This window comes from Pseudomonas knackmussii B13, assembly GCF_000689415.1.
Taxonomy (GTDB): domain Bacteria; phylum Pseudomonadota; class Gammaproteobacteria; order Pseudomonadales; family Pseudomonadaceae; genus Pseudomonas; species Pseudomonas knackmussii.
The window spans coordinates 2208490-2264412 of record NZ_HG322950.1; the positions used below are offsets into that span (position 1 = coordinate 2208490).

General features: G+C 66.1%; 53 protein-coding genes and 1 riboswitch (2 of these 54 cut by a window edge). Of the genes, 7 read left to right on the forward strand and 46 right to left on the reverse strand.

The genetic code is table 11. The annotated features are described in order from the left end of the window. On the reverse strand, nt 1-1207 hold the 5' portion of the coding sequence (locus PKB_RS10495) for a flavin-containing monooxygenase (protein ID WP_043251491.1). 335 nt of this gene lie to the left of the window's left edge; 1207 of the gene's 1542 nt are visible here — the first part of the coding sequence; it begins with the start codon at nt 1205-1207; its stop codon lies beyond the left edge, outside the window. Between the two features lie 122 nt (nt 1208-1329). Here PKB_RS10495 and PKB_RS10500 point away from each other — a divergent pair, with 122 nt between their 5' ends. Beyond that, nucleotides 1330-2019 carry a TetR family transcriptional regulator gene (locus PKB_RS10500; RefSeq protein WP_043251493.1) on the forward strand — a complete coding sequence of 230 codons (690 nt, stop codon included), beginning with the start codon at nt 1330-1332 and terminating at the stop codon, nt 2017-2019. Nucleotides 2020-2034: 15 nt separating this feature from the next. On the opposite strand, the gene PKB_RS10505 is transcribed toward PKB_RS10500, so the two are convergent. From PKB_RS10505 to ccoN (PKB_RS10610), 22 genes are all read right to left on the reverse strand, one after another. Further along, nucleotides 2035-2337: a cyd operon YbgE family protein gene (locus PKB_RS10505; RefSeq protein ID WP_043251494.1), complete on the reverse strand. Its 303-nt coding sequence runs from the start codon at nt 2335-2337 to the stop codon at nt 2035-2037. Further along, nucleotides 2318-2434 (reverse strand): cytochrome bd-I oxidase subunit CydX, encoded by a 117-nt coding sequence (cydX, locus tag PKB_RS29050; RefSeq protein WP_043251496.1) that lies wholly within the window; start codon nt 2432-2434, stop codon nt 2318-2320. Before cydX ends, PKB_RS10505 begins: the two co-directional genes overlap by 20 nt. A 12-nt stretch (nt 2435-2446) precedes the next feature. Further along, on the reverse strand, nt 2447-3583 hold the full coding sequence (gene cydB / locus PKB_RS10515; protein ID WP_043251498.1) for a cytochrome d ubiquinol oxidase subunit II: 1137 nt from the start codon (nt 3581-3583) through the stop codon (nt 2447-2449). A 10-nt stretch (nt 3584-3593) separates the two neighbouring features. Next, nucleotides 3594-5171: a cytochrome ubiquinol oxidase subunit I gene (locus PKB_RS10520; protein ID WP_043251500.1), complete on the reverse strand. Its 1578-nt coding sequence runs from the start codon at nt 5169-5171 to the stop codon at nt 3594-3596. Continuing rightward, nucleotides 5171-5377, reverse strand: coding sequence for a cytochrome oxidase putative small subunit CydP (cydP, locus tag PKB_RS10525; RefSeq protein ID WP_043251502.1), 207 nt, complete (start codon nt 5375-5377; stop codon nt 5171-5173). The genes PKB_RS10520 and cydP overlap by 1 nt, the downstream gene beginning before the upstream one ends. A gap of 169 nt (nt 5378-5546) precedes the next feature. Then, nucleotides 5547-6377 carry a metal-dependent hydrolase gene (locus tag PKB_RS10530; protein ID WP_043251504.1) on the reverse strand — a complete coding sequence of 277 codons (831 nt, stop codon included), beginning with the start codon at nt 6375-6377 and terminating at the stop codon, nt 5547-5549. Nucleotides 6378-6740: 363 nt separating this feature from the next. Continuing rightward, nucleotides 6741-7289: an adenine phosphoribosyltransferase gene (locus PKB_RS10535; protein WP_043251505.1), complete on the reverse strand. Its 549-nt coding sequence runs from the start codon at nt 7287-7289 to the stop codon at nt 6741-6743. Between the two features lie 102 nt (nt 7290-7391). Then, a complete protein-coding gene (gene fnr, locus PKB_RS10540; protein ID WP_043251507.1) occupies nt 7392-8126 on the reverse strand; it encodes a fumarate/nitrate reduction transcriptional regulator Fnr in 735 nt (244 codons plus the stop codon). 139 nt (nt 8127-8265) lie between these two features. Continuing rightward, entirely contained in the window at nt 8266-9648 is a 1383-nt protein-coding gene (hemN, locus tag PKB_RS10545; RefSeq protein WP_043251509.1) for an oxygen-independent coproporphyrinogen III oxidase, read from the reverse strand. A 96-nt stretch (nt 9649-9744) separates the two neighbouring features. Continuing rightward, on the reverse strand, nt 9745-10437 hold the full coding sequence (locus PKB_RS10550; RefSeq protein ID WP_043251512.1) for a sulfite exporter TauE/SafE family protein: 693 nt from the start codon (nt 10435-10437) through the stop codon (nt 9745-9747). Further along, nucleotides 10430-10648, reverse strand: coding sequence for a cbb3-type cytochrome oxidase assembly protein CcoS (ccoS, locus tag PKB_RS10555; RefSeq protein WP_043251514.1), 219 nt, complete (start codon nt 10646-10648; stop codon nt 10430-10432). Before ccoS ends, PKB_RS10550 begins: the two co-directional genes overlap by 8 nt. A 31-nt stretch (nt 10649-10679) precedes the next feature. Then, nucleotides 10680-13139: a heavy metal translocating P-type ATPase gene (locus PKB_RS10560; RefSeq protein WP_043251516.1), complete on the reverse strand. Its 2460-nt coding sequence runs from the start codon at nt 13137-13139 to the stop codon at nt 10680-10682. Beyond that, nucleotides 13136-13669 carry a FixH family protein gene (locus PKB_RS10565; RefSeq protein ID WP_043251519.1) on the reverse strand — a complete coding sequence of 178 codons (534 nt, stop codon included), beginning with the start codon at nt 13667-13669 and terminating at the stop codon, nt 13136-13138. The genes PKB_RS10560 and PKB_RS10565 overlap by 4 nt, the downstream gene beginning before the upstream one ends. A gap of 112 nt (nt 13670-13781) precedes the next feature. Next, the gene (gene ccoG, locus PKB_RS10570; protein ID WP_043251521.1) at nt 13782-15197 is read right to left on the reverse strand and encodes a cytochrome c oxidase accessory protein CcoG; all 1416 of its coding nucleotides are present in this window, start codon (nt 15195-15197) and stop codon (nt 13782-13784) included. Nucleotides 15198-15413: 216 nt separating this feature from the next. Continuing rightward, nucleotides 15414-16388 carry a cytochrome-c oxidase, cbb3-type subunit III gene (gene ccoP / locus PKB_RS10575; protein WP_043251524.1) on the reverse strand — a complete coding sequence of 325 codons (975 nt, stop codon included), beginning with the start codon at nt 16386-16388 and terminating at the stop codon, nt 15414-15416. Next, nucleotides 16385-16576: a cbb3-type cytochrome oxidase subunit 3 gene (locus tag PKB_RS10580; protein ID WP_043251527.1), complete on the reverse strand. Its 192-nt coding sequence runs from the start codon at nt 16574-16576 to the stop codon at nt 16385-16387. Before PKB_RS10580 ends, ccoP (PKB_RS10575) begins: the two co-directional genes overlap by 4 nt. Nucleotides 16577-16581: 5 nt before the next feature. Next, on the reverse strand, nt 16582-17193 hold the full coding sequence (ccoO, locus tag PKB_RS10585) for a cytochrome-c oxidase, cbb3-type subunit II (protein WP_043251529.1): 612 nt from the start codon (nt 17191-17193) through the stop codon (nt 16582-16584). Then, the gene (ccoN, locus tag PKB_RS10590) at nt 17193-18635 is read right to left on the reverse strand and encodes a cytochrome-c oxidase, cbb3-type subunit I (RefSeq protein ID WP_043251531.1); all 1443 of its coding nucleotides are present in this window, start codon (nt 18633-18635) and stop codon (nt 17193-17195) included. Before ccoN (PKB_RS10590) ends, ccoO (PKB_RS10585) begins: the two co-directional genes overlap by 1 nt. Nucleotides 18636-18996: 361 nt before the next feature. After that, complete coding sequence (gene ccoP, locus PKB_RS10595; RefSeq protein ID WP_043251533.1) at nt 18997-19923, reverse strand: cytochrome-c oxidase, cbb3-type subunit III; 927 nt, start codon at nt 19921-19923, stop codon at nt 18997-18999. Then, nucleotides 19920-20111 (reverse strand): cbb3-type cytochrome oxidase subunit 3, encoded by a 192-nt coding sequence (locus tag PKB_RS10600; protein ID WP_043257147.1) that lies wholly within the window; start codon nt 20109-20111, stop codon nt 19920-19922. The genes ccoP (PKB_RS10595) and PKB_RS10600 overlap by 4 nt, the downstream gene beginning before the upstream one ends. Nucleotides 20112-20116: 5 nt before the next feature. Next, complete coding sequence (gene ccoO / locus PKB_RS10605) at nt 20117-20725, reverse strand: cytochrome-c oxidase, cbb3-type subunit II (protein WP_043251535.1); 609 nt, start codon at nt 20723-20725, stop codon at nt 20117-20119. Next, the gene (gene ccoN / locus PKB_RS10610; protein ID WP_043251538.1) at nt 20725-22164 is read right to left on the reverse strand and encodes a cytochrome-c oxidase, cbb3-type subunit I; all 1440 of its coding nucleotides are present in this window, start codon (nt 22162-22164) and stop codon (nt 20725-20727) included. Before ccoN (PKB_RS10610) ends, ccoO (PKB_RS10605) begins: the two co-directional genes overlap by 1 nt. A 116-nt stretch (nt 22165-22280) precedes the next feature. Between ccoN (PKB_RS10610) and PKB_RS10615 the strand changes: the two genes are divergently transcribed. After that, nucleotides 22281-23003 (forward strand): alpha/beta family hydrolase, encoded by a 723-nt coding sequence (locus PKB_RS10615; protein WP_339325540.1) that lies wholly within the window; start codon nt 22281-22283, stop codon nt 23001-23003. Between the two features lie 88 nt (nt 23004-23091). Then, entirely contained in the window at nt 23092-24255 is a 1164-nt protein-coding gene (cprA, locus tag PKB_RS10620; protein WP_052355233.1) for a cationic peptide resistance protein CprA, read from the forward strand. Between the two features lie 828 nt (nt 24256-25083). On the opposite strand, the gene PKB_RS29055 is transcribed toward cprA, so the two are convergent. The 3 genes from PKB_RS29055 to acnA all read right to left on the reverse strand — a co-directional run bounded on the left by PKB_RS29055 (nt 25084) and on the right by acnA (nt 30788). After that, nucleotides 25084-26225 (reverse strand): IS3 family transposase gene (locus PKB_RS29055; RefSeq protein WP_422613528.1). Its coding sequence is split into 2 segments (ribosomal slippage): nt 25084-25973 and nt 25973-26225, totalling 1143 coding nucleotides; the frame shifts between segments, so codons are not numbered across the junction. A gap of 140 nt (nt 26226-26365) precedes the next feature. Beyond that, a complete protein-coding gene (locus tag PKB_RS10635; RefSeq protein ID WP_043251545.1) occupies nt 26366-27931 on the reverse strand; it encodes a methyl-accepting chemotaxis protein in 1566 nt (521 codons plus the stop codon). 181 nt (nt 27932-28112) lie between these two features. Then, on the reverse strand, nt 28113-30788 hold the full coding sequence (gene acnA / locus PKB_RS10640; RefSeq protein WP_043251547.1) for an aconitate hydratase AcnA: 2676 nt from the start codon (nt 30786-30788) through the stop codon (nt 28113-28115). A 217-nt stretch (nt 30789-31005) separates the two neighbouring features. On the opposite strand from acnA, the gene rlmM reads away from it, so the two are divergent. Beyond that, a complete protein-coding gene (gene rlmM / locus PKB_RS10645; protein WP_043251550.1) occupies nt 31006-32055 on the forward strand; it encodes a 23S rRNA (cytidine(2498)-2'-O)-methyltransferase RlmM in 1050 nt (349 codons plus the stop codon). A gap of 89 nt (nt 32056-32144) precedes the next feature. After that, on the forward strand, nt 32145-33023 hold the full coding sequence (locus tag PKB_RS10650; protein ID WP_043251553.1) for a MaoC family dehydratase: 879 nt from the start codon (nt 32145-32147) through the stop codon (nt 33021-33023). Here PKB_RS10650 and PKB_RS10655 read toward each other — a convergent pair whose 3' ends face one another. Beyond that, nucleotides 33024-34583, reverse strand: a complete 1560-nt coding sequence (locus PKB_RS10655) for an alpha/beta hydrolase (RefSeq protein WP_043251556.1) — start codon at nt 34581-34583, stop codon at nt 33024-33026. A 161-nt stretch (nt 34584-34744) separates the two neighbouring features. Here PKB_RS10655 and tusA point away from each other — a divergent pair, with 161 nt between their 5' ends. Further along, the gene (gene tusA, locus PKB_RS10660; RefSeq protein WP_043251558.1) at nt 34745-34984 is read left to right on the forward strand and encodes a sulfurtransferase TusA; all 240 of its coding nucleotides are present in this window, start codon (nt 34745-34747) and stop codon (nt 34982-34984) included. Nucleotides 34985-35001: 17 nt separating this feature from the next. On the opposite strand, the gene PKB_RS10665 is transcribed toward tusA, so the two are convergent. From PKB_RS10665 to PKB_RS10740, 16 genes are all read right to left on the reverse strand, one after another. Continuing rightward, nucleotides 35002-35844, reverse strand: a complete 843-nt coding sequence (locus tag PKB_RS10665; protein ID WP_043251559.1) for an ABC transporter ATP-binding protein — start codon at nt 35842-35844, stop codon at nt 35002-35004. A 5-nt stretch (nt 35845-35849) separates the two neighbouring features. Further along, the gene (locus tag PKB_RS10670) at nt 35850-36683 is read right to left on the reverse strand and encodes an ABC transporter permease (protein WP_052355234.1); all 834 of its coding nucleotides are present in this window, start codon (nt 36681-36683) and stop codon (nt 35850-35852) included. Between the two features lie 14 nt (nt 36684-36697). Next, entirely contained in the window at nt 36698-37426 is a 729-nt protein-coding gene (locus PKB_RS10675; protein ID WP_043251560.1) for a hypothetical protein, read from the reverse strand. Beyond that, entirely contained in the window at nt 37423-38199 is a 777-nt protein-coding gene (locus PKB_RS10680) for an N-acyl homoserine lactonase family protein (protein ID WP_043251561.1), read from the reverse strand. Before PKB_RS10680 ends, PKB_RS10675 begins: the two co-directional genes overlap by 4 nt. After that, nucleotides 38196-38825, reverse strand: coding sequence for a cysteine hydrolase family protein (locus tag PKB_RS10685; RefSeq protein ID WP_043251562.1), 630 nt, complete (start codon nt 38823-38825; stop codon nt 38196-38198). The genes PKB_RS10680 and PKB_RS10685 overlap by 4 nt, the downstream gene beginning before the upstream one ends. Continuing rightward, nucleotides 38822-39574 carry a creatininase gene (locus tag PKB_RS10690; protein ID WP_043257158.1) on the reverse strand — a complete coding sequence of 251 codons (753 nt, stop codon included), beginning with the start codon at nt 39572-39574 and terminating at the stop codon, nt 38822-38824. Before PKB_RS10690 ends, PKB_RS10685 begins: the two co-directional genes overlap by 4 nt. 11 nt (nt 39575-39585) lie before the next feature. Then, nucleotides 39586-40461, reverse strand: a complete 876-nt coding sequence (locus PKB_RS10695; protein WP_043251564.1) for an EamA family transporter — start codon at nt 40459-40461, stop codon at nt 39586-39588. A 1-nt stretch (nt 40462) separates the two neighbouring features. After that, the gene (locus PKB_RS10700) at nt 40463-41215 is read right to left on the reverse strand and encodes an SDR family NAD(P)-dependent oxidoreductase (protein ID WP_043251567.1); all 753 of its coding nucleotides are present in this window, start codon (nt 41213-41215) and stop codon (nt 40463-40465) included. Then, nucleotides 41212-41985 carry an SDR family NAD(P)-dependent oxidoreductase gene (locus PKB_RS10705; RefSeq protein ID WP_043251569.1) on the reverse strand — a complete coding sequence of 258 codons (774 nt, stop codon included), beginning with the start codon at nt 41983-41985 and terminating at the stop codon, nt 41212-41214. The genes PKB_RS10700 and PKB_RS10705 overlap by 4 nt, the downstream gene beginning before the upstream one ends. Nucleotides 41986-41987: 2 nt before the next feature. Further along, on the reverse strand, nt 41988-43010 hold the full coding sequence (locus tag PKB_RS10710) for a fatty acid desaturase family protein (RefSeq protein WP_043251571.1): 1023 nt from the start codon (nt 43008-43010) through the stop codon (nt 41988-41990). A 47-nt stretch (nt 43011-43057) separates the two neighbouring features. Next, on the reverse strand, nt 43058-44065 hold the full coding sequence (locus tag PKB_RS10715; RefSeq protein WP_043251574.1) for an ABC transporter substrate-binding protein: 1008 nt from the start codon (nt 44063-44065) through the stop codon (nt 43058-43060). Nucleotides 44066-44109: 44 nt separating this feature from the next. Then, nucleotides 44110-44213, reverse strand: a riboswitch (guanidine-I (ykkC/yxkD leader). A gap of 263 nt (nt 44214-44476) precedes the next feature. Continuing rightward, complete coding sequence (locus tag PKB_RS10720; RefSeq protein WP_043251575.1) at nt 44477-44842, reverse strand: YfeK family protein; 366 nt, start codon at nt 44840-44842, stop codon at nt 44477-44479. A 102-nt stretch (nt 44843-44944) separates the two neighbouring features. Continuing rightward, nucleotides 44945-46234, reverse strand: coding sequence for an SEL1-like repeat protein (locus PKB_RS10725; protein WP_043251577.1), 1290 nt, complete (start codon nt 46232-46234; stop codon nt 44945-44947). Continuing rightward, entirely contained in the window at nt 46234-48099 is a 1866-nt protein-coding gene (locus PKB_RS10730) for a phospholipase (protein WP_043251580.1), read from the reverse strand. The genes PKB_RS10725 and PKB_RS10730 overlap by 1 nt, the downstream gene beginning before the upstream one ends. Next, nucleotides 48092-48511, reverse strand: coding sequence for a hypothetical protein (locus PKB_RS10735; protein ID WP_043251582.1), 420 nt, complete (start codon nt 48509-48511; stop codon nt 48092-48094). Before PKB_RS10735 ends, PKB_RS10730 begins: the two co-directional genes overlap by 8 nt. Then, nucleotides 48508-51549 carry a type VI secretion system Vgr family protein gene (locus PKB_RS10740; RefSeq protein WP_084166608.1) on the reverse strand — a complete coding sequence of 1014 codons (3042 nt, stop codon included), beginning with the start codon at nt 51547-51549 and terminating at the stop codon, nt 48508-48510. Before PKB_RS10740 ends, PKB_RS10735 begins: the two co-directional genes overlap by 4 nt. Before the next feature lie 565 nt (nt 51550-52114). Here PKB_RS10740 and mqo point away from each other — a divergent pair. Then, nucleotides 52115-53752, forward strand: coding sequence for a malate dehydrogenase (quinone) (gene mqo / locus PKB_RS10745; protein ID WP_043251585.1), 1638 nt, complete (start codon nt 52115-52117; stop codon nt 53750-53752). Between the two features lie 159 nt (nt 53753-53911). Here mqo and PKB_RS10750 read toward each other — a convergent pair whose 3' ends face one another. The 3 genes in view from PKB_RS10750 to PKB_RS10760 are tightly spaced (at most 10 nt apart) and all read right to left on the reverse strand, a layout consistent with a single transcriptional unit that may run on beyond the window. Beyond that, entirely contained in the window at nt 53912-54727 is an 816-nt protein-coding gene (locus PKB_RS10750) for an ABC transporter permease (protein WP_043251588.1), read from the reverse strand. 4 nt (nt 54728-54731) lie between these two features. Further along, the gene (locus PKB_RS10755; protein WP_043251590.1) at nt 54732-55565 is read right to left on the reverse strand and encodes an ABC transporter permease; all 834 of its coding nucleotides are present in this window, start codon (nt 55563-55565) and stop codon (nt 54732-54734) included. A gap of 10 nt (nt 55566-55575) precedes the next feature. Next, nucleotides 55576-55923: the end of an ABC transporter substrate-binding protein gene (locus PKB_RS10760; RefSeq protein ID WP_043251593.1), read on the reverse strand. The gene runs 768 nt beyond the window's last position; the window shows 348 of its 1116 coding nt (coding positions 769-1116); the start codon falls outside the window, past its right edge; the stop codon is at nt 55576-55578.

Consider the following 55923-nt stretch of genomic DNA (forward strand, 5'->3'; position numbering starts at 1 on the left):
CCATCGAGTTGTGCCCAAGGCCGGTGTTCGGGCCCATGAGGAAGAACAGGTTGGGGAAGCCGCGGGTGACGGTGCCCTTGTAGGCTTCCGGGCCTTGCTTCCAGGTGTCGAGCAGGTCGACGCCGTTGCGGCCGAATACGGTGCCGCGCGGGATCGGATCGTTGGCGGTGAAGCCGGTGCCGAAGATGATCGCGTCCACTTCGCGCTCTTGCCCGTCGGCGGTGACGATGCTGTGCTCGCGGATCTCGCGGATGCCATCGGTGATCACCGACGAGTTCGGCGCGGCCAGTGCAGGGTAGTAGTTGGGCGACATCAGGATGCGCTTGCAGCCGATGGTGTAGTCCGGGGTGACCTTGCGACGCAGCTCCGGATCCTTGATCTGCTGGTGGATGTAGCGCACGGCGAGCTTGCCGATCATCTTCATCGCCCAGGGCGCGAAGGTGAAACCGAGCACGCGGCCTTCGAGCATGCTGTAGAGCGCGCCGCGCCAGAGTTTCTGCACCAGCGGGAAGTGCTTGAAGCGTGCGCGTTCCTTGTCGCTGATGGCGCGGTCGGGCTTGGGCAGGATCCAGGGCGCGGTGCGCTGGTAGAGGTCCATCTTGGCCACCAGCGGCTGGATTTCCGGCACGAACTGGATGGCCGAGGCGCCGGTGCCGATCACCGCCACACGCTTGCCCGCGAGGTCGTAGTCGTGGTCCCAGTTCTGCGAGTGGAAGGCCTTGCCCTGGAAGCTTTCCAGGCCCTTGAGCGGAGGAATCGAGGGGATCGACAGGGCGCCCATGCCGGAGACAACGGCCTGCGCGGTGTAGTGGTTGCCGGCGGCGTCGTGGATGTGCCAGAGGTTGCGGGCGTCGTCCCACTCCAGGCGCTGCACCTCGGTGTTGAAAAGGGTGCGGTTCTCCAGGCGGTACTTCTTCCAGCAGCCCTCCAGGTAAGCGCGGATTTCCGGTTGGCGGGCGAACATGCGCGTCCATTCCGGGTTCGGCTCGAAGGAGAAGGAGTAGACATGGGACTGCACGTCGCAGGCGCAGCCCGGGTAGTTGTTGACCCGCCAGGTGCCGCCGACGCCGGCGGCCTTCTCGAACAGCAGGAAGTCGCGCTCGCCCTCCTGGCTCAGGCGGATGGCCATGCCCAGCCCGGAAAATCCGGTGCCGATGATGGCGACTTTGCAGTGTCTGCTCGCGGCAGTTTGCCCTTGCGTACCCATTTGCCTAGCTCCTGTTATCTGTGCTTGTATGCCGGCGTATACAACTGTCTACGTGCTGCCAATGTAGACATCTGTATACTTCGGCGGCAACCAATCTTTAGGGTGGGCGAGGTGGGGCAGGGATGAGTCTGGAACTCGACGAGGTAACACAACGCCAGGACGCACCGGGCAAGCGCCTGCTGATGGAAGCGGCGCTGCACCTGGCCTCCAGCCGGCGCAGCCTGAGCAGCATCGGTCTGCGCGAGCTGGCGCGCGAGGCGGGGCTGAACCCGAACACCTTCTACCGGCATTTCGCCGATGTGGACGACCTGGGCCTGGCGATCATCCGTGACATCGCTACCCAGCTGCGCCAGCCGCTGCGCGCCTTGCGCCGCGAAGCCGCCGAACGCGCCCCGGCTGCCGGAGCTGCAGCGCATCTGCCCCTGGGGCTGGATTTCGCCCGCGGCCAGCGGGTCTGCCAGGAGACGGTGAGGCTGTTCTTCGACTTCGTCGAACAGAACCCGGAAGCCTTCGTGATAGGCGTGCGCGAGTTGCACGGCCCGTCGCCGGTGCTGCGCGAGGCGCTGGGCAAGGTGATGGACGACTTCGGCGCCGACATGGCCGAGGACATCGCGCAATTCCACCTGTTACCCAACGTGCCGGAGGCGGAGGTGGCGCAGCTGTCGCGGGCGATCAGCCGGCAGCTGTTCCAGCAGTCGCTGGACTACCTGGAGTTGCCCGAGGGGCGCCGGGAAGAGGTCTGTGCGTTGGCGGAGCGGCAGATTCTGCTGCTGTTCACTGGCGCGTCGGTGCTGCAGGCGTTGGGGTTGTAAGGCCTGTAACGGTTTTTAATGACCCAGTTGCGCCTTCATTAGCAGCGCGTAGCCCAGCAGCATCAGCGGCCAGCCGCAGGTCGGGCCGAACAGCAGCGCCCACAGCCGGGTGCGTGGATCGAAACCCACGCCGTGCACGAACCCCGCACTGACGCCGAGCATCACCAGCATCAGCGGGCCGTGGCTGTACCCTCCCTGGGCGTCGAGCATCAGCGCCGGGTGGATCAGCAACACCAGCGCCAGCGGCGCCGCCAGGAGTAGCGACAGCGCGCGGCTCCATGGGCGGCGCAGCGCGCCGTCAGGCATCAGCGCTGTCATCGCTGTCCAGGTCCTGGGTGGTTTCCAGCCAGAGTGCGTTGACGATGCCGAAGCTGCAGGCCAGCAAGATGCCGAGGATCCAGGTGAAGTACCACATGTGCGTCGCTCCTCAGTAGAGTCCGTGGGGGTTGGCGTCGATGTGCTTGCGGCTGAGCCGGCCCCACATCCGCACGTAGCCCCAAAGCGTGTAGCAGAGAATGATCGGCACGAAGACGCAGGCCACGCCGAACATGATGCCCAGGGTCTTGTGGCTGGACACGGCGTCCCACAGGGTCAGGCTCGCCGCGAGGTTTTCGCTGGACGGGAAGACGAAGGGGAACAGCGCGAAGCCGGCGGTGCAGATCGTCCCGATGATCGCCAGGGCACTGCCGAGGAAGGCCAGTCCGCCACGCCGGCCGCTGGCGGCGCCGAGGGCGATCAGGCCACCGAGGATGCCCAGGGCGGGGGCGAGCATCGTCAGCGGCTGCTTGTGGTAGTTGGCCAGCCAGCCGGCGTTGTCCAGCGCGACCTCCTTGTGCAGCGGGTTGAGCACGGCGTTGCCGTCCACCGCCGAGACCAGGCTGTAGCCGTGCATGCCGAAGCTGACCCAGGCGCCGGCGCCGATGAAGGCCACCAGGTAGACCAACGCGCAGAGCCTTGCGGCGCTGGCCGAGCGCTCGGCCAGCTCGCCGTCGGTGCGCAGCATCAGCCAGGCGCCGCCGTGCAGGCAGAGCATGCTCAGGCTGACCACCCCGGCGAGCAGGGCGAAGGGGTTGAGCAGGGCGAAGAAGGAGCCGTGGTAGGAGGGCCGCATCATGTCGTCGAGGTTGAATGGCAGGCCCTGGAACAGGTTGCCGAAGGCCACGCCGAACACCAGCGCCGGGACGAAGCCGCCGACGAACAGTGCCCAGTCCCAGACGTTGCGCCAGCGCGGGTCTTCCAGCTTGCTGCGGTAGTCGAAGCCCACCGGCCGGCAGAACAGCGCGAAGAGCACCAGCAGCATGGCCCAGTAGAGGCCGGAGAACGCCGTGGCGTAGACCATCGGCCAGGCGGCGAAGAGCGCGCCGCCGGCAGTGATGAACCATACCTGGTTGCCGTCCCAGTGCGGCGCGATGGTGTTGATCGCCACGCGGCGCTCGTGGTCCTGCTTGGCGACGAAGGGCAGCAGCGCCATGGCGCCCATGTCGAAGCCGTCGGTGAGGGCGAAGCCGATCAGCAGTACGCCGATCAGCACCCACCAGATGATCTTCAGGGTTTCGTAGTCCATCTCGGGCTCCTCAGGCGGTGGCCGGGCGATGGGCGCCGGCGTCCTGTTCGAAGTGGTAGCGGCCGGTGTGCAGGCTCGACGGACCGAGGCGCGCGAACTTGATCATCAGGTACATCTCCACCACCAGCAGCAGGCTGTAGAAGAGCACCAGCGCGGTGATCGAGCCCCAGAGGTCGTGGGTGCTCAGGCTGGAAGCGGACAGGTGCACCGGCAACACCTCGCCGATGGACCAGGGCTGGCGGCCATGCTCGGCGACGTACCAGCCGGTCTGCGCAGCGATCCAGGGCAGCGGCAGGCTCAGCAGCGCCCACTTCAGCAGCCAGGGCTTGCGTTCCTCGTTCTTGCGCGCCGACGCCCAGAAGGCGCAGGCGAACAGGGCGAGCATGAGGAAGCCGCAGGCGACCATGATGCGGAAGCTGAAGAACAGGGTGAGCACGTCGGGGATGGTGTCGAGGGTGGCCAGGCGGATCTGTTCTTCCGTCGCGTCGGTGACCTTTTCGGTGTACTTCTTCAGCAGCAGGCCGTAGCCGAGGTCGAGCTTGACCTGGTCGAAGGCGGCGAGGGTCGCCGGCGACTTGTCGCCGCCGCGCAGCTGTTCGAGCAACGCATAGGCCTTCATGCCATTTCGGATACGTGCCTCGTGCTGCACCAGCAGGTCCTTGATGCCGGTCACTTCCTTGTCGAGCGAGCGGGTGGCGATGATGCCCAGGGCGAAGGGAATCTTGATCGCGTAGTGGGTGCGCATCTGCTCCTGGTCGGGGATGCCGAACAGGGTGAAACCGGCCGGTGCCGGCTCGGTGTTCCACTCGGCCTCGATGGCGGCGAGCTTGGTCTTCTGCACGTCACCGATCTCGTAGCCGGATTCGTCGCCGAGGATGATCACCGAGAGGACCGAGGCCATGCCGAAGGCCGAGGCTATGGCGAAGGAACGGCGGGCGAAGCCCTGGTCGCGCTTCTTCAGCAGGTACCAGCTGGAGATGGCGAGGACGAAGATCGCCCCAGTGACGTAGCCGGCGGCCACGGTGTGCACGAACTTGACCTGGGCCACCGGGTTGAACAGCAGGGCGCCGAAGTCGACCAGCTCCATGCGCATGGTCTGGTAGTTGAACTCCGCGCCCACCGGGTTCTGCATCCAGCCGTTGGCGATCAGGATCCACAGCGCCGAGAGGTTCGAGCCCAGCGCCACCAGCCAGGTCACGGCCAGGTGCTGGACCTTCGACAGGCGTTCCCAGCCGAAGAAGAACAGGCCGATGAAGGTGGATTCGAGGAAGAAGGCCATCAGGCCCTCGATGGCCAGCGGCGCGCCGAAGATGTCTCCGACGTAGTGGGAGTAGTAGGCCCAGTTGGTGCCGAACTGGAACTCCATGGTCAGCCCGGTGGTGACGCCCAGGGCGAAGTTGATGCCGAACAGCTTGCCCCAGAACTGGGTCATGTCCTTGTAGACCTGCTTGCCGGTCATCACATACACCGACTCCATGATCGCCAGCAGGAACGCCATTCCGAGCGTCAGCGGGACGAACAGGAAGTGGTACATCGCCGTCATGGCGAACTGCAGGCGTGACAGATCGACTACGGCTTCCGAGATCATCACGGAGTCTCCTTGGAGGGGGGGGGGAGTGAAGCGGAGTTGCCCAGCAGGTGCGCGCTGACCTGCCGGTCACCGTCGGCGGGGACGGTGGGGTGATCGAACCAGATGGCCTTGATGGCCAGCAGCAGGGCCAGCTTGATCACCAGGATCACGGCGATCTCGCGGGCCAGGGGAATCTTCCAGAACGGCTTGTCTTCGACCGGCATCGAGGGGTTCCGTCTGACATTCGTAGGAAAGAGCCTTCAGGCAATGCTTACATCAGGCTACAAATTTCCCATCCCAGTGTAGTGACTGGATGTCGCAGTGCCATGCCGGAACGGCAAAAGCCAGGCGGCGCCTGGCTTTTGCGGGGGGTGGGGCGGATTGCCGCGGGGCTCAGCCGGCGAAGTCGAGTTGCTCCTTCCAGTGTTTTTCCAGGGCGCGGGTGTCGTGGTCGAGGGGGTGGAAACCCGGGCGGAAGTAGTCCAGCCAGGGGCGCACGAGCTGGGTGAAGTAACCGTTGCGCAGGCCGAACAGGGTCACCAGGCCGTGCTTCCAGCTGCCCCAGTTGAACAGCTGGCCATCCTTGCGCAGCAGGTGGATCTGGAAGCCGCCGATGACGCCGAGGAAGATCACGGTGGTCAGCAGCATCACCGCGGTACGGGTGAAATAGCCGCCGTAGACCTGCTGGTAGACGTCGTAGGCCACCGCCTTGTGCTCGTTCTCCTCGATGGCGTGCCACATCCACAGCTTGTACATCTTCGGCGACTTCATCTGCGTGCTCAGGTCCTCGCGGCGCAGCAGGCGTTCGGCCATGGTCGCGGTGAAGTGCTCCAGGGCGCAGGTGATCGCCAGGTCGTGCTTCTTGGTGGTGACCTTGCTGATCGCGCCAAGCAGGTGCTTGATGCGCAGCTCCAGACGCTCCAGGTCGATGCCGTGCTCCTCGGCATATTCGTTGTAGGCCGCGTGCTCCTTGGAGTGCATGGCCTCCTGGCCGATGAAGGCGCTGACATCCTTCTGCAGCTGCGGGTCGCGGATCTGCTCGCGCACGGCGCGCACGCTGTCGACGAAGAACTTCTCGCCATAGGGGAACAGCGAGGAGAGGTTGTTCATGAAGTGCGACATGAAGGGCTGGCCGTCCCACCAGTATTTCGGTGTCTCGCTGAAGCTGAAATCCATTCGACGGACCGGGAAGTTCGCGCGCAGCGCTTGAGTTTGGGCGTTCATGGCTGACTCCATTGTTGTTGTTCGGCAGAGCCGCGGCGGAGTCGATGCACCTGAATTGCAGGCGAGGGGCATGGCCACCGGGCGAAACGACCTGGCACGCTGAATGTGCCATTGGCTGATGTCATTGTTGGAAGGATTGTCCGACAATGCCCAGGTCATAAGCGGTCATGCCCAGGTTGGATCCGGCCAAGCAGGCGTGATCCCGACCTTGGATAGGGGAGTGGATGGAAGGGCGTGCGCTCTGGCGCCGCTCCTGCAACGGAGTACTGCGTCGCGAGGTTCGCGAGCAAGCTCGCTCCTACGAGGAGGAGCGGCAGGCTTGGGGAGGCTTGAGGCGCGGAGCCGAACGGCTCCGCGCGGGCATCACTGCTCGTCGAGGGCGAAGGCGGTGAGGCTGTAGGTGGGGATGCCGGCGTCGGCCAGCTTGGCCGAGCCGCCGAGCTCCGGCAGGTCGATGATGGACGCGGCCTCGAAGACCTTGGCGCCCATGCGGCGTACCAGTTGTGCGGCTGCCAGCAGGGTGCCGCCAGTGGCGATCAGGTCATCGAAGATCAGCACGCTGTCGCCTTCGCAGAGGCTGTCGGCGTGGACCTCCAGCAGCGCTTCGCCGTACTCGGTCTGGTAGCCCTGGGCGAGTACGTCGGCCGGCAGTTTGCCTTGCTTGCGGAACAGCACCAGCGGCTTGTTCAGTTCGTAGGCGATGATCGAGCCGATCAGGAAGCCGCGAGCGTCCATGGCGCCGATATGGCTGAAATCCGCTTCCACGTAGCGCTGGATGAAGCTGTCGGCGACGAAACGCAGGGCGCGCGGCGACTGGAACAGCGGGGTGATGTCACGGAACATCACGCCCGGCTTGGGGAAGTCGGGGACCGCGCGGATCACGGATTTCAGGTCAAGCTGGTTGAGGATCATGCTGTCAGGCTACCTGGTTACTGCTGATTGCGAAGTCCGAAAGTATAACGGGCCCGCCAGATGGCGAGCCCGCTTTGTGCGATGACCGGAGAGTCTCGGGCCTCAGTTGTCCATCTGGCCGCCGGCCAGGGCGCACAACTCGATGGAGTCGAGGATCTGCACTTCCTTGCCTTCGGCGGCGATCAGGCCGCTCTGCTGGAAGCGGGTAAACACCCGCGACACGGTTTCCACCGCCAGGCCCAGGTAGTTGCCGATCTCGTTGCGCGACATCGCCAGGCGGAACTGCTGGGCGGAGAAGCCACGGGCGCGGAAACGCGCCGCGAGGTTCACCAGGAAGGTGGCGATGCGCTCGTCGGCGGTCTTCTTCGACAGCAGCAGCATCATCTGCTGGTCGTCGCGGATTTCGCGGCTCATCACCCGCATCAGCTGGCGGCGCAGCTGCGGCAGTTGTTCGGCGAGCTCGTCGAGACGCTCGAAGGGGATCTCGCAGACGGAAGTGGTTTCCAGCGCTTGCGCCGATACCGGATAGGCCTCGGTGTCCATGCCGGAGAGGCCGACCAGCTCGCTGGGCAGGTGGAAGCCGGTGATCTGCTCTTCGCCGTTGTCGGTCAGGCTGAAGGTCTTCAGCGCGCCGGAGCGCACGGCGAAGACCGAGCCGAAGGCATCGCCCTGGCGGAACAGCAGCTCGCCTTTCTTCAGCGGACGACCGCGCTTGACGATCTCGTCGAGGGCGTCCATGTCGTCGTTGTTCAGCGACAGGGGCAGACAGAGCGGGGCCAGGCTGCAGTCCTTGCAGTGCGCCTGCGGGAGGGCGCGCACCTTGATGGTTTCGGCCATGGGGGATCCTTGGGTGGAAGGCACATGAAACGCAAGGTTAACGCACCCGGGGCTTGCGCATCCAGCGAGTATGCGAGTTCTCGACTAGTTATTAGGAATTCTCTTCATCGCGCCGGGCGGGCAGCCGCCCGGTCACCCCTCAGATCACCCGCGAAAAGCGTTGCAGGTTCTGCTCCGGCAGGTAGCGGTCGAAGAGCATGCACAGGCTGCGCACGAGCAGGCGGCCAGCTGCGGTGACGTCGATGCCGTCGCGGTCGAGCAGGATCAACCCGTCTGAGGCGAAGCGCTCGAGCTCGGGCCAGACGCTGGCGAAGTAGCCGCGGAATTCGATGTTGAATTCCCGCTCGACGGCGGCGAAGTCCAGTCTGAAGTGGCAGATCAGTTGCTGGATCACCGCGCGGCGGATGCGATCGTCCGGGGTGCAGAAGAGGCCGCGACGGGTGGCCAGTTGGCCGTTGTCCAGGCTGCTCATGTAGTCGGCGATTTCGCTGCTGTTCTGCGCGTAGAGGTTGCCGATCTGGCTGATCGCCGAGACGCCCAGGCCGATCAGGTCGCAATGGCCGTGGGTGGTATAGCCCTGGAAGTTGCGTTGCAGGGTGCCGTCCTCCTGGGCCATGGCCAGCTCGTCGTCGGGCAGGGCGAAGTGGTCCATGCCGATGTAGCGGTAGCCTGCGGCGCTGAGCTGCTCGATGGTGCGCTGCAGCATCTCCAGCTTCTGCCCGGGGCTGGGCAGGTCGGCGACGTCGATGCGCCGCTGCGGCATGAAGCGCTCCGGCAGGTGCGCGTAGTTGAACACCGAGAGGCGGTCGGGCTGCAGGCCGATGACCTGCTCGACGGTCTGTGCGAAGCGTTCCGGCGTCTGCTTGGGCAGGCCGTAGATCAGGTCGATGTTCACCGAGCGATATTGCAGGGTGCGCGCGGCGTCCATGATCGCCCGCGTCTCGTCGAAGCTCTGCAGGCGGTTCACCGCCCGCTGCACTTCCAGGTCGAAGTCCTGCACGCCGAGGCTGACGCGGTTGAAGCCCAGCTCGCGAAGCAGGCCCATGGTCGACCAGTCGGCCTCGCGCGGGTCGATCTCGATGCCGTAGTCGCCGGAGTCGTCGTCCAGCAGGTGCAGGTGGGTGCGCAGCTGGCTCATCAGCTCGCGCAACTGGCCGGGGCTGAGGAAGGTCGGGGTGCCGCCGCCGAAGTGCAGTTGCTCGACGCGCTGCTCGCGGCCGAGGTGGCGGCCGATCATCTCGGCTTCGTGTATCAGCCGCGCGAGGTAGGGCGCGCTGCGCCCACGGTCCTTGGTGATGACCTTGTTGCAGGCGCAGTAGTAGCAAATGTTCGCGCAGAACGGGATGTGTACGTAGAGCGACAGCGGTCGCCGGGCTTTCTGGCTATCCCGCAGCGCATGCAGCATGTCGAAGGGTCCGACGCCTTCGTGGAACTGCACGGCGGTGGGATAGGAGGTGTAGCGTGGGCCGGATAGATCGTATCGACGGATCAGATCAGCGTCCCAGCGAATATTGTCGAGCATGCCGCAAACCCCGTTTCAGGCGAGCTTTTTCGAGCAGTCTAGGGAGAGTCGGGCAATGTCCTCTTGACTTGCATCAAATGCCGCAGGGGGTTGCACTCAGCCCATGGCATGGCCCATCAGCCAGGCCTGGTGCGGACCGGGCAGGGTCCAGAGGCCGAAGAGGATCACCAGCAGCCCGCCGGCCATGCGAACGCTGCGCTTGCGCAGCAGCGCGGTGACCTGTTCGGCGGCCAGCCCCGTGGCCAGCAGCACCGGCCAGGTGCCCAGGCCGAAGGCCAGCATCAGCAGCGCGCTATCGGCCGCCGAGCCCTGGCTGCTGGTCCACAGCAGGGTGCTGTAGACCAGGCCGCACGGCAGCCAGCCCCAGAGCGCGCCGAGCAGCAGCGCCTGCGGCACGCTGGATACCGGCAGCAGGCGGCTGGCGAACGGCTGGATGTGCTTCCACAAGCCGCGGCCGAGCGCCTCGATGCGCGTCAGGCCGCTCCACCAGCCGGCCAGGTAGAGGCCCATGCTGATCAGCAGCAATCCGGCGATAACGCGCAGGGCCGCAGCGAACGGAGTCTTCGCGATGGCCCAGCCGGCCAGGCCGAGCAGCAGCCCGGCGCAGGCGTAGCTGAGGATGCGGCCGAGGTTGTAGGCCAGCAGCAGGCGCAGCCGGCGCCCGCGTTGTTCGGGCGGGATGGCCAGGGTCAGCGCGCCCATCAGGCCGCCGCACATGCCCAGGCAATGGCCGCCGCCGAGCAGGCCGAGGACCAGTGCCGATACCAGCTGCGGTGCCAGCTCAGGCATTGCGCTCGTCCTTTTGCTCCTCGTCGGGCTTCGCGCCTTCCGCCTCGTCGATGCCGGCCTGGTGCTTGGGGTCTTCGTCGTCGAACAGGATGCTGTGCGCCGGGCCGTCCATGTCGTCGTACTGGCCGCTGTTAACCGCCCAGAAGAAGATCAGCACGGCGAGGCCGACGATCAGCAGGGCGACCGGGATCATCACATAGAGCGCGGGCATATCGTCTCCGTCGAAGGGGCCTGCGGGGCCCTCAGTGGGCGCTGGCCGGGGCGAGCGGCGCCGGTTCGGTCGCCGTGGCGGCTGGCAGCGCGCGCACGCGGGTCAGGCGCAGGGCGTTGAGGACCACGGTCAGCGAGCTGACCGACATGCCGATCGCGGCCCAGGCCGGGGTGATCCAGCCGAGGGCGGCGAAAGGCAGCATCAGGCCATTGTACAGCCCCGCCCAGAGCAGGTTCTCGACGATCACTCGACGGGTGCGGCGGGCCAGGGCGAAGGCCTGCACCAGGCTGTCCAGGCGGTTGGACAGCAGCACGGCGTCGGCGCTGGTCTTGGCCAGGTCCGTGGCGCTGCCCATGGCCACGCTGATGTCGGCGGCGGCGAGCACCGGTACGTCGTTGACCCCGTCGCCGAGCATCAGCACGTGGCGGCCCTCGCGATGCAGGCGCTGGAGGATTGCCAGCTTGTCGTCCGGGTTCAGGCCGCCGTGGACCTCGTCGATGCCCAGCTCGGCCGCCACGCTGGCGACCATCGGCGAGCTGTCGCCGGACAGCAGCAGGGTGCGCCAGCCCTGGGCACGGCAGGCGTCGAGCAGGGCCGGGGCGTCGTCGCGCAGGCGGTCGTCGAGGACCAGCCAGGCCAGCGGGCCGCTTTCGTCGCCGAGCAGCAGCCACTGACCGTGATCCTGCGGCATCGCCGGTGCCGGCTGGCCGCTCAGGGCGCTGACGAAGGCGGCTTGGCCGATGCGCAGGCGGCGGCCCTCGACCACGCCTTCGAGACCCAGGCCGGGATGGCTGTCGACCTTCTCCGCCGGCTGCGGGGCGCGGCCGAAGGCGCGGGCGATGGGGTGCTCGGAATGGCTTTCCAGCGCTGCAGCCAGGGCCAGGCAGTGCTCTCCGCCCAGCGCGCCCAGCGGGTGGATGGCGCGCAGGGTCAGGCGGCCCTCGGTCAGGGTGCCGGTCTTGTCGAAGATCACCGTGTCGATGCGCTTGAGGCCTTCCAGCACGTGGCCGCGGGTGAGCAGCAGGCCGAGTTTGTGCAGGCTGCCGGTGGCTGCGGTGAGCGCGGTCGGCGTGGCCAGGGAGAGGGCGCAGGGGCAGGTCGCCACCAGCATCGCCAGCACCACCCAGAAGGCGCGCGAGGCATCGTGCTGCCACCAGAACAGACCGACCAGCACAGCCAACGCCAGCAGCACCAGCAGGAACCACTGCGCGGCGCGGTCGGCCATCTGTGCCAGGCGCGGCTTGTCGGCCTGGGCGCGCTCCAGCAGGCGGACGATGGCGGACAGTCGGCTGTCGTTGCCGAGCGCCTGCACCCGCAGGGTCAGCGGACCTTCGACATTGAGCGTGCCGCCGGTGACGCTGTCGCCGGGGCGGCGCGGCTGCGGCAGGTATTCGCCGGTGAGCAGGGATTCGTCGACGCTCGATTGCCCGGCGAGGATCAGGCCGTCGGCCGGCAGCACCGCGCCGGGCGGCACCAGCACCTGGTCGCCGACGCGCAATTCGCTGAGCAGGATGCGCGTGCTGGCGCCGGTCTCATCCAGACGCAGGCAGGAGGCCGGCAGCAGGTTCACCAGTTGCGCGGTAGCCGCCGCCGTGCGCTCGCGGGCACGGCGTTCGAGATAGCGGCCGGCGAGGAGGAACAAGGCGAACATCCCCACGGCGTCGAAATACAGGTCGCCCTTGCCGGTGATTGCAGTCCAGATGCCGGCGGCGTAGGCACCGCCGATGGCCAGGGACACCGAGACGTCCATGGTCAGGTGGCGCGTGCGCAGGTCGCGCATGGCGCCCCGGAAGAACGGCTGGCAGGAGTAGAAGACGATCGGCGTGGTGAGGAACATCGCCACCCAGCGCAGGATTTCGTGCATGTCGGCGCTGAGGTCGATGTTGAATTCCGGCCAGGTGGCCATGGTCGCCATCATCGCCTGGAACCACAGCAGGCCGGCGACGCCGAGCTGGCGCAGCGAGCGGCGGTTTTCCTCGGCGAGCTGTTCGGCGGCCTGGTCCGGTCGGTAGGGGTGGGCGACGTAGCCGATCTTGCGCAGTTCGGCGAGCAGCGTGGACAGCGGTAGCTGGCTGTCGGCCCAGCGCACGTGCAGGCGATGGTTGGAAAGATTGAGCCCGGCCTCGGCCACCGCGGGCAGCTGGCGCAGGTGCCTTTCGATCAGCCAGCCGCAGGCGGCGCAGCTGATGCCTTCGAGCAGCAGGGTGGTTTCCGCCAGATCGCCCTGGTGCTGGACGAAGGGCTGCTGGACATCGGGGCGGTCGAGCAGGGCCAGTTCGTCACCCAATTGCGCGGGCAGCGCCTCGGGGTTGGTGGCGTTCTCGGTGCGGTGCCGGTAGTAGCCTTCCAGGCCGCCGGCGACTATCGCCTCGGCCACCGCCTGGCAGCCGGGGCAGCAGAAGTCACGTTCCTCGCCGAGGACCGGAGCCTTGAAGCGACCGCCAGGGGGAACCGGCAGGCCGCAGTGGTAGCAGGGCAGCGGGGCGCTCATGGGCGCTGGACTTCGTCCCCCTTGAGGGGCTCGTCGCCGAGAAGGATCTGGCCGTCCGGCACGATCTTCTCTTCCTCGAACAGGCGCCAGGCGTGGCCGTCCTGCTCGCCGAGCAGCTCGACGAAGCGGCGGCCCTCGACCAGCGAGTCCAGGCGGCCGGTATAGCGGCCCGGCTGCAGCGCCGGCAGGAGGGTGACGTGGCGGTCCTGGGACTCCAGGGTGGGGGAGATCAGGTTGAGGGTGAGCTGCGCCGGCGTGCTCTTGCCCTGCAGCAGGACCTCGACCTCGCCGGTGAGCTTGTCGAAGCGCACCTGCGCCTTTACCTGCAGCTCCTGCGCCAGGTGTTCGCGATCCAGCGAGCGGTTGATGCCTTTGCCGGCCTCGTAATAGTTGTCGTTGACCAGGGAGTCCTGATTGTCGACGGCGATGCGCACCATCATCAGGCTGAGGAACACCGAGGTGGCCAGCATGCCGATGATGATCCAGGGCCAGAGGTGCTTGTACCAGGGGGCGACAGGTGCCGACTGCATGGACGGGTTCTCTCTTCTGGGTTCCGCGAGGCGGTGGCGGCGGATTCTACGTGCTCCCGGAGCCGCTGGCACCTCGCCTGGCAAGCGAGATGCGCAGCGGTTCAGCCGGGGTTCAGCGAACGGTCGGGCCGATGAAGCGGCTATCGGCTTCCTTGTGGATCGACGCGTCGTCGACCGACTGGATGGTGAATGTGATCGGGTTGGTGCTGGAGGGCAGCTTGTCCGGGTCGATCGAGACTTCCATCGGCAGGGCGAGAATGTCGCCAGCGGCCACCTGGACCTCCTTGCGCCCTTCCAGCTTCAGGCCGTCCAGGCCCTTGGCGGCGAGCACGTAGGTGTGGTCGCGCTGGTCCTTGTTCATGATCTTCAGGCTGTAGACGTTCTCGATCCGGCCCTCGGCGTTCTCGCGGTAGAGCACGCGGTCCTTGCTGACGTCGAAGCCCACCAGCGGGCGGATGATCACGGCGGTGGCCAGCAGGCCGATCATCACGCAGAGGGCGATGGCGTAGCCGATCAGGCGAGGCCGCATCAGGTGGGTCTTCTGGCCGGACAGGTTGTGCTCGGTGGTGTAGCTCACCAGCCCGCGGGGGTAACCCATCTTGTCCATGATCGCGTCGCAGGCGTCGACGCAGGCGGCGCAGCCGATGCACTCGATCTGCAGGCCGTCGCGGATGTCGATGCCGGTCGGGCAGACCTGGACGCACATGGTGCAATCGATGCAGTCACCCAGGCCCTGGGCCTTGTAGTCGACGCCTTTCTTGCGCGGGCCACGCGACTCGCCGCGGCGCGGGTCGTAGGAGACGATCAGGGTGTCCTTGTCGAACATCACGCTCTGGAAGCGGGCGTACGGGCACATGTAGATGCACACGTTCTCGCGCAGCCAGCCGGCGTTGCCGTAGGTGGCCAGGGTGAAGAAGCCGACCCAGAAGTAGGCCCAGCCGTCGGCCTGGCCGGTGACCAGGTCGCTGAGCAGGTCGCGGATAGGGGCGAAGTAGCCGACGAAGGTCAGGCCGGTGACCAGGCCGATCAGCAGCCAGAGGCTGTGCTTGGCGACCTTGCGAACCAGCTTGTTGCCGCTCATGGGGGCCTTGTCCAGCTTCATGCGCTGGTTGCGATCGCCTTCGGTGATCTGCTCGCACCACATGAAGATCCAGGTCCAGACGCTCTGTGGGCAGGTGTAGCCGCACCACACCCGCCCGGCGAACACGGTGATGAAGAACAGGCCGAACGCGCAGACGATCAGCAACCACGACAGCAGCATGAAGTCCTGCGGCCAGAAGGTGGCGCCGAAGATGTAGAACTTGCGCTCGGGCAGGTCCCACCACACGGCTTGGCGACCGTTCCAGGTCAGCCAGACGGTGCCGAAATAGAGGAGGAACAGGAAGGCACCGCCCACGCGGCGCAGGTTGCGGAAGAAACCGGTGAAGGCCCGGGTATAGACCTTCTCCCGGGAGGCATAGAGGTCGACGCTCTCGCTGCCTTTCTTGCTGGGCGGCGTGACGTCGTGCACGGGAATCTGTTTGCTCATCGGTGCGTACCACGGCAGTGGGAGGGGCGCCCCGTCAGTGCTTGCCGAAAGGGTCGATAGTTGGTTGCACGCTTGTCCATGATACGACCTGGGCTTCCATGCAACGGTGCGACTGTTGGTCGCGTATGAATTATCTTAGGACTTTTCTGACCCTGAAATAGAGCGGCGCCGGGAAGACCGGCGCCGCTGCGTATTGCTGGGGGAGGGGAGAGGCGCTTATTCGGCGCTCTTCTCGCCTTCGCCGTGGGACAGGCTGTAGACGTAGGCGGCCAGCAGGTGGACCTGGTCGGCGCCCAGGCGCTCCAGTTGGGCCGGCATCTGGCCCTGGCGGCCGTAACGGATGGTCTGCTGCAGCTGGGCGAAGCTCGAGCCGTAGATGAACGCGGCCGGGTGGGTCAGGTTCGGCGCGCCCATGGCGGCGGTACCTTTGCCTTCCGGGCCGTGGCAGGCCACGCAGTTGGTGCTGAAGATCTTCTGGCCGTTGGCGACCTGCTCGTCGGTCACGCCTTCGGGCAGCTTGCGGCCGTCCAGCTTGGTGGTGACGAAGGCGGCGACGTCGTGCACTCCCTGGTCGCCAAGCACTTCACCCCAGGCCGGCATTGCGGCGTGGCGGCCACCCTTGATGGTGGTCTCGATGTCGGCGGTGGCACCGCCCCAGCGCCAATCGGCGTCGGTCAGGTTGGGGAAGCCGTAGGCGCCCTTGGCGTCGGAGCCGTGGCAGACCGAGCAGTTGGAGGCGAACAGGCGACCGCCCATCTTCAGTGCCAGCGGATCCTTGGCGACGTCCTCGATGGGCATGGCGGCGTACTTGGCGAAGATCGGGCCGTACTTCTCGTCGGCCTTGGCCATCTCCTTCTCCCACTGGTGCACGCCGGTCCAGCCCGGCTGACCGTTGGCGAAGGGCTTGCCGTCGGTGACTTCCTGGTAGCCCGGCAGCAGGCCTTTCCAGTTGCCCAGGCCCGGGTACAGGGCCAGGTAGCCAAGGGCGAAGATGAAGGTGGCGACGAACAGCATGAACCACCACTTCGGCAGCGGGTTGTCGTACTCCTCGATGCCGTCGAAGGAGTGGCCGACTTTCTCGTCGGTGGCTTCGCTGCGCTGGCCGCGGCGGGTGGCGAACAGCAGCCACGCCAGGGCGAAGATGGTGCCCAGGGTGAGTACGGTGACGTACAGACTCCAGAAGGTTGTCATTCTTTGTTGCTCCTAGAAGCTTGTTCTTGCTCTACGTGCTTCATGGCTGCCGGATCGTCCGCGAAGGGCAGCAGGGCGTCGTTGTCGAAGCGCGCCTTGCGCTTGCCGCTGTAGGCCCAGAGCAGGACGCCGACGAAGGCGACCATCACCACGACGGTGCCGAGCCCGCGAATCGTTCCGATATCCATTGCACTCACCGTTTGCTTTTGATGATGGTGCCCAGGCTTTGCAGGTAGGCCACCAGAGCGTCCATCTCGGTCTTGCCCTTCACGGCTTCGCGAGCACCGGCGATGTCTTCGTCGGTGTAGGGCACGCCGAGGGTGCGCATGGCTTCCATCTTGGTGGCGGTGTTCTTGCCGTCGAGCTTGTTCTCCACTAGCCACGGGTAGGCCGGCATCTTCGACTCGGGCACTACGTTGCGCGGGTTGTAGAGGTGCGCACGGTGCCAGTCGTCCGAGTAGCGGCCGCCGACGCGAGCCAGGTCCGGGCCGGTACGCTTGGAACCCCACAGGAACGGGTGGTCCCAGACGCTCTCGCCAGCCACGGAGTAGTGGCCGTAGCGCTCGGTTTCGGCGCGGAACGGACGGATCATCTGCGAGTGGCAGCCGACGCAGCCTTCGCGGATGTAGATGTCACGGCCTTCGAGCTGCAGCGCGGTGCGTGGCTTCATGCCCTCGACCGGCTTGTTGGTGACGTCCTGGAAGAACAGCGGGACGATCTGGGTCAGGCCGCCGATGCTGACGGCGATGACCATGAAGAAGGCCAGCAGGCCGATGTTCTTCTCGACTGCTTCGTGCTGCTTCATCAATGAGCTCCTACAGCAGGAATCTGGGCTGCGGCATCGGCTTCAGCCGGCACATACCCACGCACGGTACGGAAGGTGTTGTAGGCCATCAGCAGCATGCCGAAGGCGAAGAAGAAGCCGCCCAGCGCACGGACCATGAAGCCCGGGTGGCTGGCCTGCAGGGCCTCGACGAAGGAGTAGGTGAGGGTGCCGTCGGCGTTCACCGCGCGCCACATCAGGCCCTGGGTGATGCCGTTTACCCACATGGAGGCGATGTACAGCACGGTACCGATGGTGGCGAGCCAGAAGTGCGCGTTGATCAGGCCGATGCTGTGCATCTGCTGGCGACCGAAGACCTTCGGAATCATGTGGTACAGCGCGCCGATGGAGATCATCGCTACCCAGCCGAGGGCGCCGGCGTGTACGTGGCCGATGGTCCAGTCGGTGTAGTGGGACAGCGAGTTGACGGTCTTGATGGCCATCATCGGGCCTTCGAAGGTGGACATGCCGTAGAAGGCCAGGGACACCACCAGGAAGCGCAGGATCGGGTCGGTGCGCAGCTTATGCCAGGCGCCGGAGAGGGTCATCATGCCGTTGATCATGCCGCCCCAGGACGGAGCCAGGAGGATCAGCGACATCACCATGCCCAGGGACTGCGCCCAGTCGGGCAGGGCGGTGTAGTGCAGGTGGTGCGGACCGGCCCAGATGTACAGGGTGATCAGCGCCCAGAAGTGCACGATGGACAGGCGATAGGAGTAGACCGGACGCTCGGCCTGCTTGGGCACGAAGTAGTACATCATGCCGAGGAAGCCGGTGGTCAGGAAGAAGCCTACGGCGTTGTGCCCGTACCACCACTGCACCATGGCGTCGGTGGCGCCGGCGTAGATGGAGTAGGACTTGAACCAGCCCACCGGGATTTCCAGGTTGTTGACGATGTGCAGCATCGCCGTCACCAGGATGAAGGCACCGTAGAACCAGTTGCCGACATAGATGTGCTTGGTCTTGCGCTTGACGATGGTGCCGAAGAACACCACGGCGTAGGTGACCCAGACGATGGCGATCAGGATGTCGATCGGCCATTCCAGTTCGGCGTATTCCTTGGAGGAGGTGAGGCCCAGCGGCAGGGTGATACCGGCCGCCACGATCACCGCTTGCCAGCCCCAGAAGGTGAAGGCGGCGAGGGTGTCGGAGATCAGACGGGTCTGACAGGTGCGCTGGACGACGTAATAAGAGGTGGAGAACAGAGCACAGCCGCCGAAGGCGAAGATCACCAGGTTGGTGTGCAGCGGGCGCAAGCGTCCGAAACTGGTCCACGGTAGGCCCAAGTTGAGTTCAGGCCATACCAGCTGGGATGCGATGAAAACACCCATCCCCATTCCTAGTATCCCCCAGACCACCGTCATGATGGCGAACTGGCGGACAACCTTATAGTTATAAGCAGTCGGACTTATTGCTGTGCTCATTCTAAGGTTCCACGGTTTTTTTGAGTTTTTAGGGACAAAAAACGGCGGCAAGTATGGAGAAAGCCAATAGCCAATGCAACGCGCCGGACCTGGGCCCGGAGCCGCTTGCGCACTGGTATTGGAGCACTTTCGGCCATACCTTTTGCCCTTTTGCGCAGTTCCGGAGCGAGGTTCCGATGCCTGATAAAAAGGTAGCCGCGTTAGTGTTGTCGCCGCTTGGCGGATTCGACTGAGCTTAGTCGTGAACGGAAAGTGTGTGAAGGAAATGTCCGACACGGGTGCGACACTTGGTCGCGAATAGAGAAGGAAACTTGCTCGCGCCCGGACTGCTCGCGCCCGGACGGGCGCGAGCGGAGGGGGGTTAGTTGGCGTTTTCCGAACGGGAAATGCTGTAGATGTAAGCGGCGAGGATATGCACTTTATCCTTGCCCAGGTGCTCTTCCTGTGCCGGCATCTGACCCTGGCGACCATAACGGATGGTCTGCTGCAGCTGGGCGAAGCTCGAGCCGTAGATGAACGCCGCCGGGTGGGTCAGGTTGGGCGCACCCATCAGCGCGGTGCCCTGGCCTTCGGCGCCGTGGCAGGCAGCGCAGGTGGTGCTGAAGATCTTCTGACCGTTGGCGACCTGCTCGTCGGTCACGCCTTCAGGCAGCTTGCGGCCGTCCAGCTTGGTGGTGACGAAGGCCGCCACGTCGTGCACGCCCTGGTCGCCCAGCACCGAACCCCATGCCGGCATGGCTGCCTGACGGCCGCCGAGGATGGTGGCCTCGATGGTGTTGGCTTCGCCGCCCCAGCGCCAGTCCTTGTCGGTCAGGTTGGGGAAGCCCATGGCGCCCTTGGCGTCGGAGCCGTGGCAGATCGAGCAGTAGGTGGCGAACAGGCGCTCGCCAGTCTTCAGCGCGTCCGGGTCCATGGCCACCTGTTCGACGCTCATCGCCGAATACTTGGCGAAGATCGGCGCGTACTTGGCGTCGGCCGCGGCCTGTTCGTGCTCCAGCTGCTTGACCTGGGTCCAACCGTCGTAGCCCGGCAGCAGGCCCTTCCAGTTGCCCAGGCCAGGGTAGAGGGCCAGGTAGCCGGCAGCGAAGACGATGGTGCCGATGAACAGCAGGAACCACCATTTCGGCAGTGGGTTGTCGTACTCCTCGATGCCGTCGAAGGAGTGGCCCATGGTCTGATCGGTGGCGCCCTTGGTCTCGCCGTTGCGGGTGGCGAAGATCAGCCACAGCAGCGCGACCAGCGAGCCGACGGTCAGGACGGTGATGTACAGACTCCAGAAGGTAGTCATTGGTTGTTGCTCCCAGAAGCGAGTTCGTGCTCGGCGCGGCTCAGGCTGTTCGGTTCGTCGGCGAAGGGCAGCAGGGCGTCTGCGTCGAAGCGCGCCTTGCGCTTGCCGCTGTAGGCCCAGAGCAGGACGCCGACGAAGGCGACCATCACCACGACGGTGCCGAGCCCGCGAATAGTCCCGATATCCATGGCCATCACCGTTTGTTCTTGATCACAGTGCCGAGGCTCTGCAGGTAGGCGACCAGGGCGTCCATCTCGGTCTTGCCCTGCACGCTCTCGCGAGCGCCCTTGATGTCCTCATCCGTGTAGGGCACGCCGAGGGTGCGCATGGCCTGCAGCTTGGCCTCGATGTCCTTGCCGTCGAGCTTGTTCTCCACGAGCCACGGGTAGGCCGGCATCTTCGACTCGGGCACTACGTTGCGCGGGTTGTAGAGGTGCGCGCGGTGCCAGTCGTCCGAGTAGCGGGCGCCGACGCGGGCGAGGTCCGGACCGGTACGCTTGGAGCCCCACAGGAACGGGTGGTCCCAGACGCTCTCGCCAGCGACGGAGTAGTGGCCGTAGCGCTCGGTCTCGGCGCGGAACGGACGGATCATCTGCGAGTGGCAGCCGACGCAGCCTTCGCGGATATAGATGTCGCGGCCTTCGAGTTGCAGCGCGGTACGTGGCTTCATGCCTTCGACCGGGGTGTTGGTGACGTCCTGGAAGAACAGCGGAACGATCTGGGTCAGGCCGCCGATGCTCACCGCCACCGCCATGAACAGGGCCAGCAGGCCGACGTTCTTCTCGACTACTTCGTGTTTCATCAGTGGGCTCCTACGGCGGGAATCAGCGCGGCGGCTTCAGCTTCTTCGGCACGCGAGGCGGCCACGGTGCGGAAGGTGTTGTAGGCCATGATCAGCATGCCGCTGAGGAACACGGCGCCACCGATCATGCGCACCACGAAGCCGGGATGGCTGGCCGCCAGGGCTTCGACGAAGGAGTAGGTGAGGGTGCCGTCGGCGTTCACCGCGCGCCACATCAGGCCCTGGGTGATGCCGTTGACCCACATCGAGGCGATGTACAGCACGGTGCCGATGGTGGCGAGCCAGAAGTGCGCGTTGATCAGGCCGACGCTGTGCATTTCCTTGCGCCCGAAGACTTTCGGGATCAGGTGGTACAGCGAGCCGATGGACACCATGGCGACCCAGCCCAGGGCGCCGGCGTGAACGTGGCCGATGGTCCAGTCGGTGTAGTGGGAGAGGGCGTTGACGGTCTTGATGGCCATCATCGGACCTTCGAAGGTGGACATGCCGTAGAAGGCCAGCGAGACCACCAGGAAGCGCAGGATGGGGTCGCTGCGCAGCTTATGCCAGGCACCGGAGAGGGTCATCATGCCGTTGATCATGCCGCCCCAGCTCGGAGCCAGCAGCACCAGCGACATCACCATGCCCAGGGACTGCGCCCAGTCCGGCAGGGCGGTGTAGTGCAGGTGGTGCGGACCGGCCCAGATGTACACGGCGATCAGCGCCCAGAAGTGGACGATGGACAGGCGATAGGAATAGACCGGGCGCTCGGCCTGCTTGGGCACGAAGTAGTACATCATGCCGAGGAAGCCGGCGGTCAGGAAGAAGCCCACGGCGTTGTGGCCGTACCACCACTGGATCATCGCGTCGGTGGCCCCGGCGTAGATCGAGTAGGACTTCATGAAGCCCACCGGTATCTCCAGGTTGTTCACCAGGTGCAGCAGCGCGACCGTGACGATGAAGGCGCCGAAGAACCAGTTGCCGACATAGATGTGCGAGGTCTTGCGCTTGAGCAGGGTGCCGAAGAACACCACCCCGTAAGCCACCCAGACGATGGTGATGAGGATGTCGATCGGCCATTCCAGCTCGGCGTACTCCTTGGAGGAGGTGTACCCCAGTGGCAGGCTGATGGCGGCCAGCAGGATCACCAGCTGCCAGCCCCAGAAGGTGAACTGGGCGAGGGTGTCGGAGAACAGGCGGGTCTGGCAGGTCCGCTGCACCGAGTAGTAGCTGGTGGCGAACAGGGCGCAGCCGCCGAAGGCGAAGATCACCGCGTTGGTGTGCAGCGGGCGCAGGCGACCGAAGCTGGTCCACGGCAGGCCGAGGTTGAGCTCGGGCCACACCAGCTGGGCAGCGATGACGACACCGACTAGCATGCCGACGATGCCCCAGACCACCGTCATCACGGCGAACTGGCGGACCACCTTATAGTTATAAGCGGTCTGATTGGTTGTACTCATGTTATGGGCTTCCATCCACGGTTTTACGGGCTAGGCCCATCCCGGCGGGTTCTTCACGGCGAACGCCGCCCCTCCCCCAGGGACAGGTAGTTATGACGCGACTAGCGGAGCAGAGAATGGATAAAGCCCGAAATACGAATATTGACTCCGGTCAATGGCCGCCGGAGGCGGCGCAAACGCCGGGATGTGGCGCTTTGTCGCTGCTATGGAACCGGCCGGTGGGTGCGCTGTCGGCAACCCTCGTTCTGGCCCATGGCGCCGGTGCGCCGATGGACAGTCCGTTCATGGACGCCATCGCCGAAAAGCTGAGCGCGCGCGGCGTCGCCGTAGCCCGTTTCGAGTTCCCCTACATGGCCGCGCGCCGCGCCGATGACCGCAAGCGCCCGCCGAATCCGCAGAAGCAGTTGCTGGAGTGCTGGCGAGAGGTATACGCGCAGGTGCGGGCCGAGGTCGCAGGCCCCCTGGCCATTGGCGGCAAGTCCATGGGCGGGCGCATGGCCAGCCTGCTGGCCGATGAGCTGGGCGCCGATGCGCTGGTCTGCCTGGGCTATCCGTTCTACGCCGCCGGCAAGGACGACAAGCCGCGGGTCGCGCACCTGGCGGAACTGGCGACGCCGACCCTGATAGTGCAGGGCGAGCGCGATGCCCTGGGGGACCGCGCTCATGTCGTCGAGTACGTGCTGTCGCCGGCAATCCAGGTGCATTGGCTGACTGCTGCCGACCACGACCTCAAGCCGCTGAAGGCTTCCGGGCTGACCCACGAGCAACACCTGGAGAGCACCGCCGAGGTGGTGAGCGCTTTCCTCGACGAGCTGCAGATCGCCCCGGCGCAGCCGTAAGCGCCCGTTAAGGCATGCCTCCCTATCCTCGCGCCGCTGGCTCCCCGGAGCCGGCGCCCCGCATTCACAGGACAGGCCGAAGGCTGCCATGACCCCCAACGCTGATCGCATTGCCACCCCATCCCGCCGTTTCGCCGCCGAGCACAGCCTGCTGCTGACCGGCGCCACCGGCTTCCTCGGCGGCGCCGTCGCTGCCTGCCTGATCCAGGGCGGCCAGGCCGACGCGCTGCTGTTCCTGGTCCGCGCCGACTCCCCCGAGCAGGGCCTGGAGCGGCTGCGCGACAACCTGCGCCTGCATGCCGTGAGCGAGACCGCGCTGGAAGCGTTGAAGGCTGCACAGATCCTTTGCGGCGACCTGCTCGACACGCGGTGGCTGCAAACTGAACGCGCACGCCTGATGCGTGTCGAGCAGGTCATCAACTGCGCCGCCGTGGCCTCCTTCTCGAAGAACCCGACCATCTGGCCGGTGAACGTCGAGGGCACCTTCGCCTTTGCCCGCGCCATGAGCCAGTCGCGCAACCTCAAGCGCTTCCTCCACGTCGGCACGGCCATGTGCTGCGGCCCGCAGCGCGAATCGCCGGTGCGCGAGTCCTGGGATTTCCCCGACAGCGAAGAGCAACTGGTGGACTACACCGCGTCCAAGGCCGAGATCGAACGCCGCATGCGTGAAGAGCTGCCGAACCTGCCGCTGGTGGTGGCGCGCCCATCCATCGTGGTCGGTCATCGCGAGCTGGGTTGCCAGGCCTCGGGCAGCATCTTCTGGGTGTTCCGCATGGGCTTCGCCCTGGAGAGCTTCACCTGCGCGCTGGACGAGCAGATCGACGTGATCCCGGTGGACTACTGCGCCGAAGCCCTGGTGGCGCTGGCGCTGAAGCCAACGCTGGCGCACGGCCTGTACCACATCTCCGCCGGCCACGGCTCGTCCTGCACCTTCGGCGAGATCGACCGCGCCTATGCGTTGGCACGCGGCGAAGAGCCGGTGGGCGAGCGTTACCGCAAAGTCTCCCCGGACGACCTGCGCGAACTGGCCGGCAGCTTCGAAACCCGCATCGGAAAGGCCAACCCCCGCCTGGTGCTGCGCGCCCTGCGCCTGTACAGCGGCTTCGCCGACCTCAACTACCTGTTCGACAACCAGCGCCTGCTCGATGAAGGCATAGCCCCGCCGCCGCGCTTCACCGAGTACGTGGACGTGTGCGTGGAGTCATCGCGCGAGGTGAGCATCCCGGCGCAGATGTTGTGGGACTTCAAATAACGAGCCCGCGCTCCCGGTAGGAGCGGACCTTGTCCGCGAACGGCGCATGCCGGATGCGCTGGCGTTTTGGGGCGATTCCTTTCCCTCTCCCCAACCCTCTCCCGCACGCGGGAGAGGGGGCCGTTCGGCGTAGGCGGCGAAGATAGGCGCAATCCTGTAGGAGCGGATTCATCCGCGAAAATCCCCGCGCCATTTTCAACCGGTAGGAGCGGGCCATGCCCGCGATTCGCGGATAAATCCGCTCCTACGATTCCCCGTCATCCCCGCGAACGCGGGGACCCAGAGAAAGGGGCAGCATTCGTGCCGTGCGGTTCGCGAGCAAGGACTAGGCGTCCCCCTCGATCCTACGAAGAGCAGGAGTATCCGCGCACACCGGACTGCCCCTTGCAGGAGGCCGAGCTAAGCCCACGCAGAGGAGGTTGCGCGACATGGATGTCGCAAAAGCCCCGATGGGCTACAGGGACGTACCCTCGGGGCGGGCCTCCGGGTGCGTGGGGATGTGCGAGGGAAGTCCGGCTCCGCCGGACCCGTATGTCGGGGCAAGCACTTTGGTTACTTTCTTGCGTTTGAGAAAGTGACTCGCCCGAGGGGGCGAAACAAGAAACATCCGAACACGCCGAAGCGGCGCGCTACCACTTTCTAGATCCCCGCATTCGCGGGGAAGACGAGGAAGGGAGGCGCAGTACGCAACCGTAGGAGCGACGGGGGCGCCTAGCCCTTGTCCGCGAAAAAAATCGCGGATGAATCCGCTCCTACAGGGATACACCGTGCAACGCGGTTCGCGGATGAGATTGAAGTGGTCAAGTAAAACTGGACACTGGTTTAGGTCTATCCAGCCAGCTCTTCACGCCGTGCCGGTGTCTGGTAATCGTTGTGACTGTGTGGCCGTTGGTGGTTGTAGTAGTCGGTGACGTAACGCAGCACGTCGGCTTCCGCCTGGGGCTGATCGACGTAGCCGGAGGGCGGTATCCATTCCGACTTGAGGCTTCTGAAGAATCGCTCCATCGGCGCGTTATCCCAGCAGTTTCCTCGACCGCTCATGCTTTGCCGAATGCCGTAGCGCCAGAGCATTTGGCGAAATTCGAGGCTGGTGTAATGACAGCCCTGGTCGGAGTGAAACATCAGTTGCTGTGGCATGCCCCTGGCTTCGTAGGCCACCCGCAGAGCGCGCCCGGTGAGTTGTGAGTCGGGCCGGTTGGACATGGCCCAGCCGACGATCCGACGTGCATACAGATCCATCACGGCGGCCAGGTAGATCCAGCGGCCACCGGCCCAGATGTACGTCACATCCCCGCACCACACCTGGTTGGGGCGGCTCACATTGAACCGGCGCGCCAGCTCATTGGCCGCGATGGCACTGTGTTCCTTGGCAACCCGGTAGCGATGTTTACGGCGTTGTGTACTGACGAGCCCGGCCTCTTTCATCAACCGGGCGGCAAGGTAACGGCCTGCAGGAAAGCCCTCGTTGCGCAAGGCGGCCGATAGCGTTCGGGCACCGGCCGCGCTGCGGCTCTGGGCATGCAGTTCCACCACGCGCTGGCGTAACGCTTCTCGTCGACTGCAGACGCGTGCCTGCCGCTTTCGGGCCGCATAAACACTGTTGCGATTTACCTGGAATAACCGGCACAGTTCCGTACGCGAATACTGCTCGCCCAATGCCTCGACCAGCCTGACTAGTCGAGGGCGTCCGACATCAAGAGAGCGGTAGCCTTTTTTAGAATCTCTTTCTCCCGCTCCAAGCGGCGGACTTGCGCCTCCAACTCCTGAATGCGCCGCTGATCCTCTGTCAGCGCCTTGCTATGCGCAGGCGTCTGGCCGCCACGCTCCAGTTGCAACTGCGCCACCCAGCGACGCATCGCCGTGGGCCCCACCCCCATCGCCTTGCAGGCGGCCGGCACCGTATAGCCTTGATCCACCACCAAGCGGGCGGCTTCCAGTTTGAAATCTGGACTGAATGATCTTCTGCTCATGAACACCTCAGCTGTGGGCGAAGCTTAACGCCCTATCGGGGTGTCCAGAATCATTAGGCCACTTCAGATCCGCCCCTACGGGAGGGGCCAGGGCAGCCCTCTGCGGAAGAGGGGCTGCCTGGTTTCGGAGCGGGTGCGACTCAGCGGTTGAACCGCTCAACCAGCGAGTACTGCTCCTGCGCCGTGCCGGTCAGCTCCTCGCTGAGCAGCGCGGTGCGCTGGGCTTCGCCGGAAGTCTGGTCGGCCAGCTGGGCGATGGTCGCGATGTTGCGGTTGATCTCCTCGGCCACCGCGCTCTGTTCCTCGGCTGCCGCAGCGATCTGGTGGGCCATGTCGGCGATGTTGGCCACCGAATCGCTGATGCCGACCAGCGCCTGGTCGGCCAGGAGCACGCGCTCCACGCCTTCGTCGGCTTGGCGGCGGCCGGTCTCCATGGCGCTGACTGCGTTTTCGGCAGTCTGCTGCAACTTGGCGATCAGGCCGTGGATCTGCTCGGTGGATTCGGCGGTGCGCTGGGCCAGCGAACGCACCTCGTCGGCCACCACGGCGAAGCCGCGGCCCATCTCGCCGGCGCGGGCCGCTTCGATGGCGGCGTTGAGCGCCAGCAGGTTGGTCTGGTCGGCGATGCCCTTGATCACGTCGACCACGCCGCCGATCTCGTTGCTGTCCTGGGCCAGCTGGCTGACTGCCAGGCCGGTTTCACCCACCGAAGCGGACAAGCGCTCGATGGCTTCGCGGGTTTCGCTGGCGATGCTGCGGCCCTGGCGGGTCAGCTCGTTGGCCTGGCGGGTGGCGTCGGCGGTGCGTTGCACGTTGTTCGCCACTTCCTGGGTGGTCGCGGCCATCTCGTTGACGGCGGTGGCCACCTGGTCGGTTTCGACGCGCTGGCGCTCAAGGCCCGCCGAGCTGTGGTGCGCCAGGCTGTCGGCCTGGCGGGCCTGCTGGGTGAGCTGTTCGGCGGTGTCCTGCAGGCGCGTCAGGCAGGTCTTCAGGCGCGCTTCCTGGCTGAGGATCGACATTTCCAGGCGCGCCTGGGCGCCACGGCTGTCGGTGTACATCTGCGCGATCAGCGGGTCCGAGGTGGTCTGCTCGGCGAGGCGCAGCAGGCGCTTGAGGCCGCGCTGCTGCCAGCTAAGGCCGGCCAGGCCCAGCGGCACGGCGAGCAGGGCGGCGAGGAGGAAGCCCCAGTGCGAGTCGAGCCAGGTGCCAATAAGGAAGGCGACCTGGCTGGTGAGGATGAACGGCAGCCAGTCCTGCAGCACCGGCAGCCAGCGGTCGCGCTGGGGCACGGCCGACTTGCCGGCGGCGATGCGCTGGTACAGCGCCTGGGCGCGTTCCACCTGCTCGGCGGTGGGGCGCACGCGCACCGATTCGTAGCCGACGATCTCGTTGCGCTCGAAGACTGGCGTGACGTAGGCGTTGACCCAGTAGTGGTCGCCGTTCTTGCAGCGGTTCTTGACGATGCCCATCCACGGCCGGCCCTTCTTCAGGGTCTCCCACATGTGCGCGAACACCGCCGGCGGCACGTCCGGGTGGCGTACCAGGTTGTGCGGCGAGCCGAGCAGCTCTTCGCGCTCGAAGCCACTGATGGCGACGAAGGCGTCGTTGGTGTAGGTGATCACCCCGCGGTGGTCCGTGGTGGAGATCAGGCGCTGTTCGGCAGGGTAGGTGCGTTCACGCTGGGTGACCGGCTGGTTGTTGCGCATGTGGGGGACGTCCAGGAAGCGGCGGGTTCAGAGGGGGTATCGGCCGCTTCGACGAAAAGTTGAATGCGGTCACGCTTTTGGCGCTGGCATCATGGCGTGGAAGCAGATTGTAATCAAATTGACATTTGGTGGTATGGCAGCGCCCCGTGACCTTTTGGTCACGGGGCGCTCCGGCTTGGCCTCAGATCAGGCTGCGCAGCACGTAGTGAAGGATGCCGCCGGCCTTGAAGTACTCCACTTCGTTGAGGGTGTCGATGCGGCATAGCACGTCGAAGCTGTCCTGCTTGCCGTCCTCGCGGGTGACTTCCACCTTGAGGGTCATGTGCGGCTTCAGTTCTCCGTTCAGGCCGCGGATGTTCAGCACCTCCTTGCCCGTCAGGTTCAGCGACTTGCGCTCCTGGCCGCCGGTGAACTGCAGCGGCAGCACGCCCATGCCCACCAGGTTGGAACGGTGGATGCGCTCGAAGCTCTCGGCGATCACCGCCTTGACCCCGAGCAGGTTGGTGCCCTTGGCCGCCCAGTCGCGGGAGGAGCCGGTGCCGTATTCCTTGCCGGCGATGATCACCAGGGGCGTGCCGTCCTGCTGGTAGCGCATGGCGGCGTCGTAGATCGCCAGCTTGTCGCCGCTGGGCACGTGGATCGTGTTGCCGCCTTCCTCGCCGCCGAGCATCTCGTTCTTGATGCGGATGTTGGCGAAGGTGCCGCGCATCATCACTTCATGGTTGCCGCGTCGCGAGCCGTAGGAGTTGAAGTCGGCATAGGCCACGCCGTGCTCGCTCAGGTAGCGCCCGGCCGGGCTGTCTTTCTTGATATTGCCGGCGGGGGAGATGTGGTCGGTGGTCACCGAGTCGCCGAGCACCGCCAGTACCCGGGCCTTCTCGATGTCGGCGACTTTCGGCGGCGCCTCGGCGATGTGCTCGAAGAACGGCGGATGCTGGATATAGGTGGAGTCGGCCTGCCAGACGTAGGTCTTCGCCTGCGGCACCTGGATCGCCCGCCATTTCTCGTCGCCCTGGAAGACCTCGGCGTACTCCTTGTGGAACATCGCGGTGTCGACCTTCTGGATGGCCGCGGCGATCTCCTGCTGGCTCGGCCAGATGTCCTTCAGGTACACCGGCTGGCCGTCCTTGCCGGTGCCCAGCGGGTCCTTCGCCAGGTCCAGGCGCACGCTGCCGGCCAGGGCGTAGGCCACCACCAGGGGCGGGGAGGCCAGCCAGTTGGTCTTCACTAGCGGGTGCACGCGGCCTTCGAAGTTGCGGTTGCCGGAGAGCACCGAGGCCACCGTCAGATCGGCTTGCTGGATGGCCTTCTCGATGGGGTCGAGCAGCGGCCCGGAGTTGCCGATGCAGGTGGTGCAGCCGTAGCCGACCAGGTCGAAGCCCAGCTCATCGAGGTACTGCGTCAGCCCGGCGGCCTTGAAGTAGTCGGTGACCACCTTGGAACCGGGCGCCAGCGAGCTCTTCACCCAGGGCTTGCGCTGCAGGCCTTTCTCCAGCGCCTTCTTCGCCAGCAGGCCGGCGGCCATCATCACGCTGGGGTTGGAGGTGTTGGTGCAGGAGGTGATGGCGGCGATCACCACGGCGCCGTCTTCCAGGCGATGGGTCTTGCCGTCGTGCTGATAGTCGATGGCCGAGGCGTGGCTGGTTGCCGACTTGGGTTGCAGTGCGGTGAAGTCGTCGAAGGCTTGCGCCACCTGGCCCAGCGACACGCGGTCCTGCGGGCGCTTGGGCCCGGCGAGGCTGGCCTCGACGTCGCCCAGGTCGAGCTGCAGGGCGTCGGTGAACAGCGGCTCCTGGCCCGGCTCGCGCCACAGCCCCTGGGCCTTGCAGTAGGCCTCGACCAGCTGCACGGTCTCCTCCGGGCGGCCGGACAGGCGCAGGTAACCCAGGGTGATCTCGTCCACCGGGAAGAAGCCGCAGGTGGCGCCGTATTCCGGGGCCATGTTGGCGATGGTCGCGCGGTCGGCCAGCGGCAGGTCGGCGAGGCCGTCGCCGTAGAACTCGACGAACTTCCCGACCACGCCCTTCTTGCGCAGCATCTGGGTGACGGTGAGCACCAGGTCGGTGGCGGTGATGCCTTCCTTCAGCTTGCCGGTGAGCTTGAAGCCGATCACCTCGGGAATCAGCATCGACACCGGCTGGCCGAGCATGGCCGCTTCCGCCTCGATGCCGCCGACGCCCCAGCCGAGCACGCCCAGGCCATTGATCATGGTGGTGTGCGAATCGGTGCCGACCAGGGTGTCGGGGAAGGCGTAGGTCCGGCCGTCCTCGTCCTTGGTCCAGACGGTGCGACCGAGGTATTCCAGGTTGACCTGGTGGCAGATGCCGGTGCCCGGCGGCACCACGCGGAAGTTGTCGAAGGCGTTCTGCCCCCAGCGCAGGAAGGCGTAGCGCTCGCCGTTGCGCTGCATCTCGATCTCGACGTTCTCGCCGAACGCGGCAGGGCTGGCGTAGCGGTCGACCATCACCGAGTGGTCGATGACCAGGTCGACGGGGGAGAGCGGGTTGATCTTCTGTGGGTCGCCGCCGGCCTTGGCCACGGCGGCGCGCATGGCCGCCAGGTCGACCACCGCCGGCACGCCGGTGAAGTCCTGCATCAGCACCCGCGCCGGGCGGTACTGGATCTCGCGCTCGGAGCTGCGGGTCTTCAGCCAGCCGGCGAGGGCGCGCAGGTCGTCGGCGTTGACCGTGTGGTTGTCTTCCCAGCGCAGCAGGTTTTCCAGCAGCACCTTGAGCGACTTCGGCAGCTTCTCCAGGTCGCCCAGCTGCTTCGCCGCTTCCGGGAGGCTGTAGTAGTGGTAGGTCTTGCCGCCCACCGCGAGGGTGCGCAGGCTGTTCAGGCTGTCCACTGCAGGCATGACATTCTCCTCAGGCTGATTGGCCGTCGGCGCTGCACGGAAGCGTCGACGGCGAGCGTTGCCGCGTCCTTCAGAAATTTCGCAGGCAATCGCGTCGAAACACTCAAGCTAGACCCCGCAGGCGGGTCCCGCCACGACCGGTGGGCCGCTCGGGCGGCGAATCCGGGTGAAAGCCGCGGCGCCAGGCACTATAGTGCGCGGCCGAGGAGACACCCCGATGAACACCCTGTTACTGCATTGCCGTCCGGGCTTCGAAAACGAAGTCTGCGCCGAGATTTCCGAACGCGCCGCCGAACTGGAAGTGGCCGGCTACGCCCGGGCCAAGCCCGCCACCGCGTACGCCGAATTCGTCTGCCAGGATGCCGATGGCGCCGAGCTGCTGATGCGCCGCCTGCGCTTTTCCGAGCTGATCTTCCCGCGCCAGTGGGCGCGCGGCAGCTTCGTCCCGCTGCCCGAGCAGGACCGCATCGGCGCGCTGCTCGAAGTGCTGGCCGACTATCCGCAATGCGGCAGCCTCTGGCTGGAAGTCTTCGACAGCAACGAAGGCAAGGAGCTCTCGACCTTCTGCCGCAAGTTCGAAAAGCCCCTGCGCGCCGCGCTGACCAAGGCCGGGCGCCTGCGCGAGGACCCGAGCCTGCCGCGCCTGCTGCTGACCTTCCGCTCCGGCCGCGAGGTCTTCGTCGGCCTGGCCGGCCCGCGCAACAGCGCCATGTGGCCGATGGGCATCCCGCGCCTGAAGTTCCCCCGCGAGGCGCCCAGCCGTTCCACGCTCAAGCTGGAAGAGGCCTGGCACCACTTCATCCCGCGCCAGGATTGGGACAAGCGCCTGGCGCCGGGCATGCTCGCCGTCGACCTGGGCGCCGCGCCCGGCGGCTGGACCTGGCAGCTGGTGAACCGGGAGATGCGGGTGATCGCCGTGGACAACGGGCCGATGGCCGAGAACCTGATCTATTCCGGCCTGGTCGATCACCAGCGCGCGGACGGCTACGTGTTCCGCCCGCGGCAGATGGTCGACTGGATGGTCTGCGACATCGTCGAGAAGCCGGCGCGCACCGGTTCGCTGATCGAGACCTGGATCGGCGAGGGGCTGTGCCGCGAGGCGGTGGTCAACCTCAAGCTGCCGATGAAGCAGCGCTACGCCGAGGTGCGCAAGATCCTCGGCCGCCTGGAACAGGCGTTCCAGGAGCGCGGGCTGCGCGTGGCCATCGGCTGCAAGCAGCTCTACCACGACCGGGAAGAGGTCACCTGCCACCTGCGGCGTCTGTAATTTCTGAAGGAGAAATCCGACTTTCGGTGACTTGTCCTACAGGCGCGCATTGACCATGCTGTGCGGCGCCTGCCACCACGGAGTCGGTCGTGAAGCGAAAGTTGCCCTCTCTGCTGGGCAGTTACAGCCGCATGTTGTTGCCGCGCCGAGGACTGGGGCGCGGCGAGCGCCTGCCTTACCTGGCCATGGACAGCCACAGCCTGCGCCTGGACCTGGGCCATCTGCGCGCCTATCGCCAGCATTTCGGCCTCGATCCGGCGCTGGGCGTGCCGCTGCTCTACCCGCAGGTGATCTGCCTGCCGCTGCACCTGCGCCTGCTCAGCCGCTCGCGCATGCCGCTCTCGGTGCTCGGGTTGATCCACCTGCGCAGCCACATCCAGCGCTACCGCCATCTGCATGAAAGCGACCAGTTGCTCGTCGACTGCCGCATCCTCACCAGCCGGCGTGGCCCGCTGGGCCTGGAGGTCGACGTGGCCACCGAGGTCTGGCACCAGGACATGCTCTACTGGCAGTCGATCACCACCTACCTGCGCCGCGGCGATTTCCTCGATGCCCACGCCGAACCCGACCCGCTGCCCGAGCGCGCCCACTGGGAAACCCTGGAAGCCCCGCCGCATCCGGGCGTTCAGTGGCGCGTGCCGAAGATCGCCGGCTGGCGCTATGCCGGCCTGAGCGGCGACTTCAACCCGCTGCACCTGTCGCGCTTCATGGCCTCGCACTACGGCTTCGGCAAACCCTTCGCCCACGGCATGTGGAGCCTGGCGCGCAGCCTGACCGGCCGGCGCCTGGCCGAGCACGTGCGGCTGGACGTGCACTTCAAGGCGCCGCTGCCGCTGGGCAGCCAGGTGCGCCAGAGCCATCGTGTGCAAGGGCAGAAGGAGCAATGGGCGTTGCTGCCGGCGGACGCCGAAGGGCCGGCCATGCTGCTCGCCCAGCTCGACGAGGCGCCCGCCGCGCCGCTGCGTTGATCAGGGCCGGCTAGCCACTCGCGGCGCCAACGGCAGCAGGGCGGGCAACTGCACTTCGCCCTGCAGGTCCACCGCGCTCAGGCGCCAGGAACTGTTGAACAGGTACTGGCCGCTGAAACCGCGCACCAGCAGCCCCAGTTCGTCGCCCGGCGCGAGGCTCGCGCTCACCGCATTGAGCTTGGTGCTGCCACTGTTCATCAGTGGCTTGACCTGTTCGTCGAGGATGCGCGTGCTTCCTTTGGCATCCCGCACCGCCAGCGAGGCGAAAAGCAGGGCGTCCTTGCCCTGGCCCAGGGGCTCTGTGAGGCGCACTTCGGCGGAGCCGAGCAGTGCGCTGGATTCGTCGATGCGCTTGAGCGGTATGAAGGTCGAGGGCTGCAGCCAGCCGCTGGTGCCGGGGCGGATGCGCGTGGCCGGCAGCGCTACCTGCGGGCCCGGTGGCGGCAGGTCGTCCAGCGCCAGGCCCTGGTCGAGGTCCAGGCTGATGCACAGCGAGGGCACGCTGTCGGCGGCACCGGGGCGCTGGCGCAGCTTTTCCTCGTACCAGGCGAGGATGCCCTGGTAGAGGTTGATGGCGCGCTCGCCGCAATGGATCACCGGTTCGTTGTTGAACGGCGGCAGGCCGCTCCAGGCCTGCAGCGGCGGCGGCAGGATGTGCCCGCCCTGCATGCCGAGCAGGCGCACGTCGGTATCGCCCTGGCGCAGGCACTGGCGGATCTGCAGGCCCTGGTCGAGCGGGAAGAGCGTGTCGCGCAGACCTTGGATCAGCAGGGCGTCGGCATGCGGGCGGCGGCCTTCGGCGCAATAGCGCGCCAGGCTGTGATCGGCGAGTTCGGCCTGCACCGGCGCGGTCATGCGCCCACTGGCGGTCTGCAGATAGTCGGCCTGGGCGAACTTGCCGAGGTCGTAGCCGGTGGCGATACCCAGGCTGAGCAGCACGCCGCCCCAGCCGATCTTCAGCTGGCCGTCGGGGGCCAGGGCGTCGCTCAGGTCGTACCAGGTGGCGATGGGGACTATGGCGTCGATGCGCTTGTCCTCGGCGGCGGCCAGCAGCTGCACGGCGCCGCCGTAGCTCTCGCCGAGCATGCCCACGCGCGGGTCGTTCGACCCGTCCATGCGCAGGCGCGGCAGGTGTTGCGCGGCCCAGTCGATCACCGCGCTGGCGTCGTTCACCTCGAAGCGCGGGTCCATCATCTCGATGCGCCCGTCGCTGCCGCCCCAGCCGCGCTGGTCGTAGCTGACCACCCAGTAGCCGGCCTTCCAGGCCTTGAGCGCGGCGCGTCCGGACATCATGGTCTTGCCATAGAAGCCGTCCGGCCCGGTGACCCGCCAGCCGCCCCAGCCGTGGGTGTGGACGATCAGCGGCGCCGTCTCGCCGGCCTTCAGCGCCGGCTGGAACACCGTGGCCGACAGCCGAGTGCCGTCGCGGGCGAGGATCACCGCGTCATAGGAGGTCGCCGGCAGATCCTGGGCACGGTTGGCGGCGTAGTCGGGCAACTGGTCGCGGGCGGCGCAGCCACTGAGCAGCAGGACCAGGCAGAGCAGGGCGGGCAGGCGCATGCGGCGGGACATCCGGTGTCGGGGAGGGCGCCGAGCTTAGCCCGGTGGAGGCGCGTGGCCAGCCCGACCAAAGGTTGGCGCCATGCCGTTCGCCTGCCGCGCGTGACCGAGCGGGCCGCTTTGCGCGACAATGCGGCCCATTCGATTTGCGGAGTTGCTCCATGTCCCAGCCTGTCGACGCCATCCTCGACGCCACCGGCCTGAACTGCCCCGAGCCGGTCATGATGCTGCACAACAAGGTGCGCGACCTGCCGGCCGGCGGCCTGCTCAAGGTCATAGCCACCGACCCCTCCACCCGCCGCGACATTCCCAAGTTCTGCGTGTTCCTCGGCCATGAACTGGTCGAGCAGCAGGAAGAGGCCGGCACCTACCTCTACTGGATTCGCAAGAAGGCCGACTGAGGCAGCGCGCGCCGGTTTCAGGCCGGCGCGGTGCGGGTCAGCTGTTCGAGCAGTTCCAGGTCGGTGTTCATCCCCGAGGTCTCGCGGATGCGCGCCAGGATTTCCTTCTTCAGCGCGATGAATTCCGCTGTCAGCTTCATGTCCTGGTTGCGCTCGGCCGGCAGCGGCACCTCGTAGACGCTGTCGATGCGCCCCGGGCGCGGCGCCATCAGCACGACGCGGCCACCCAGGTAGATGGCTTCCTCGACGTCGTGGGTGACGAACAGGATGGTGCTCTTCTCCAGCCGGTGCACATGGCGGATCAGGTCGTGCATCACCTCGCGGGTCTGCGCGTCCAGCGCGCCGAAAGGCTCGTCCATCAGCAGGATCTGCGGCTTGGGCATCAGCGCGCGGGCGATGGCCACGCGCTGTTGCATGCCGCCGGAAAGCTGGTTGGGGTAAGCGTTGGCGAAGGCCTTCAGGCCCATCAGGGTGAGCAGCGCATCGGCGCGGCCGCTGGCCACTTCGACGTCGGCGTCGCCGCGCACGGTGTCGGCCACCACCTTCAGCTGCCGGCAGAACTTGATGTTCTCCATCACCCGCAGCCAGGGGTAGAGGCTGTAGTGCTGGAACACCATGGCGCGGTCGATGCCCGGTCCGTCGATGGCGCGGCCCTCGACCAGAATCTGCCCGGCGCTGTGCCGCTCCAGCCCGCCGATGCTGCGCAGCAGGGTGGACTTGCCGCAGCCGGAGGCGCCGACGAAAGTGACGAACTCGTTCTCGCGGATGTCCAGGCTGACGTCCTGCAGCGCCTGGACGTTGCGGCCACCGCCGGTGAAGACCTTGCTGACGTTGCGGATGCGGATTTTCGAATCGTGCATGGCGCTTACCTCTTCAACCAGGGGAAGGCTGCACGACCGAGCCAGCGGAACGCCTGGTCGGTGAGCAGGCCGATGACGCCGATCAGCAGGATGCCGGCGAAGATCTTGTCGGTCTGCATGTAGCGCTGCGCCTTGAGGATTGCGTAGCCCAGGCCGGAGTTGGCGGCGACCAGCTCGGCCACCACCAGGTAGGTCCAGGCCCAGCCGCAGGTGATGCGCAGGGTGTCGAGCAGTGCTGGGCGCGCCGACGGCAGGATCACCAGCTTCACCACCTCGCTGCGCGAAGCGCCCATGGTCTGCGCCGCCTCGATCTGCGCCATGGGCACGCGGCGCACGTCCTCGGCAACCATCAGGACCATCTGGAAGAAGGTGCCGATGAAGATGATCAGCACCTTGGAGCCCTCGTCGATGCCGACCCAGAGCATCACCAGCGGAATGAAGGCCACCGCCGGCATGTAGCGGATGAAGTCGGTGAGCGGTTCGAGGAACGCCTGCACCGGGCGGTAGGTGCCGATGTAGAGGCCCAGCGGCAGGGCGATCACCGCCGAGGCGAGAAAGCCCGCCATGACCCGCCAGACGCTGATGCCGATGTCGCCGAGCAGGCCTTCCTCGCTCCACCAGTGGCCGGTGCGCAGCACCACCGCTTCCGGGCTGGGCAGGAACATCGCATTGCTCAGCCCGAGCGCCGTCCAGGCCCACCAGAGCAGCAGCGGCAGCAGCAGGCCGCCGGCGGCCAGCGCCCAGACGGCGCCGCGCGGCAGCTCGCCGCGAATGCTCCACCAACTGGCGCGGGGCGGCGCGCCGGCCGGGGTTTCGGGAAGGACCTGGTGAGCGGTCATGGGCATACCTCCGTCTAGGACATGGGATCGGGTGCGACCTTCCAGCCGCCTGCCGGTGGCTGTGCGCCAAGGCGAGCGAGGCCGGCGGCGCCAAGCAGTTCGGCGGGACGGTCGGGATCGGCTTCGGCTGGCAGCAACGCGGCGCCAATGCGCGCGGGCAGGGTGGACAGTTCGATGCGCCAGGGCGTGAGGCCGCCGTGGTGGCGGCCGAAGGAAAGTTCGAAGTCGAGCCAGCCCGGGTCCTGCGCGGCCAGTTCGGCGAGATCGGCACCGGCCGGTGCAGTGCGCGGCAGCCCGGCGGCAAAGAGGAAGCAGTCGCCGGCCAGCAGCAGGCAACCCTGGCGGCCGTCGGCACTGCGCAACCAGCTGCCCCAGTTGCGCCCGACGGATTCCGGCAGGCGCTCCCAGACTTCGTGGTAGCTGCCGTCGAGGCCGTCTTCGAGCAGGTATTCGCTGTTCTCGAAGCGCATGAGGCCGATGTCGTCCTCGCCGGTGGCCGGGCGGAAGTCGATCAGCCGATGCCACTGGCAGCGGTCGCCGACGATCTCGGTGACACCGGAAAATCCGGCCTGGGCCGCGCGCTCGGTGGCGCTGGCGGGCGCCGGCAGGGGGATTCGCAGGTCGGCGAACAGGCGCGACGTCTGCAGCCAGTAGACCCGCGTGCTGGTGTCGCGCTTGCCGGCGGTGGTGGTCAGCAGCGTGCGCTGCCACACGCCCAGGTAAGTCTCGGGAACCGGGTTCATGCGTGGTACTCCGGGAAGCGCTTGAGGCCCTGGTAGAAGGCCATGTCGTGGTTCGGCCAGAGCTGCCCGCCGGTCTCGCCGGCCAGTGCCTTCAGCTTGCGGATGCTGTCGATGGCCATGTCCTCGCGGTCCTGCCAGAGGGCGCCGGGGGCGATTTCCTGGTCGAGGTTTTCCTGCAGGTCGGCGGCGTCGCCAGCGAGGATCACCGGGCGGCCCTCGGGCAGCTCGATCAGCAGCGACATGTGCCCGGCGGTGTGGCCGGGCGTGGCGATGGCGCGCACGCCGGGGACCAGGTCGTACTCGCCGGTCTGCACCTTCCAGCGGTAATCGCCGGCGAAGTCGTCGAAGAAGTAGGCGTCGTCGGCCTGGGCGCGGGCGGCGGCCAACTCGTCGGCGTGCACGTGGACCTCGGCGCCGCAGACCTCGCAGAGCCCGCCGCAATGGTCGAAGTGCAGGTGGCCGAGGAACACCAGGTCGATATCCGCCGGGGTCAGCCCGAGCCGCGCGAAGTGCGCCGGCAGGCGTTGTTCCTCGGTCATCTGCGGCGGGTCCATGGAGAAGCCGCCGTACCAGCGTTCGCGCAGCGCCGGGTCGTGGATCTTGCGGTAGTCGCAGCCGACGTCGTAGAGGATGCGGCCCTGGCGGGTCTCGATCAGGTAGGCGAGTATCGGCGCCTGGATCTGGATGCCATGGCCGCGTTGCCAGGTGGAAACCGACTTGTCGTAGCGGTGGGTGGCGGTCAGCAGCGGCCACAGGCGGGTCACTTGGGTCATCGCGGGGTCTCCCATTCGGCGAGCAGGGTTTGGCTGTCGAGGATACGGCCGAATACCCCGCCTTCCACCCCCACCATCTCCAGCGCCGCTTCGTGCAGGTGCGGATAGGCCGAGCCGCAGGCGTCGCCCACCAGCGTGCAGGCGAAGCCCAGGTCCACCGCCTGGCGCAGCGTGGAGCTGACGCAGACTTCGGTGGTCACGCCGCACAGCACCAGTTCCTCGACCCCGGCATTGCACAGCAGCAGCTCCAGGTCGGTATGCGCGAAAGCGCTGTAGCCGGGCTTGTCGATCACCGGCTCGCCCGGCAGCGGGCGCAGTTCGTCGATCAGGTCGTGGCCGTATTCGCCACGCACCAGCAGGCGTCCGAGCGGGCCGGGCTGGCCGATGGGCGCGCCGGCGTTTTCGGCACGCAGGCGCTTGCTTTCGGGCAGGTCGGAGAGGTCCGGGCGATGGCCTTCGCGGGTGTGCACCACGAGCATCCCCAAGGCCCGCGCGCCTTCGAGCAGACGCAGGATCGCCGGGATGGGCGCGCGTAGGCGGCCGATGTCGAGGCCCGCGCGGTCGGCGTAGCCGCCGGGCGCGCAGAAGTCGCGCTGCATGTCGATGACGATCAGCGCGCGCCTCATCCCAGGAACTCCGTGCGGATCGCTGCAGCAATTCCCTCGCAGATGTCCATGGCCATGCGCGCGCCTTTCTCCGCGCTGGCGCCACGCGCCGAAGAGAGCACGCCCGAGGGCGGCACCCACTCGGTGCGCGATGGGTAGATGTCGTAGGGCGGGAAGTCCGCCGGGCCGTCGTCGGGGATCAGGTCCAGGCGCACCAGCTGCGGCAGGTAATGCAGCATCAGCGAGGTCTCGATCACCGCCGCGTGCTCCAGGGCGAAGCCGGGGAAACCGTCGGGGAATACCGAGTCGAGCGTCGCCTGGGTGCAGAAGTCCCAGTGCTCCAGGCGCATCACCCGCAGCGGGTGGCCTTCGCCCAGCTCGCGCAGGGCGAGCTGGATGCCCTCGGTGAGGAACCACTGGTTCTCGTAGTGCCCATCCACCAGCACCAGGCGGGTGACGCCGTGGCGGGCGAACTCGCGTACGGCATCGCGCACCAGCGCTACCAGCGTTTGCCCGTCGAGGCTGGTGGTGCCGCAGAAGTGTTGGCCGCCGCCGCACTTGGGCTGCGACTTGTAGCCGTAGGAGAGCGCCGGGGCCACCAGTGCACCGAGCCGCGTAGCGACGTCTTCGGCGATGGCGCTGGCGAGCAGCGCGTCGGTGCCCAGCGGCAGGTGCGGGCCGTGTTGCTCGGTGGCGCCGCAGGGCAGCAGTACCACGGTGGCGTCCTCGCGCACGCGGCGCGCGTATTCGACCCAGCTGAGCTGGTCCATGCGAACGGTGGTCACGGGCTTACCTCGCTAGCAGAAGGGAATGAATCACGCGGCGGTCGCGCGGCGATCAGCGCGGCGGCCAGCACCAGGGCGCCGCCGAGCCATTCGCCGACACCGAGCTCGCGCTCTCCGAAGGCAGCGGCGGTGAGCACCGAGACCAGCAGCTCGACCACCACCAGCACCGCCGCGCGGCTCGCCTCTACATGGCTGAAGCCGTACTGCGCGGCGCCCATGGCGGCGAGCCAGAACAGCCCGAAGATGGCGATCTGCAGCCAGGTTCCGGCGTCAGCAGAGGGCAGGGCGGTGCTATCGAGCAGGCAGAAGAGGGCGGCGCAGGCGGCGCTGCCAATGAATGCGGCCATCGCCTTGCTCGCCAGCGGGACCTGCTCGGCGGCGCGGGTGGCCAGGTTGTTCAGGGCGAAGGCAAAGCCGGCGGAGAGTGCCAGCCAGTCGCTGGCGGTCAGCGCGGCGAAGGTGTTGCGGTTCACGCCCAGGGTCAGGGCAATGCCGACCAGGGCGAGCAGCAGGGCGCCGATGCGCACGGCATCCAGGCGTTCGCCGAGCAGCAACCAGCCACCCAGCAGGCCCCAGGCCGGAGCCAGGTAGAACAGCAGCATGCTGCGCACCACGTCGCCTTCGGACAGCGCGCCGACCAGCCCGGCGGTGGCCCAGCCGCCGCAGAGCACGATGCCGAGCAAGGCGCCGCGTTGCGGCCACCATGCACGGCGCTGGCGGTAGAGCACCGCGAGCGTCGGCACGCTCAGCAGGCCAAAGGTGTAGAGCACCATGGGCATGCCGGCCAGGCCCAGCCCGGCGAAGTGCGCCAGCGGCATCCAGCCCAGCCCCCAGAGGGCGGCGCCGAGCAGCAGCACGACTTCGGCGCGCATCTCAGGCCCCCATCCAGGCGCCGCCGTTGGCGCCGAGCATCTGCCCGTGGAAGAAGCTCGCGCCGGGCGAAACGAGGAACAGCACCGCGGCGGCGATCTCCTCGGGACGGCCGAGGCGCCCGGCGGGAATCGCCACCTCGCGGGCGATCATCTCCGCGCTCATGTGCTCCAGCGAGACCATGGGCGTGTCCACCGGCCCCGGCGCCACGCCGTTGATGCGGATGTGCGGGGCGAATTCGCGGGCCAGCGACTTGGTAAGCCCGATCACCCCGGCCTTCGCCGCGCTGTACGCGGCATAACCCTCGCGGCCGAGCTGGCCGAGTTCCGAGGCGATGTTGACGATGCAACCGTCGCCGCGCCCCTGCATGTGCTCCAGCGCATGGCGGCAGCAGCGGTACACGGCATGCAGGTCGACGCCGAGCAGGCGCGCCCAGTCGTCCTCGTCGGTATCGAGGAAGGGCTTCTCGAGGATGATCCCGGCGTTGTTCACCAGGATGTGCAGCGGGCCTTCGCCCAGCACCCGCTCGAACATGGCGGCGACCTGCGTTGGCGACGACACGTCGGCCTGCACCGCGCGGGCCTGGCCGCCGCTCGCGGCGATGCGCGCGACCAGCGCGGTGGCGGCCTCGGGCTGGTCGAGGTGGTTGATCCAGACCTTCGCCCCGGCCTCGGCCAGCGCCAGCACGGTGGCGCGGCCAATGCCTTGCGTGGCGCCGGTGACCAGCGCGACCTGGCCTTCGAGTAGCGGACTCAATGCATCACCTCGCCATGGCTGACCGACAGCGCCTGGCCGGTGAGGGCCGCGGCCAGGGGGCTGCCGAGGAACAGGAAGGTCCCGGCGAGGTCCGCCGGGGTGAGCAGTTCGGGCACGGCCTGCGCAGAGAGGATCTGCGCCAGTTCGTCGCGTACGCTGCGGCCGCTGGCGGTCGCCATCACCGCCAGCGAATGCATGGCGGTATCGGTGCCGACCCAGCCGGGGCACACGGCATTGACGCGGATGCGTCGTGGGCCGAGTTCCCAGGCCAGCGAGCGGGTCAGGCCGATCACCGCGTGCTTGCTGGCCACGTAGGCGGAGAAGCCGGGCACGCCCTTCAGGCCCCAGATCGAGGCCTGGTTGATCACGCAGCTGCCGGCACCGAGGCTCGGCAGCAGGGCGCGGGTCAGGCGCAGCATCGAGGCGACGTTGTTGTCCAGCAGCGCCTGCCAGCGTGCGTCCGCTTCGGGCGAGGCGTCCTCCAGCGGCGTGACGTATTCCATGCCGGCGTTGTTGATCAGCACATGCAGCGGTCGCTCGCCGCGTTGCCGGGCGTAGGCGCCGACGGCGGCGCTGTCGCCGAGGTCGACACTCGCGCCCTCGATGTCGGCCAGCGGACGCAACTCCTCGACCACCGTCCGCAGCGCTTCGTCATTGCGGTCGAGCAGCTCCAGCGTCGCGCCCCGCTCGGCGAAGGCACGCGCCAGACCGCGACCGATGCCGCTGGCGGCACCGCTGATGAGCACGCGTTTGCCCCGGTAGTCGATCATGCTCACACCGCCGTCAGGAAGGACACGCCAACTGCGCCGTAGAAACCGTCGGCACGCCGTTCGCCACTGGACTCGACCACCCCGTAGTCGTCGTCGAGCACGCGGCGCAGGCGGTGCTGGTGGAAGCTCTTGAACAGCAGGTGCATCGGCAGCACCTGGGCGTAGCCGTCGCCATACAGCTCGTGGTGCAGCTTGCGCAGGCGATACCAGGGCGCCACCGGCTTCTCGTGGTGCGCGTTGTGGTAGGCGAAGTTGAGCAGCAGCAGGTCGAGCACCGGCCAGCGCACCGAGACCACGTTGGTGTAGGTGTTCATCTGCTCGTAGGCGCGGTCGCGCTGCTTGTCCTCGGGAATGCGCGCGTCGTCTTCCAGCACGGCGAAGGCGTCGTAGGTGTGCTGGTAGGCATCGGTGAAGCGCAGCACGACGATCATCAGCGACCAGGCGACGAAGTAGAGCAGCAGCGCCTTGATCGATACCGCGGCGACGACGCCGAAGATCGCCCCGCGCACCAGCAGGGTGAGCAGCACGCGGCGGCGGTTGGCGCGGTGCTTGTCGCTGCTGCTGATGAAGGGCAGGAGGATCACGTAGTAATGCATGATCAGCTCGACCGCCGGGATGTACGCCCACTCGGCGGCCAGCACCAGCTTGCGCAGCCAGCCGGGGCAGCGCTTGAGGAAAACCTTGGTGTCGAAGGTGATGACGTCGGCGCGGTCGACGTGGTGGCGCATGTGCTTGCGCCGCAGGTCCTGGAACGTGGCGTAGCAGCTGCCGCAAATCCAGCTGCACAGTTCGCCCGCACGGTTGTTGTTCTTCGGCTCGGCGAAGATGGTGCCGTGGGCGAATTCGTGGATCAGGTAGGCCGCGACAATCATCGCGTGCGCCAGCAGCAGCGTGCCGAGCAGGTTCAGCGCCCAGTGCCAGGCGAACAGCAGGGCGAAGCCGGCGAAATAGCCGCCGAAGGCATAGGCCAGCGCCAGGCTGTTGGGCAGGCGGCCGTCGGCGTAGCGGTATAGGGATGCGGACATGGAATCCTCCGGGCGCGCCCCGCCGTCCCGGGCGGGGCTCGGGTAGGTCACTTGGCCATGGCTTGCACGAAGCTGGCGTCGAAGGTCTGGGCGAAGTCGGGGATCGCCGCGATCTGCCCGTTGTCCTTGAGCAGCTGGGCGATCACCGCGCCGCTGCCGAAGAACGAGCTGGTGGCGTCGGACTTCTCGAAGTTCTTGCCCATCTCGGCCAGCGGGATGTTGTACACGCCGCTCATCTGCGCCTTGGCCTCGGCGGCGCTGACGCCGAGCACCTTGCCGATGATCTCGGCGGATTCGTCCGGATGGCTCTGCATGTAGGCCAGGCCGTCGACGTAGCCCTGGATCATCGCCTTGATCGCCGCCTGGCGCTTGGCGATGGTCTTGGCGTCGAACACCAGCACGTCGGTGATCAGGCCGGGCGCCTGCTTGGAGGAGTAGACGACGTGGAACTTGCTGCCGGGCATGCCGAGGATCTGCGACACGTTCGGCTCGTAGGTCACGCCGATCGGCAGGCTGCCCGAGGCCATGGCGCCGGGAATGGCTTCCGGGGTCATGTTCAGCGGGTCGATGTCCTTGGCGGTCAGGCCGTTGCTCTTGAGCGCGTAGGCGAGGAGGAAGTCCGAAGGCGAGAGCGGGTTGAAGCCGATCTTCTTGCCCTTGAACTGGTCGACCGAGGTGATCGACTTGTCCGCGACAATCGCATCGCCGCCGTTGGAGAAGTCGATGGGCATCACCACCTTGTAGGCCTGCCCCTTGGCCACGCCGCCGACCACCTGGTCGTAGGTCAGCATGCCGCCGTCCAGCGCGCCGCCGGCGATGGCGGTGGGAATCAGCGCGGGGTCGTTGAAGAACTGCAGCTGCACACTGAGCCCGTGGGCCTTGTACAGATTGAGCTTGTCGGCGACGTAGAAGGGCGCGTAACCGGCCCAGACGACGGTGCCGATCTTGAGTTTTTCCGCGGCTTGAACGGTGAACGGCAGGACGACGGCGGCGGTGGCCAGACAGGCACCGAGCAGGGTCTTGCGCAGGGAACGCAGGGAAAGCGGCTGGGTCATGGCATTGCTCCTACACGTTGGAAATCGGCACGGGATGACGTCACGTCTCCCGGGCTTTTCTCCCGCCGTGTAACCCTGTCCTTAGGGCCGGAAAACTCTCGGACCAGCCATCCACGCAAGGTGGACCGGAACCCTAGTTCGCCTCTGGTGCAACTCCAGTGTGCCGAGCTTCGTGAGCGCCGCTGGCCACGCCGGCGGGGACTCATCCCGTTCGCAGGGACAGGAGCAAGTCCGGTGCCAGGTTTCTCATCGCGGTGATAAGTCGTTGTCGCTCAATGACTTGTCATGACGAAGGGCGGACAGCTGCGCCTGCGCGGTGCATGAACTTTGCACCAAGTGCTGGCAGACGGGCAGGGGCGGTGCCTTCGGAAGAGGCAGGCGGCCACCTGCGCGAAGCAGCGGTTGCGAGGCTCATTGCCCCTGGCGCAAGCGCTTGAGCTCGGTGGTCAGCCAGGTGCTGGCCTCCTGTTTACCGCCCGGGCAACTGACCTGGTAAGGCTTGCCGCTCATGCTGCTTTTGCTGGCGGCGCGCTCGATGAAGTCTTCGGCGCTGTTCACCAGGTCCTTGTTCTCCAGGTAGTCGAGCTTTTGCTGCAGATGAGCGCGGGCCTTGCTGCCCGAATACTCGCTGCCATTGCGGATGAACTGGCAATCGCTGTGCTCGACGAAGTTGAGCAGTGCATCGATCTCCGCAGTGGCCTTGGGGCTGGGTGCGGCCTGGAGAGCCAGCGAGGAAAGGCAGAGCAGCAGGGGGAGTAGGTTACGAATCTGACGCATAACGTGTCCTTCTTGGCAGTGAGGCATGACAAAGGTGCCGGTATTTGCGGGGCAGAGCGCCGAGAGGTGATCTAACCATCAAGTGTTGTTGGCGGTGCTGTTCTACGCATCGCCGTAAAGTACCCATCTCACGGATTCAGGACCTTTGGTGACCTTGTCCGGCAGGGGCCACAGGCGGGTGTAGCGACGTTCGATCACCAGAGTGGGCATGCGCTCGCCTTGTTGGAATCGGCGAATGGTGCTGCCTTCGACGGTCGACCAGTAATTGTCCACGCCGATGATCTGCCAGTAGCCGCTGCGCGGGCAGGCTTCGCCACTGTTGCAAATGGGCTCCGGCGAACGGGCGCGAACGAAGGCGGGCGAACCGGGCATGGGGCGACCGGTCTTTGGGTCCAGCAGCTTGGCCTTGGCCAGTTCCTGGATCAGCGACTCGCTGGGTTTGGGCGGTTGGATATTGGCCTTGCGCTCTTCCACCCACTTCAGCTTGCCATCCCACGGCGGCAACTTGGCCGGCGGTAGCGGAACGATTTCGTTGATCTCGGGGACTTTGGGTTGGGCGTAGGAATAGCCCGAAAGCATGTTGCCGATTTTCTCGTAACGTTCGGTGCGCTCGTGGTCTTCAGGTTGGCCAATGTAATTCAGCTCGTCCGTTGCCTTAGGCCCCCGAAAACCATACTCCAAGAAACTTGCAGAAGTTTCATCACCAGCTGCTACGCCTAATTGGAATGCTTCGAGAGCCGTTTGAAAGTGCTTATTTCCTTTTAGATATACGCCGAGATTCAGTGCTGCTTCGCCGTGTCCCTGCTCAGCCGCACACCAATACAACTGAAGCGCGATTTCCGGAGCCATATTGCTCGGCTCCAGTTTGTCACCAACGTAGTATTGAGCTTCTGCATTACCTTCGTCGGCTGCTTTACGGAAGTAACGCAGGGCCATTTCCGGATCCTTTTGCAATCCGGCTGAGCCTTGTTGCAGGAAGTAGCCGATGAAGAAGTAACCTCGGGCCACCTTCGCATCGATCAGTCGCTGGCTCATACGTAGGTGCTCGGCGCCTTTAAGCGTGTAGTGCCCGCGCATCGCACCGTTCTGCAGATTGATATTGGCCTTGTAATGGTCGTTCTCGCTAGCAATTCGGTAGAGCCGCTCAATCTCCGCATACACACTGGGCTCTTGTTTGAGCAGGTTGTTCTTTTCCAGCCAGCGGGCATATTGGAACAGCACATCGCTGTCCGCCGAAGGGGCGGGGATAGTCTCGTATTTGCAAGTAAAGGTGAGGTTGGCCTTGGTCTGTGAAAGCCGGTCCACGTGAAAGTCCTTCTTCGGATAGGTAACAGAATTGCTGGCGCTGCAAGCGGCCAATAGCAGACTGGAAAGCAGCAGGAGGCGGCGCATCAGTCGAGATTCCACAGGGTTGATTTTCCATAATGGAACTCCACAAGCGAGGCAAAGGGACTATTCCTCTGCTCTTTGTTGCCTTGGCGCCTTCGGTTTTCCTTGATCATTTTTTTCCAAGCGTCGAATGCATCCTTCGGCTGATCCTGCGCCCCCATCCCCGCCGTATGCAGCTCCCACAACCGCCGCCTCAGCGCCTGGCTCACGCTCGCCCACTCGTGGGCAATGTTCAGTTCGCTATCCACTTCCATGCTGCGGGTATTGAGGTTGGCCGAGCCGTGGGTGGTGAAGACGTCGTTGACGATCATCAGCTTGGAGTGGATGTACACCGGCATACACGGCTTGCCCGGCGGTGAGTCGGGGGCCACCAGCGAGCAGACGTGGACCTTCAGGCCGGGGATGTCCTGCGAGTGGACGGTGCTCTGTTCGATGGCCTTGATCTCCTCGCCATAGCGAGCCTCCCACTCGGCGAGCCGCCACTTTCCATAGAAGTCCTTGGGACCATCCGGGCGCGGCTTCGGTGGCGCCGCTTGCTTCGCCTCGTCGATGAGCATCTGCTTGGTCACCTCGGGGATGGTGTCGGCGCGGCCCAGGCATTCGAGCATGCGCTGGGTATTGACTGTGCCCTTGCCCATGCCCTCGTCGGTGTCGTTGGTGACCACGAACAGGTGCACGTTGCCGTGCTCTTCTGGTTTGCGGCCCATGCGCATCTGCGCGTCGACCGTTTTCTTCAGCGCCTCGGCGAACGGTGGCCAGCGGAAGTACTGGTTCTCGACGTAGACGAATTGCGTGGTGTTGTTGACGGTCTGCAGGTAGAGCTTCTCGATGTCGCGCACGCCCACCTGCGCCTGGGTGCGCAGCAGTTGCGCCATCAGTGCGGTGCCGTCGTCCTGGTTGCCGCCGCGGAAGGGGAAGCGCTTGGCCGACTCATGCAGGTCCGAGTGCAGCGCGGGCAGGGTTTCGCCGGTTTCCTTCTGCCAGGCCTGGGCGAAGTTGCGGTGGAGGTATTCCAGGATCGGCCCGGTGACCCGGCAGGAGATGTCCTGGCGCGGGGTGAAGCCGCGCGGGCCACGGTTGGGAGCGGGCTTGTCGGTTCTCCCGCGGCGCAGTGCAGTGTGGTTATCGGTGTCCCAGTATTCGTCGAGCATGTTGTGGCCCATGACGAAACCCACCGTATCCGCTGGCAACTCGTAGTCGACCAGGACCATCTTCTGGTGGTGGGTGGCGCTGTTGGCCATGGTCCAGATCGAGCTGTCGCTCAACGCCTTGTCCACGCTGTGCTCGCGCAGGTGGCCCTCGATCCGCTTGCGTTCGTCGCCGTCGAAATCGCGGCCGACGAACAGCGGTCGGTGGGCCGCCGCCAGCCCCGCCGCCTCGTCGTCGGCGACCGCGTACTCGGAGAACCAGCGGTGGTCGAAGTCGTGTTGCTCGGGCGTGGCGCTCTGCATCGTTGCGTCCCAGAAGTACGGGGCATTACCTGGCAGGTTGGCTTCGCCCGCAAGGCCGGCGAAGTTCCAGAACATCCGCCAGCCGAGCACACGCACCTTCACGCCCTGCTTTGCCTTGCGCTCCAGCAGCTCGCCAATGCACAACTCGCTCAAGGCATCGGGGTCGTCGTGGTAACGGCGGTCGCGAACGAAATACATCGATGGCTGGAAGCCCCAGCAGATGATGTTCACCGACTGCTTGGCCTTGGCGATGGCCAGGTGCACGGCGGCGAAGGCTTCCTCGCCATTGACCAGCGGCTTGTAGCGCGCCTGCATCTGCGGGTATTCGCTGTCGGCCACGAACCAGGGGGCGGTGCAGGTGGCTTCGTTGGTGTGTTGAAGGGCGATGGGGACGACGATGTCGCACAAGTCATTCATGTTGCTTCTCCATTTTCGTCGACAGGCTCCACCCCTTGAGTGCTTCCGAAACCACGACCAGCCCGGCCATCACGACACCGGGAGCGTGGCCGGCCAATGGCAACAGCAGCGACACCGACGGGGAGAGAAAGAAAAGCCGCAATGGAATCTGAGCGATCCCGAGTACGCGGTTGAGCGGGTGGGCGAAGAGAAAGAGCACCGCGCTGATGACGATGGAGCACTGCAGCACCCAGGCAAGCAGTCCGACACTGGCCAGGCCAGTGCCGAGCTGATCGTTGAGCGCCAGGACTCCGGATAGGTCACTCCAGAAAGGAGTTCGTCCCGCGTTCCAACTGTGCAGGCTGTACCAGGCGACCTGGAACAGATCCAATGCTCCCCAGACACGCAGTATCCGCTTGCCGGAAAGGCTCATGGTGTCACCTCCTTCTTCTCGTAAACCTTGTCCGCCATTACCGGTTGCCAATGCCAGGACGTGCCGGACAACTGCCAGTCATCGGGCCCTTGCAGGAAGGCTTGCTCCACTCGTCGTTGCTCCCCGTAGCGGTAAATCGCTGAGGTTGAAGCAAGATGGTTTTCCTCTTCCGCCAATGGCTGCCAGACCTGAACCAAGGTGCGTCGAGTGTTCTCGTAATCCTTGCCTTCGGAGCCGAACAGCCGCCCCTCATCCCCCAGGGATGCGAGTCGATTGAGGAACATCTGCCCGGCATTGCTCACGCCGTGGTAGTTCGTTTCCTGTGTCAGCCATTTACCTGGCCCGCTTTGGGTTGGAGTCGAGCTCTCCGGGTTTACCGATGGCTCGTTGTCGCCCGCCAACAGTTCCGAATAGAGATTGCGGCGATCCATTTGCGAGCCGTGCTTTTGCAGCCCGCGATTGGCCAACTGGCCTTGCTCGGGGTTGCGGTAGTCGGTGGGGACCGGCACCTGGTAACGGATGCCGTTGGCCAGTTCCACGCTGTACTGCCGGGTGACGACCTGGTGATCGAGGGTCAGGTGGCCGCTGTCATCCAGCACGCCTTTCTGCAGCGGCGCGCCGTCGGCGTAGAGGGTGTAGGGCATTCCGGCCCAACTTCCCTGGGGGGCGTTCGGGGTTTGTGGGAGGCGGAATTTCAAGCGTTGCGCGGACTGCAGTTTCGGGTAGTCCGGGTGGGTGGCCTTCATGCTGGCGGGGCCTTGGCGATTCACACGGGCCTTGATGATGAAGTCGCCACTGCCCAACTCAGCCGATGCCGATGACAGGCTGAAATAGCTGCCGCCACCGTTTAGGACGATCTTCTTCTTGGCGGTGAAATGGATTTCGCCTTCGCTGCAGATGATGTCCAGCCCGTGGCGGGCGAGCAGTTGCATCGCATCGTTCTGCGCTTGCAGCGTGACCGGCCCTGCGTTGGCGATGAACTTGAGCCCGAGCTTCTTGGCGAACAGGCTGATGACTTCACCAGCGGCCACGGTGAAGCGCTTGAGCACCGTGGTGTCGGCGCTGCCGCCCGCTACTGCGATCAGATTCTGGCCGGCCGCTTGTTGTAGGTTGCCGGGTGTGGTCAGGGCGATGCCTGCCGGTGCCGACATCAGCAGGCCGGCGTCCCGGAGTTGGTCGAGCGAGTCCTTGAGTTGCTCTGCATGAGTAGTGTCGGCCGGTATTGCCTTGGCCTGGGTGGCGTCTTGCATCAGGCGTTGTGCCAGTTCCAGTGCCTGGTTGATCTGCTCCATGGCGCTGTTCATCTCGAGCATCGAGCCCTGCGCCCGTGGCTGTTCATCAGCCGTGATGAACAGCCCCTTGCCGGCCCGAATGGCGCCATGCCCATCCGTACGCAGCTCGAAACCGGCCCCGCGCGGATTGGGGTTCGGCCGCTCGCTATCGACCAGATGCCCGAGGCTCAGCTGGCTCTTGCCGCTGTGCTCGGTACTGAGCTTGACGTGCTCTTTTCCGCGCTCGTCGTCCATGCGCAGTTTGTTGTTCGCTGGGGTGCGCAGGACGTTGCGCTTGTAGTTGTAGAGGGTGACGTGGTCCGGGTTTCGGCTGTCGTGCAGGGCGTGGGCGATGTAGGGGCGATCCGGGTCGCCCTGTTCGAAGGCCACTGCCACTTCGGTGCCGGCAATCAGCGGCAGGTGCAGGCCGTGGGTGTCGCCGGCGTAGGGGCGGGCCAGGCGTAGCCAGAGGCTTTCTTGCCCGGCGGGCCAGGCGTCGCGGTCGAAGAGGAAATTGACCTTGTAGCGACCTTCCTTATCGATGTGGCCGTACGGGTCGTTCTTGCGCGTGCTGGTCACGCGGGCCGGCACGGTGCCGGCGATGCTCAGTTTCTTGGGCAGCGGTGGGCGGAAGCTGTAGTGGTCGGCGTCGGGGATGGCTTGGAAGCTGACTTCGAAGCTGCTGTCGCGGGCGGCCTTGCAGGTCAGGCTGACAATCAGCACGCCCTTCTCGAAGGCTTGCGGCGCGCCGCCGTCGATCTTCAGCACCTGGCCCGGAAGCAGCATCGCGCTGCTGCTGGTGCCGCTCAGGCGGGTCTGCTGGTTGAGGTAGCGTTCGTGGGCCAGGCGCGCGTGGAAGAAGCTTTCGTCGCTGCGGTGCTCGTGGTCGAAGGCGTCCCCGGGTTTGGTGTAGGGCTCGGCGTAGTGGTAGGCCTCGCCATAGGTGGTTTTCGCGCCGCGAGTGAGGTCGACTTCGGCATCGAGATCGGCCCAGGCCTCGCGGGGGTTGTAGCTGCGGGCGAAGACGCCGGCTTCCACCACCTGGTGGCTGGCCTGCAGGTTCCACACGCTGTCGGCGGCGTTGCTCTGCAGTCCCGACTGCGGGCGCAGCGGCAGGCTGTGGCCGTACTCGCACAATTTCCGCGAGTCGCCGATCTCCATTACCTCGATGCCCAGGCGCTGGTCGGTGGTGATGCGGTAGTAGAGGCCACTCTCGGCGAGGATGCGCTGGACGAATGCCAAGTCGCTCTCGCCGTACTGCATCACCTGTTCGCGACGCGGATACTCCCGGCTCAGGGTGAAAAGGAAGTCCTGTCCGCGCCAGCTGTGAGGTGCCGCACGCAGCACCTGCTCGACGATCTCCGGCACGCTCTGGTCCTGGTAGATGCGGTACTGGATGCCGCGCTCGAGCAGGGCCAGCCGTGGCTGCAGGCGCACTTCGTAGCGGGCTTCGTCGCGCGAGGCGGACAGGCGCTTGAAGGCGGTGATCACGCCGTGCAGGGTGCGCAACGGCAGGACGGGCTGCGGGTTGAAGCTGAACTTCGGGGTCGGATCGGGCGCGGCATACAGGCTGAAGCTGGCGCGTTGGCCGAGCATGGTTTCGGCAGCGATATCGCCCGCGCTGCTGGTGAATTCGATGTGGTAGCTGAACGGCTGGCTCAGGCCCTCTTCACCGGTGAAGGCGAGAACGTCGAGCGGTGCGTCGCAATCGCTGACACTGAGCTTGTGGCGGGAATGGTCGAAAAACGAACGGACTGGATCGAGCACGAACGGAGCCTCCTTTGCGATGCCGCAACCGAGGCAGAAATCCGTGGATCAGTCGGGCCAGGGCTCTACCTCGAGCCGTTCGCGGCACTACCTCGCCGCGATGGGGGCAGGAGTAAATTCGCCGGCCCGCAACAACTCAACAGGAAGTCGCATGCTTGCCTTGGATTCAGACAAGTCCTACATGAATTGGCGCCGAATCCCTGTGCGATTGGGCCTTGAGGTGAGGGGAAGTGCTGGCAGGCGGGCAGGGGCGGTGCCTTCGGAAGATGCCGGCGGCCGACCCTCGGCGGTTGGTGATCAAGGGCGGCTCGGGTAGAATGCTCAATCGTTTCAGCACGCTTCACCCAGTTTCCCGGTCCACCTGCCGTACCTCTGGCCCCCGCTGCTGCAACCTCCCTCCAGCTGACGCATAGCAACGTATAAACCCGCAGGCCTCGGAGGATCGCAACCCTGTCCCAGCCGTCCCGGACGCCATCCTGGCGCGCGCTTTCGCGCGGCCGGCGGCCGGGTTCGCCCGCCTAGAAGCCGGCGGGGCAGATCAGGCTCCATCCAACGGGAATCCCACATGCTGAAGAAACTGAGCGGAGCACTGCTGTGCCTTGCCGTATCCGCTTTCACCTGCGCGCAGGCCGCCGAGCCGCGCAAGGTCGACGTGCTGCTGATCGGCGGCGGCATCATGAGCACCACCCTGGGCGTCTGGCTGCACGAGCTGCAGCCGGACTGGTCCATGGAATTGGTCGAGCGCCTGGACGGCGTCGCCCAGGAAAGCTCCAACGGCTGGAACAACGCCGGAACCGGGCACTCCGCCCTGGCCGAGCTGAACTACACGCCGGAAGACAAGGACGGCAAGGTCAGCATCGCCAAGGCCGTCGAGATCAACGAGTCCTTCCAGATCTCCCGGCAGTTCTGGGCCTGGCAGGTGCGCAACGGCGTGCTGAAGAATCCGCGCTCGTTCATCAACTCCACGCCGCACATGAGCTTCGTCTGGGGTGACGAGAACGTCGCCTTCCTGCGCAAGCGCTACGAGGCGCTGCAGGCCAGCCCGCTGTTCCGCCCGATGCAGTACTCCGAGGACCCGGCGCAGATTGCCAAGTGGGTGCCCTTGATGATGGAAGGCCGCGATCCGAAGCAGAAGGTCGCTGCGACCTGGACGCCCATCGGCACCGACATGAACTTCGGCGAGATCACCCGCCAGTTCGCCGATTACCTGACGGCGCAGCCGAACTTTGCGATGAAGCTTTCCAGCGAGGTCGAGAACATCACCCGCAATGCCGATGGTTCCTGGCGGGTGGAGTACAAGAACCTGAAGACCGGTGCTGTCACCGAGACAGACGCGCGCTTCGTCTTCATCGGCGCCGGCGGTGGCGCGCTGCGCCTGCTGCAGAAGTCCGGCATCCCCGAGGCCCGTGACTACGCCGGCTTCCCGGTGGGCGGCTCGTTCCTGGTGACCGACAACCCGGCGATCGCCCAGCGCCACCTGGCCAAGGCTTACGGCAAGGCCTCGGTAGGGGCGCCGCCGATGTCCGTGCCGCACCTGGATACCCGCGTGCTGGACGGCAAGCGGGTGATCCTCTTCGGGCCCTTCGCCACCTTCTCCACCAAGTTCCTCAAGCAGGGTTCCTACCTGGACCTGCTGGCCAGCACCAACACCCACAACGTCTGGCCGATGACCCGCGTGGGCATCGACGAGTACCCGCTGGTGGAATACCTGGCCGGCCAGCTGATGCTTTCCGACGACGACCGCATGGCGGCCCTGCGCGAGTACTTCCCGCAGGCGAAGAAGGAAGACTGGCGCCTGTGGCAGGCGGGGCAGCGTGTGCAGATCATCAAGCGCGACCCGGAGAAGGGCGGGGTGCTGAAGCTGGGCACCGAGATCGTCGCTTCGGCCGACGGCAGCATCGCCGGCCTGCTAGGCGCGTCGCCCGGCGCCTCGACCGCCGCGCCGATCATGCTCAACGTGCTGGAGAAGGTGTTCAAGGACAAGCTGGCCACCCCCGAGTGGCAGGCCAAGGTCCGCCAGATCGTGCCCAGCTACGGGACGAAGCTGAACGACAGCGCCGAGCGCACCTTCGAGGAATGGACCTACACCAGCCAGGTGCTGCAACTGGACCCGCCGCCGGCCATCGCTCCGGCCACGTCCGGCCCGTCCGCTGCATCGCAAGCGCCGGTGCCGGCCAAGGCGTCCAGCGACATGGCGCTCTGATCCGCGCACTGGGCAACCAGGACAGGCTGATGGAAAAAAGGTCGGCCCCCGTTTGGGTGCCGGCCTTTTTCGTCGGGGAAGGGCGCAGGAGGGGGCGGCCGAGGCGTTGTCCGTTGCGCCGACAAGTCGGGCAGCGCCGCGGCCGTCCCCTCCTGCGATTCAGTGCCCGGCGGGCTTGGCGGCGACGCGCTGGGCGAGCATGCGGCCGAGCAGGGCGAGGAGGGTGATGGCGATCAGCAGCACCGAGATGGCCGCCACCGCCGGGTCGATGTTGTCGCGCAGGCCCGACCAGATCTGCCGGGGCAGGGTGTTGACCTCGGTGCTGGTGACGAACAGGGTCACGGCGATCTCCTCCCAGGACAGCGCGAAGCACAGTAGCGCGGTGCTGGCCACGCCCAGCTTGAGGTTGGGCAGCACCACCATGAAGGTGGTTTGCGCCAGGCTCGCGCCGAGGTTGCGCGCGGCCAGTTCGATGCGCCGGTCCAGTTGGCTCAGCGCCACCAGCATGGTCACCACGCCGTAGGGCACCACCATCACGATGTGGGCGATGCTCAGGCCGACCAGGGTGTCGTAGCCCAGGCCCGGGGCGTACTTGCTGACCGTGGTTTCCATGAAGTACAGGACCATCGCCGAGATCATCGGCGGGATCGCCATGGGCAGCAGCACCAGGCCGATCAGCAGGGTCGCCCAGCGCGAACGCAGGTACCAGATGCCGAGGGCGAAGCTCACCGCCAGGGCGCTGGCGACCACGCAGGTGATGCTCGCCACGGCCAGGCTCTGGCCGATCGCCGAGAGCCACTCGGGACTGTCCACCAGCGCCTGGTAGTGGCGCAGCGACCAGTGCCCGTCGGGCATCGAGAGGAAGCGCTTGCTGGTGAAGGACACCGGGATCACCGCCAGCAGCGGGAAGACCATGAAGATCATCGCCATGGCGGCGAGCAGGCGGCTGGGCGCCCGGCTTTCGTGTGCGTTCATCGTCTCAACCCACCAGTTTGTCGACGCGGGTCATGCGCAGCAGCGCCCAGATCAGCCCCGCCACCAGCGCCAGCAGCACCACGCTGAGCGCCGCGCCCAGGCCCCAGTTGCTGGTCTGGAACATCTGCAGGTAGACGTACTCGGCCACCATCACCGTCTGCCCACCGCCGAGGATCGCCGGGGTGATGAAGAAGCCCAGGCAGAACACGAAGACGATGATGAAGGCGCCGAGGATGCCGGGGATGGTCTGCGGCACGAAGATGTTCCAGAAGGTGCGCAGTTGCCCGGCGCCCAGGCCGCGCGCGGCGAGCAGCACGCGCGGGTCGAGTCGGCGCATGGTCGAGACCAGCGGGAAGAGCGCGAAGGGCACCATGAAGTGGACCATGCCGATCACCACCCCCAACTCGTTGCGCGTCAGCTGCAAGGGCTCGCTGATGATCCCCAGGCTCTGCAGCCAGCCATTGAGCAGGCCATTGCTGCGCAGGGCGATCAGCCAGCCGAAGGCGCGCACCAGCACCGACAGCCAGAAGGGGATGAACACGCAGATCTCGACCATGCGCTGCCAGAACGGCGGGCTGAACACCCAGCAGTAGGCCATCAGGTAGGCGATCACCAAAGCCAGCACGCTCACCGTGGTGCACAGGCGGAAGGTGCGCCAGAGCACGTCGTGGATCGCCGGGTCGCTCGCGATGCGCTGGTACTGCTCCACGCCCGGGGTGGGCAGGCTGAAACTCCAGCCCACCACCCCGGCGAAGGGCAACACGTAGAACAGCAGCAGCACCACCGGCAGCGGCGCCAGCAGCAACGCGAGCTTGAGCCGCGAGGGGTTCTCGGCCATGGCCGTCACCTCACTTGGAGACGTGGGTCAGGTACTGCTCCAGCGCCACGGCGTAGTGGTCGGTGTACCACTCGTGGCTGAGCATCACCTGCTTGGACAGGTTGTCCGGATCGGTGCAATTCAGGTGGCGCATGTCGGCCGGGATCAGCGAAGCCGCCGCCGGGTTGGCCGGGCCGTTGCAGAACAGCTTGAACAGCTCGACCTGCGACTGCGGGTCCTGGGCGTAGGCGATGAAGCGCATGGCCGCGTCCTTGCCCGCCGGGTTGCCCTTGAGCACGCCCCAGTTGCTGCAGCCGAGCAGGGCGTTGTCGAAGGTCCACTTGATGCGGCCCTCGCTGTCCTCGGTGATGACCTTGGC

Bases quoted from the DNA above. Each gene is read 5' to 3' on its own strand.
- ccoO (WP_043251535.1), bottom strand. From the start codon at position 20,725: ATGAAACACGAAGTAGTCGAGAAGAACGTCGGCCTGCTGGCCCTGTTC.
- cprA (WP_052355233.1), top strand. From the start codon at position 23,092: ATGACCCCCAACGCTGATCGCATTGCCACCCCATCCCGCCGTTTCGCC.
- PKB_RS10705 (WP_043251569.1), bottom strand. From the start codon at position 41,985: ATGATCGACTACCGGGGCAAACGCGTGCTCATCAGCGGTGCCGCCAGC.
- cydX (WP_043251496.1), bottom strand. From the start codon at position 2,434: ATGTGGTACTTCACCTGGATCCTCGGCATCTTGCTGGCCTGCAGCTTC.
- PKB_RS10600 (WP_043257147.1), bottom strand. From the start codon at position 20,111: ATGGATATCGGGACTATTCGCGGGCTCGGCACCGTCGTGGTGATGGTC.
- PKB_RS10715 (WP_043251574.1), bottom strand. From the start codon at position 44,065: ATGACCCAGCCGCTTTCCCTGCGTTCCCTGCGCAAGACCCTGCTCGGT.
- PKB_RS10500 (WP_043251493.1), top strand. From the start codon at position 1,330: ATGAGTCTGGAACTCGACGAGGTAACACAACGCCAGGACGCACCGGGC.
- PKB_RS10685 (WP_043251562.1), bottom strand. From the start codon at position 38,825: ATGAGGCGCGCGCTGATCGTCATCGACATGCAGCGCGACTTCTGCGCG.
- ccoP (WP_043251524.1), bottom strand. From the start codon at position 16,388: ATGACAACCTTCTGGAGTCTGTACGTCACCGTACTCACCCTGGGCACC.
- PKB_RS10505 (WP_043251494.1), bottom strand. From the start codon at position 2,337: ATGACAGCGCTGATGCCTGACGGCGCGCTGCGCCGCCCATGGAGCCGC.
- PKB_RS10560 (WP_043251516.1), bottom strand. From the start codon at position 13,139: ATGAGCGCCCCGCTGCCCTGCTACCACTGCGGCCTGCCGGTTCCCCCT.
- PKB_RS10695 (WP_043251564.1), bottom strand. From the start codon at position 40,461: ATGCGCGCCGAAGTCGTGCTGCTGCTCGGCGCCGCCCTCTGGGGGCTG.
- PKB_RS10720 (WP_043251575.1), bottom strand. From the start codon at position 44,842: ATGCGTCAGATTCGTAACCTACTCCCCCTGCTGCTCTGCCTTTCCTCG.
- ccoN (WP_043251531.1), bottom strand. From the start codon at position 18,635: ATGAGCACAGCAATAAGTCCGACTGCTTATAACTATAAGGTTGTCCGC.
- PKB_RS10530 (WP_043251504.1), bottom strand. From the start codon at position 6,377: ATGAACGCCCAAACTCAAGCGCTGCGCGCGAACTTCCCGGTCCGTCGA.
- PKB_RS10750 (WP_043251588.1), bottom strand. From the start codon at position 54,727: ATGAACGCACACGAAAGCCGGGCGCCCAGCCGCCTGCTCGCCGCCATG.
- mqo (WP_043251585.1), top strand. From the start codon at position 52,115: ATGCTGAAGAAACTGAGCGGAGCACTGCTGTGCCTTGCCGTATCCGCT.
- PKB_RS10565 (WP_043251519.1), bottom strand. From the start codon at position 13,669: ATGCAGTCGGCACCTGTCGCCCCCTGGTACAAGCACCTCTGGCCCTGG.
- PKB_RS10725 (WP_043251577.1), bottom strand. From the start codon at position 46,234: ATGCGCCGCCTCCTGCTGCTTTCCAGTCTGCTATTGGCCGCTTGCAGC.
- ccoO (WP_043251529.1), bottom strand. From the start codon at position 17,193: ATGAAGCAGCACGAAGCAGTCGAGAAGAACATCGGCCTGCTGGCCTTC.
- PKB_RS10690 (WP_043257158.1), bottom strand. From the start codon at position 39,574: ATGGACCAGCTCAGCTGGGTCGAATACGCGCGCCGCGTGCGCGAGGAC.
- PKB_RS10520 (WP_043251500.1), bottom strand. From the start codon at position 5,171: ATGATCTCGGAAGCCGTAGTCGATCTGTCACGCCTGCAGTTCGCCATG.
- PKB_RS10710 (WP_043251571.1), bottom strand. From the start codon at position 43,010: ATGTCCGCATCCCTATACCGCTACGCCGACGGCCGCCTGCCCAACAGC.
- rlmM (WP_043251550.1), top strand. From the start codon at position 31,006: ATGAACACCCTGTTACTGCATTGCCGTCCGGGCTTCGAAAACGAAGTC.
- PKB_RS10670 (WP_052355234.1), bottom strand. From the start codon at position 36,683: ATGACCGCTCACCAGGTCCTTCCCGAAACCCCGGCCGGCGCGCCGCCC.
- cydP (WP_043251502.1), bottom strand. From the start codon at position 5,377: ATGCCGGTCGAAGACAAGCCGTTCTGGAAGATTCCCCTGGCCCGCGAG.
- PKB_RS10580 (WP_043251527.1), bottom strand. From the start codon at position 16,576: ATGGATATCGGAACGATTCGCGGGCTCGGCACCGTCGTGGTGATGGTC.
- PKB_RS10535 (WP_043251505.1), bottom strand. From the start codon at position 7,289: ATGATCCTCAACCAGCTTGACCTGAAATCCGTGATCCGCGCGGTCCCC.
- ccoP (WP_043251533.1), bottom strand. From the start codon at position 19,923: ATGACTACCTTCTGGAGTCTGTACATCACCGTCCTGACCGTCGGCTCG.
- acnA (WP_043251547.1), bottom strand. From the start codon at position 30,788: ATGCCTGCAGTGGACAGCCTGAACAGCCTGCGCACCCTCGCGGTGGGC.
- cydB (WP_043251498.1), bottom strand. From the start codon at position 3,583: ATGGACTACGAAACCCTGAAGATCATCTGGTGGGTGCTGATCGGCGTA.
- PKB_RS10755 (WP_043251590.1), bottom strand. From the start codon at position 55,565: ATGGCCGAGAACCCCTCGCGGCTCAAGCTCGCGTTGCTGCTGGCGCCG.
- ccoS (WP_043251514.1), bottom strand. From the start codon at position 10,648: ATGCCCGCGCTCTATGTGATGATCCCGGTCGCCCTGCTGATCGTCGGC.
- PKB_RS10675 (WP_043251560.1), bottom strand. From the start codon at position 37,426: ATGAACCCGGTTCCCGAGACTTACCTGGGCGTGTGGCAGCGCACGCTG.
- PKB_RS10665 (WP_043251559.1), bottom strand. From the start codon at position 35,844: ATGCACGATTCGAAAATCCGCATCCGCAACGTCAGCAAGGTCTTCACC.
- ccoN (WP_043251538.1), bottom strand. From the start codon at position 22,164: ATGAGTACAACCAATCAGACCGCTTATAACTATAAGGTGGTCCGCCAG.
- fnr (WP_043251507.1), bottom strand. From the start codon at position 8,126: ATGGCCGAAACCATCAAGGTGCGCGCCCTCCCGCAGGCGCACTGCAAG.
- ccoG (WP_043251521.1), bottom strand. From the start codon at position 15,197: ATGAGCAAACAGATTCCCGTGCACGACGTCACGCCGCCCAGCAAGAAA.
- PKB_RS10730 (WP_043251580.1), bottom strand. From the start codon at position 48,099: ATGAATGACTTGTGCGACATCGTCGTCCCCATCGCCCTTCAACACACC.
- PKB_RS10615 (WP_339325540.1), top strand. From the start codon at position 22,281: ATGGATAAAGCCCGAAATACGAATATTGACTCCGGTCAATGGCCGCCG.
- PKB_RS10735 (WP_043251582.1), bottom strand. From the start codon at position 48,511: ATGAGCCTTTCCGGCAAGCGGATACTGCGTGTCTGGGGAGCATTGGAT.
- PKB_RS10550 (WP_043251512.1), bottom strand. From the start codon at position 10,437: ATGCCTGAGCTGGCACCGCAGCTGGTATCGGCACTGGTCCTCGGCCTG.
- hemN (WP_043251509.1), bottom strand. From the start codon at position 9,648: ATGCTCGACAATATTCGCTGGGACGCTGATCTGATCCGTCGATACGAT.
- PKB_RS10680 (WP_043251561.1), bottom strand. From the start codon at position 38,199: ATGACCCAAGTGACCCGCCTGTGGCCGCTGCTGACCGCCACCCACCGC.
- tusA (WP_043251558.1), top strand. From the start codon at position 34,745: ATGTCCCAGCCTGTCGACGCCATCCTCGACGCCACCGGCCTGAACTGC.
- PKB_RS10655 (WP_043251556.1), bottom strand. From the start codon at position 34,583: ATGCGCCTGCCCGCCCTGCTCTGCCTGGTCCTGCTGCTCAGTGGCTGC.
- PKB_RS10635 (WP_043251545.1), bottom strand. From the start codon at position 27,931: ATGCGCAACAACCAGCCGGTCACCCAGCGTGAACGCACCTACCCTGCC.